The 57,493-nt window shown below is 56.8% G+C and carries 53 protein-coding genes, 1 tRNA gene and 1 pseudogene (2 of these 55 only partly in view); 33 read left to right on the forward strand and 22 right to left on the reverse strand.

The window, feature by feature from the left end:
* From phnD to phnE (ABLX76_RS08740), 3 genes are all read left to right on the forward strand, one after another.
* Nucleotides 1-540 carry the 3' portion of a phosphonate ABC transporter substrate-binding protein gene (phnD, locus tag ABLX76_RS08730; RefSeq protein WP_032428601.1) on the forward strand. It extends 399 nt beyond the left edge of the window, so only the last 540 of its 939 coding nucleotides appear in the window; the start codon falls outside the window, past its left edge; it ends in the stop codon at nt 538-540.
* A 66-nt stretch (nt 541-606) separates the two neighbouring features.
* The gene (gene phnE, locus ABLX76_RS08735; RefSeq protein ID WP_032453208.1) at nt 607-1,479 is read left to right on the forward strand and encodes a phosphonate ABC transporter, permease protein PhnE; all 873 of its coding nucleotides are present in this window, start codon (nt 607-609) and stop codon (nt 1,477-1,479) included.
* Entirely contained in the window at nt 1,476-2,360 is an 885-nt protein-coding gene (gene phnE / locus ABLX76_RS08740; protein WP_050533117.1) for a phosphonate ABC transporter, permease protein PhnE, read from the forward strand. Before phnE (ABLX76_RS08735) ends, phnE (ABLX76_RS08740) begins: the two co-directional genes overlap by 4 nt.
* A 315-nt stretch (nt 2,361-2,675) precedes the next feature.
* Here phnE (ABLX76_RS08740) and ABLX76_RS08745 read toward each other — a convergent pair whose 3' ends face one another.
* Both ABLX76_RS08745 and ABLX76_RS08750 read right to left on the reverse strand, forming a co-directional pair.
* Nucleotides 2,676-3,341 (reverse strand): HAD family hydrolase, encoded by a 666-nt coding sequence (locus tag ABLX76_RS08745; protein ID WP_348874426.1) that lies wholly within the window; start codon nt 3,339-3,341, stop codon nt 2,676-2,678.
* A gap of 95 nt (nt 3,342-3,436) precedes the next feature.
* Complete coding sequence (locus ABLX76_RS08750; RefSeq protein ID WP_348874427.1) at nt 3,437-4,306, reverse strand: DMT family transporter; 870 nt, start codon at nt 4,304-4,306, stop codon at nt 3,437-3,439.
* 411 nt (nt 4,307-4,717) lie between these two features.
* Here ABLX76_RS08750 and ABLX76_RS08755 point away from each other — a divergent pair, with 411 nt between their 5' ends.
* Nucleotides 4,718-5,284 carry an NlpC/P60 family protein gene (locus tag ABLX76_RS08755; RefSeq protein ID WP_032428599.1) on the forward strand — a complete coding sequence of 189 codons (567 nt, stop codon included), beginning with the start codon at nt 4,718-4,720 and terminating at the stop codon, nt 5,282-5,284.
* A gap of 44 nt (nt 5,285-5,328) precedes the next feature.
* Here ABLX76_RS08755 and phoE read toward each other — a convergent pair whose 3' ends face one another.
* Nucleotides 5,329-6,381, reverse strand: a complete 1,053-nt coding sequence (gene phoE / locus ABLX76_RS08760; RefSeq protein ID WP_004204700.1) for a phosphoporin PhoE — start codon at nt 6,379-6,381, stop codon at nt 5,329-5,331.
* Between the two features lie 289 nt (nt 6,382-6,670).
* Between phoE and proB the strand changes: the two genes are divergently transcribed.
* The 4 genes from proB (at nt 6,671) to ABLX76_RS08780 (ending at nt 9,992) form a co-directional block, all read left to right on the forward strand.
* A complete protein-coding gene (gene proB, locus ABLX76_RS08765) occupies nt 6,671-7,774 on the forward strand; it encodes a glutamate 5-kinase (protein WP_008805306.1) in 1,104 nt (367 codons plus the stop codon).
* Between the two features lie 10 nt (nt 7,775-7,784).
* Nucleotides 7,785-9,038 carry a glutamate-5-semialdehyde dehydrogenase gene (proA, locus tag ABLX76_RS08770; RefSeq protein WP_348874428.1) on the forward strand — a complete coding sequence of 418 codons (1,254 nt, stop codon included), beginning with the start codon at nt 7,785-7,787 and terminating at the stop codon, nt 9,036-9,038.
* Between the two features lie 113 nt (nt 9,039-9,151).
* A tRNA-Thr gene (locus tag ABLX76_RS08775) sits at nt 9,152-9,224 on the forward strand.
* A 525-nt stretch (nt 9,225-9,749) separates the two neighbouring features.
* On the forward strand, nt 9,750-9,992 hold the full coding sequence (locus ABLX76_RS08780; protein WP_142293024.1) for a hypothetical protein: 243 nt from the start codon (nt 9,750-9,752) through the stop codon (nt 9,990-9,992).
* Nucleotides 9,993-10,166: 174 nt separating this feature from the next.
* Here ABLX76_RS08780 and ABLX76_RS08785 read toward each other — a convergent pair whose 3' ends face one another.
* The gene (locus ABLX76_RS08785) at nt 10,167-11,081 is read right to left on the reverse strand and encodes a hypothetical protein (protein WP_102051171.1); all 915 of its coding nucleotides are present in this window, start codon (nt 11,079-11,081) and stop codon (nt 10,167-10,169) included.
* 514 nt (nt 11,082-11,595) lie between these two features.
* Complete coding sequence (locus ABLX76_RS08790; protein WP_348874429.1) at nt 11,596-12,153, reverse strand: tyrosine-type recombinase/integrase; 558 nt, start codon at nt 12,151-12,153, stop codon at nt 11,596-11,598.
* A gap of 219 nt (nt 12,154-12,372) precedes the next feature.
* On the opposite strand from ABLX76_RS08790, the pseudogene ABLX76_RS08795 reads away from it, so the two are divergent.
* Nucleotides 12,373-12,498: pseudogene (locus tag ABLX76_RS08795) on the forward strand (IS3 family transposase); the annotation flags it as partial.
* A gap of 295 nt (nt 12,499-12,793) precedes the next feature.
* Here the strand turns inward: ABLX76_RS08795 and ABLX76_RS08800 are convergent.
* On the reverse strand, nt 12,794-15,559 hold the full coding sequence (locus ABLX76_RS08800; protein ID WP_348874430.1) for a LuxR C-terminal-related transcriptional regulator: 2,766 nt from the start codon (nt 15,557-15,559) through the stop codon (nt 12,794-12,796).
* Nucleotides 15,560-15,813: 254 nt separating this feature from the next.
* Between ABLX76_RS08800 and ABLX76_RS08805 the strand changes: the two genes are divergently transcribed.
* The 12 genes from ABLX76_RS08805 (at nt 15,814) to ABLX76_RS08860 (ending at nt 28,580) form a co-directional block, all read left to right on the forward strand.
* Complete coding sequence (locus ABLX76_RS08805; RefSeq protein WP_002889884.1) at nt 15,814-16,773, forward strand: thiamine pyrophosphate-dependent dehydrogenase E1 component subunit alpha; 960 nt, start codon at nt 15,814-15,816, stop codon at nt 16,771-16,773.
* Nucleotides 16,774-16,784: 11 nt separating this feature from the next.
* Nucleotides 16,785-17,804, forward strand: coding sequence for an alpha-ketoacid dehydrogenase subunit beta (locus tag ABLX76_RS08810; protein ID WP_044521157.1), 1,020 nt, complete (start codon nt 16,785-16,787; stop codon nt 17,802-17,804).
* A gap of 3 nt (nt 17,805-17,807) precedes the next feature.
* Entirely contained in the window at nt 17,808-19,343 is a 1,536-nt protein-coding gene (locus tag ABLX76_RS08815; protein ID WP_348874431.1) for a 2-oxo acid dehydrogenase subunit E2, read from the forward strand.
* Nucleotides 19,333-20,730, forward strand: a complete 1,398-nt coding sequence (lpdA, locus tag ABLX76_RS08820; RefSeq protein WP_348874432.1) for a dihydrolipoyl dehydrogenase — start codon at nt 19,333-19,335, stop codon at nt 20,728-20,730. The genes ABLX76_RS08815 and lpdA overlap by 11 nt, the downstream gene beginning before the upstream one ends.
* 177 nt (nt 20,731-20,907) lie before the next feature.
* Nucleotides 20,908-21,159 (forward strand): zinc ribbon domain-containing protein, encoded by a 252-nt coding sequence (locus tag ABLX76_RS08825; protein WP_023288528.1) that lies wholly within the window; start codon nt 20,908-20,910, stop codon nt 21,157-21,159.
* 512 nt (nt 21,160-21,671) lie between these two features.
* Nucleotides 21,672-22,463 (forward strand): phospho-2-dehydro-3-deoxyheptonate aldolase, encoded by a 792-nt coding sequence (locus ABLX76_RS08830; protein WP_002889868.1) that lies wholly within the window; start codon nt 21,672-21,674, stop codon nt 22,461-22,463.
* A gap of 14 nt (nt 22,464-22,477) precedes the next feature.
* Nucleotides 22,478-23,029, forward strand: coding sequence for a glycerol-3-phosphate responsive antiterminator (locus tag ABLX76_RS08835; protein ID WP_017901014.1), 552 nt, complete (start codon nt 22,478-22,480; stop codon nt 23,027-23,029).
* A gap of 20 nt (nt 23,030-23,049) precedes the next feature.
* Nucleotides 23,050-24,588 (forward strand): FGGY-family carbohydrate kinase, encoded by a 1,539-nt coding sequence (locus ABLX76_RS08840; protein WP_048296783.1) that lies wholly within the window; start codon nt 23,050-23,052, stop codon nt 24,586-24,588.
* Nucleotides 24,589-24,599: 11 nt separating this feature from the next.
* Complete coding sequence (locus tag ABLX76_RS08845; protein WP_023288524.1) at nt 24,600-25,361, forward strand: SDR family oxidoreductase; 762 nt, start codon at nt 24,600-24,602, stop codon at nt 25,359-25,361.
* A 16-nt stretch (nt 25,362-25,377) separates the two neighbouring features.
* Complete coding sequence (locus ABLX76_RS08850; protein ID WP_348874433.1) at nt 25,378-26,373, forward strand: 2-hydroxyacid dehydrogenase; 996 nt, start codon at nt 25,378-25,380, stop codon at nt 26,371-26,373.
* Between the two features lie 88 nt (nt 26,374-26,461).
* Nucleotides 26,462-27,724 carry a PTS transporter subunit IIC gene (locus ABLX76_RS08855; RefSeq protein WP_023288522.1) on the forward strand — a complete coding sequence of 421 codons (1,263 nt, stop codon included), beginning with the start codon at nt 26,462-26,464 and terminating at the stop codon, nt 27,722-27,724.
* A 217-nt stretch (nt 27,725-27,941) separates the two neighbouring features.
* A complete protein-coding gene (locus ABLX76_RS08860) occupies nt 27,942-28,580 on the forward strand; it encodes a glutathione S-transferase family protein (RefSeq protein WP_348874434.1) in 639 nt (212 codons plus the stop codon).
* Between the two features lie 40 nt (nt 28,581-28,620).
* On the opposite strand, the gene ABLX76_RS08865 is transcribed toward ABLX76_RS08860, so the two are convergent.
* Nucleotides 28,621-29,370: a class I SAM-dependent methyltransferase gene (locus tag ABLX76_RS08865; protein ID WP_050533125.1), complete on the reverse strand. Its 750-nt coding sequence runs from the start codon at nt 29,368-29,370 to the stop codon at nt 28,621-28,623.
* 57 nt (nt 29,371-29,427) lie between these two features.
* Nucleotides 29,428-29,685, reverse strand: a complete 258-nt coding sequence (locus ABLX76_RS08870) for a YjhX family toxin (RefSeq protein WP_032453046.1) — start codon at nt 29,683-29,685, stop codon at nt 29,428-29,430.
* Between the two features lie 466 nt (nt 29,686-30,151).
* On the opposite strand from ABLX76_RS08870, the gene glaH reads away from it, so the two are divergent.
* The 6 genes from glaH to csiR all read left to right on the forward strand — a co-directional run bounded on the left by glaH (nt 30,152) and on the right by csiR (nt 37,467).
* The gene (glaH, locus tag ABLX76_RS08875) at nt 30,152-31,129 is read left to right on the forward strand and encodes a glutarate dioxygenase GlaH (RefSeq protein WP_348874435.1); all 978 of its coding nucleotides are present in this window, start codon (nt 30,152-30,154) and stop codon (nt 31,127-31,129) included.
* A 27-nt stretch (nt 31,130-31,156) separates the two neighbouring features.
* Nucleotides 31,157-32,425, forward strand: a complete 1,269-nt coding sequence (gene lhgO, locus ABLX76_RS08880; protein ID WP_032453044.1) for an L-2-hydroxyglutarate oxidase — start codon at nt 31,157-31,159, stop codon at nt 32,423-32,425.
* 23 nt (nt 32,426-32,448) lie between these two features.
* Complete coding sequence (gene gabD / locus ABLX76_RS08885; RefSeq protein ID WP_023288516.1) at nt 32,449-33,897, forward strand: NADP-dependent succinate-semialdehyde dehydrogenase; 1,449 nt, start codon at nt 32,449-32,451, stop codon at nt 33,895-33,897.
* Between the two features lie 12 nt (nt 33,898-33,909).
* Entirely contained in the window at nt 33,910-35,193 is a 1,284-nt protein-coding gene (gene gabT / locus ABLX76_RS08890) for a 4-aminobutyrate--2-oxoglutarate transaminase (protein WP_348874436.1), read from the forward strand.
* Between the two features lie 135 nt (nt 35,194-35,328).
* A complete protein-coding gene (gene gabP / locus ABLX76_RS08895) occupies nt 35,329-36,729 on the forward strand; it encodes a GABA permease (RefSeq protein ID WP_050533149.1) in 1,401 nt (466 codons plus the stop codon).
* A gap of 45 nt (nt 36,730-36,774) precedes the next feature.
* Nucleotides 36,775-37,467, forward strand: coding sequence for a DNA-binding transcriptional regulator CsiR (csiR, locus tag ABLX76_RS08900; RefSeq protein WP_023288513.1), 693 nt, complete (start codon nt 36,775-36,777; stop codon nt 37,465-37,467).
* A gap of 97 nt (nt 37,468-37,564) precedes the next feature.
* Here the strand turns inward: csiR and crl are convergent, their stop codons facing one another.
* The 3 genes from crl to gpt all read right to left on the reverse strand — a co-directional run bounded on the left by crl (nt 37,565) and on the right by gpt (nt 39,829).
* Nucleotides 37,565-37,963 carry a sigma factor-binding protein Crl gene (gene crl / locus ABLX76_RS08905; RefSeq protein ID WP_002889793.1) on the reverse strand — a complete coding sequence of 133 codons (399 nt, stop codon included), beginning with the start codon at nt 37,961-37,963 and terminating at the stop codon, nt 37,565-37,567.
* 57 nt (nt 37,964-38,020) lie between these two features.
* Nucleotides 38,021-39,265, reverse strand: coding sequence for an esterase FrsA (gene frsA / locus ABLX76_RS08910; RefSeq protein WP_023288512.1), 1,245 nt, complete (start codon nt 39,263-39,265; stop codon nt 38,021-38,023).
* Between the two features lie 105 nt (nt 39,266-39,370).
* On the reverse strand, nt 39,371-39,829 hold the full coding sequence (gene gpt, locus ABLX76_RS08915; protein WP_002889733.1) for a xanthine phosphoribosyltransferase: 459 nt from the start codon (nt 39,827-39,829) through the stop codon (nt 39,371-39,373).
* 257 nt (nt 39,830-40,086) lie between these two features.
* Here gpt and pepD point away from each other — a divergent pair, with 257 nt between their 5' ends.
* Nucleotides 40,087-41,544, forward strand: a complete 1,458-nt coding sequence (pepD, locus tag ABLX76_RS08920) for a cytosol nonspecific dipeptidase (protein WP_044521131.1) — start codon at nt 40,087-40,089, stop codon at nt 41,542-41,544.
* A gap of 45 nt (nt 41,545-41,589) precedes the next feature.
* On the opposite strand, the gene ABLX76_RS08925 is transcribed toward pepD, so the two are convergent.
* Both ABLX76_RS08925 and dinB read right to left on the reverse strand, forming a co-directional pair.
* Complete coding sequence (locus ABLX76_RS08925; protein WP_348874437.1) at nt 41,590-42,036, reverse strand: GNAT family N-acetyltransferase; 447 nt, start codon at nt 42,034-42,036, stop codon at nt 41,590-41,592.
* A gap of 2 nt (nt 42,037-42,038) precedes the next feature.
* Nucleotides 42,039-43,094 carry a DNA polymerase IV gene (dinB, locus tag ABLX76_RS08930; RefSeq protein ID WP_048296767.1) on the reverse strand — a complete coding sequence of 352 codons (1,056 nt, stop codon included), beginning with the start codon at nt 43,092-43,094 and terminating at the stop codon, nt 42,039-42,041.
* Between the two features lie 159 nt (nt 43,095-43,253).
* On the opposite strand from dinB, the gene ABLX76_RS08935 reads away from it, so the two are divergent.
* On the forward strand, nt 43,254-44,114 hold the full coding sequence (locus ABLX76_RS08935) for a glycerophosphodiester phosphodiesterase family protein (protein ID WP_032453039.1): 861 nt from the start codon (nt 43,254-43,256) through the stop codon (nt 44,112-44,114).
* 262 nt (nt 44,115-44,376) lie between these two features.
* On the opposite strand, the gene nqrM is transcribed toward ABLX76_RS08935, so the two are convergent.
* Genes nqrM through ABLX76_RS08970 form a run of 7 tightly spaced genes read right to left on the reverse strand, consistent with a single transcriptional unit; the run spans nt 44,377 to nt 50,437 of the window.
* Complete coding sequence (gene nqrM, locus ABLX76_RS08940; RefSeq protein WP_004204638.1) at nt 44,377-44,592, reverse strand: (Na+)-NQR maturation NqrM; 216 nt, start codon at nt 44,590-44,592, stop codon at nt 44,377-44,379.
* Between the two features lie 2 nt (nt 44,593-44,594).
* The gene (gene nqrF / locus ABLX76_RS08945; protein WP_004204637.1) at nt 44,595-45,818 is read right to left on the reverse strand and encodes an NADH:ubiquinone reductase (Na(+)-transporting) subunit F; all 1,224 of its coding nucleotides are present in this window, start codon (nt 45,816-45,818) and stop codon (nt 44,595-44,597) included.
* A gap of 12 nt (nt 45,819-45,830) precedes the next feature.
* A complete protein-coding gene (gene nqrE / locus ABLX76_RS08950) occupies nt 45,831-46,427 on the reverse strand; it encodes an NADH:ubiquinone reductase (Na(+)-transporting) subunit E (protein WP_004177335.1) in 597 nt (198 codons plus the stop codon).
* Nucleotides 46,428-46,433: 6 nt separating this feature from the next.
* Entirely contained in the window at nt 46,434-47,072 is a 639-nt protein-coding gene (locus tag ABLX76_RS08955) for an NADH:ubiquinone reductase (Na(+)-transporting) subunit D (protein WP_023288507.1), read from the reverse strand.
* Nucleotides 47,065-47,859, reverse strand: coding sequence for a Na(+)-translocating NADH-quinone reductase subunit C (locus ABLX76_RS08960; RefSeq protein ID WP_032453038.1), 795 nt, complete (start codon nt 47,857-47,859; stop codon nt 47,065-47,067). Before ABLX76_RS08960 ends, ABLX76_RS08955 begins: the two co-directional genes overlap by 8 nt.
* Nucleotides 47,852-49,090, reverse strand: a complete 1,239-nt coding sequence (locus ABLX76_RS08965; RefSeq protein ID WP_023288505.1) for an NADH:ubiquinone reductase (Na(+)-transporting) subunit B — start codon at nt 49,088-49,090, stop codon at nt 47,852-47,854. Before ABLX76_RS08965 ends, ABLX76_RS08960 begins: the two co-directional genes overlap by 8 nt.
* Before the next feature lie 3 nt (nt 49,091-49,093).
* A complete protein-coding gene (locus ABLX76_RS08970) occupies nt 49,094-50,437 on the reverse strand; it encodes a Na(+)-translocating NADH-quinone reductase subunit A (protein WP_032453036.1) in 1,344 nt (447 codons plus the stop codon).
* A 411-nt stretch (nt 50,438-50,848) separates the two neighbouring features.
* Here ABLX76_RS08970 and dpaA point away from each other — a divergent pair, with 411 nt between their 5' ends.
* The gene (gene dpaA / locus ABLX76_RS08975; RefSeq protein WP_023288503.1) at nt 50,849-51,589 is read left to right on the forward strand and encodes a peptidoglycan meso-diaminopimelic acid protein amidase; all 741 of its coding nucleotides are present in this window, start codon (nt 50,849-50,851) and stop codon (nt 51,587-51,589) included.
* On the opposite strand, the gene ABLX76_RS08980 is transcribed toward dpaA, so the two are convergent.
* Complete coding sequence (locus tag ABLX76_RS08980) at nt 51,560-52,327, reverse strand: class II glutamine amidotransferase (RefSeq protein WP_348874438.1); 768 nt, start codon at nt 52,325-52,327, stop codon at nt 51,560-51,562. The two genes, dpaA and ABLX76_RS08980, sit on opposite strands and share 30 nt — an antisense overlap.
* A 74-nt stretch (nt 52,328-52,401) precedes the next feature.
* Nucleotides 52,402-52,983, reverse strand: coding sequence for a D-sedoheptulose 7-phosphate isomerase (gene lpcA / locus ABLX76_RS08985; RefSeq protein ID WP_004145825.1), 582 nt, complete (start codon nt 52,981-52,983; stop codon nt 52,402-52,404).
* Nucleotides 52,984-53,222: 239 nt separating this feature from the next.
* Here lpcA and fadE point away from each other — a divergent pair, with 239 nt between their 5' ends.
* The 3 genes from fadE to ABLX76_RS09000 form a co-directional block, all read left to right on the forward strand.
* On the forward strand, nt 53,223-55,667 hold the full coding sequence (gene fadE / locus ABLX76_RS08990; protein WP_048296759.1) for an acyl-CoA dehydrogenase FadE: 2,445 nt from the start codon (nt 53,223-53,225) through the stop codon (nt 55,665-55,667).
* Nucleotides 55,668-55,845: 178 nt separating this feature from the next.
* Nucleotides 55,846-56,616: an amidohydrolase gene (locus ABLX76_RS08995; protein WP_023288501.1), complete on the forward strand. Its 771-nt coding sequence runs from the start codon at nt 55,846-55,848 to the stop codon at nt 56,614-56,616.
* A gap of 248 nt (nt 56,617-56,864) precedes the next feature.
* Nucleotides 56,865-57,493, forward strand: the 5' portion of a protein-coding gene (locus tag ABLX76_RS09000) for an AI-2E family transporter (protein ID WP_348874439.1). The gene runs 499 nt beyond the window's last position; the window shows 629 of its 1,128 coding nt (coding positions 1-629); the start codon lies at nt 56,865-56,867; the stop codon falls past the right edge of the window.

The following is a 57,493-nucleotide window of genomic DNA, read 5'->3' on the forward strand; positions in this document are numbered from 1 at the left end:
TATAAAACGCTGGACGATTTAAAAGGCAAAGCCTTTGGCTTCGCCGACCCGGATTCCACTTCCGGGTATCTGATCCCTAACCATGCGTTTAAAGAAAAATTTGGCGGCAACGCCGACAACAAATACAACAACACCTTCTCCAGCGTCACCTTCTCCGGTGGCCACGAGCAGGACATCCTCGGCGTGCTGAATGGCCAGTTCGCGGGAGCGGTGACCTGGGCCTCGATGGTTGGCGATTACAACACCGGCTACACCACCGGCGCGTTCAACCGCCTGATTCGCATGGATCATCCGGATCTGATGAAGCAGATCCGCATTATCTGGCAATCGCCGCTGATCCCGAACGGCCCGATCCTGGTGAGCAATGCGCTGCCGGCGGACTTTAAGGCGAAGGTCGTGGCGGCGGTGAAAAAACTGGATACTGAGGATCACGCCTGCTTTATCAAAGCGATGGGCGGTACGCAGCACATCGGCCCGGGCAGCGTGGCTGATTTCCAGCAGATTATCGATATGAAACGCGAGCTGGTGAGCGCGCGTTAATCCTGCCTCAACGCCGCCGGCTTGCCCCGAGGTGAGCGGCGGCGCTACGTTGAAGATCCCCGACGCATGAAGACGACCCACATCGAATTTGAACGCTATTACCAGCAGATACGCTCGCGGCAAAAACGCGATGCCGTCTGCTGGTCGCTGCTGTTGCTGGCGCTCTATTTTGCCGCCGGCAGCGCCGCGGAATTTAATCTGCTGACTATCTGGCACTCGCTGCCCCACTTCCTGGACTATATGGCAGAGACTATTCCGCCCCTGAGCGCCGGCAACCTGTTCGCCGACGTGCAGACCAAAGGGTCGCTGGCCTGGTGGGGCTATCGCCTGCCGATCCAGCTGCCGCTGATCTGGGAAACCCTGCAGCTGGCGCTGGCCTCAACCCTGGTGGCGGTCGCCATTGCCACGGTTTTCGCGTTTCTCGCCGCCAATAACGCCTGGTCCCCGGCGCCGGTGCGCTTTGCCATTCGCGTGCTGGTAGCGTTTTTGCGCACCATGCCCGAGCTGGCGTGGGCGGTGATCTTTGTGATGGCGTTCGGCATCGGCGCGATCCCGGGCTTTCTGGCGCTCATGCTGCATACCGTCGGCAGTCTGACCAAACTGTTCTACGAGGCGGTGGAAAGCGCGCAAAACAAACCGGTACGCGGCCTGGCGGCCTGCGGCGCATCGCCGCTGCAGAAAATTCGCTTCGCCCTGTGGCCGCAGGTGAAACCGCTGTTTCTCTCCTACGGCTTTATGCGGCTTGAAATCAACTTCCGCTCGTCGACCATTCTCGGGCTGGTAGGCGCGGGCGGCATCGGCCAGGAGCTGATGACCAACATCAAGCTCGACCGCTACGATCAGGTGAGCATCACCCTGCTGCTGATCATTCTGGTGGTGTCGGCGCTGGACATGCTGTCCGGTCGTCTGCGCCTGTGGGTACTGGAGGGTAAGAAATGAGCGTCTGGCACATGCAACCGGATATCGCCGCCAGCCGTCGGCAGCATAAACAGCTCTATCAGGTCCAGGGGCGCTACCTGCGCTACGTCGGGCTGGTGGCGCTGGCCTGCGTGCTCTATTACGTCTGGTTTTTTCTGCAGTTCGGCATCAGCGGCGAACAGCTGACCACCGGCCTGCAGCAGATTGGCCGCTATCTGGCGCGGATGTTCGTCTGGCACGACTTCTGGAACTGGCCGTTCGGCTATTACTTCACGCAAATCGGCATTACCCTGGCTATCGTCTTCGCCGGGACGCTCACCGCCACGGTGCTGGCGCTGCTGCTCTCCTTCTTCGCCGCCCGCAACATCATGCGCGGCGTGGTGCTGGGGACCCTCGCCCTGCTGATGCGCCGCCTGTTTGATGTGCTGCGCGGGATCGACATGGCTATCTGGGGGCTGATTTTCGTGCGCGCGGTAGGCCTCGGGCCGCTGGCCGGGGTGCTGGCGATCATCATGCAGGACACCGGTCTGCTGGGACGGCTGTACGCGGAAGGACACGAAGCCGTGGACCGCTCCCCCGGGCGCGGGCTGACCGCCGTGGGCGCGAACGGCCTGCAAAAGCATCGTTTTGGTATTTTTACCCAGTCGTTCCCGACCTTCCTCGCGCTGAGCCTGTACCAGATTGAATCCAACACCCGCTCCGCGGCGGTGCTGGGCTTCGTCGGCGCCGGCGGTATCGGGCTTATCTATGCCGAGAATATGCGCCTGTGGAACTGGGATGTGGTGATGTTTATCACGCTGCTGCTGGTGGCGGTGGTGATGATCATGGACACCCTCTCCGCCTGGCTGCGCCGTCGCTATATCGGCGGCGCCGTAGTGCCGCTGTATCAGAAGGAACGCTAGCGCGCCTTTGTGCCGGGTGGCGGCTGCGCCTTACCCGGCCTGGAGGATCCTCTCACAGGCTCACACCCCGTAGGCCCGTGCAAGCGCAGCGCCGCCGGGCGAGACGTCAGGCGCGGTACCCGTGATGTTGCCGGGTGGCGGCTGCGCCTTACCCGGCCTACAAGTTCCTCTCACAGGCTCACCCCCCGTAGACCCGCGCAAGCGCAGCGCCGCCGGGCAACGACCGCCGGCACGAAGCCGCCTTTATGCCGGATAGCGGCTCACGCCTTGCCCGGCCGACAACGACTGAACCCGCAGAAACATTTATCCGCTCCGCTATTCCAGCCGCCAGCTCAGCACCGGCCAGCCATATCCGGCACCGGCCGCCTGCAGCTGCGGACAGGGATTGACCAGCCGCACGCGATCCGCATGCAGGCACAGCGGCAGATCGTTAATGGAATCGGTGTAAAAAGTCACCTCGCCGTCATACTGCGGATGCGCCTCGCGCCACTGCGCCAGACGCGCCACCTTTCCCTGCTGATAGCTGGGGATCCCGGCAATCTCCCCGCTGTAGCCGCCGTCGACCATCGCCACGTCAATGCCCAGCGCCTGCTCAATCTCCAGCGCGGCGGCCACCGACTGCACCAGCAGGCTAACCGAGGCGGAGATAATCAGCATCTGCTCCCCCTCGGCCCGCAGACGACGAATGAGTTCCCACGCCTGCGGATAGACCCGGGGCAGGATCGCCTCACGCACGCAGCGGGCCACCAGCGCGTCTACGTCCGATTTCGGTATTCCGGCCAGCGGGGCCTGGATCAGGGCCACATAATCGGCGATATTCATCTCTCCCCGGTCATAATCCGCCATCAGCCGCGCCTCGCGGGCAAGATACCCCTTCTGCGTCGCCAGCCCTTCGCGAACCATAAACTGGCTCCAGATCGTACTGCTATCGCCCTGTATCAGGGTGTTATCGAGATCGAAAATCGTCAGCGTGTTGCCCATGGTACCTTCCCTTACTGGTCAAAATAAGCTGCCGGGAGCATGCGTAAAAAAGATGACAGGAAAATGAACCGGACGCCACCGCGCCCGGCTCGCCGTCAGCCGGCGCGGACCTTGCCGGTGCGGAACACCAGCACGATCCCGCCGACGATCGCCACCATACCGACCATCGCCGCCGCCGGCAGCCGATTGCCCAGCAGCAGATAATCCAGCAGCGCCGTGATCGCTGGCACCAGATAAAAGAGGCTGGTGACATTGACGATATTCCCCGCGCTCAGCAGACGGTACAGCAGCAGCTGGGCGACCACCGAAATCAGCAGCCCGAGAAACAGCACCGGAATAATCAACCCGGCGTTAACGGTAAACCGGAAGCCGCTGACCGGGGCGATCAACAGGCACAGCCCCAGACTAACGGCATACTGCAGCGGCAGGACATCCGCCGGCGACTGGCGGCTGCGCTTTTGCCACAGCGCGCCAAAGGTCATCAGCAGCAGAGCCGCCAGCGCAAACAGGATCCCTGTCATCGCCATCGGCGACATCGCCAGGCTGCGCCACACCAGCAGCACCAGCCCCGCCAGGGCAATCAGCAGCCCCAACAGCCGCCGCCCCTGCAGGCGGCGCTCCACCACGCAGAGCGTAAGGATGGGCTGGATCCCCATGATGGTGGCGATAAGCCCCGGCGTCACGCCGTTGGCCATCGCCTCGAAGTAACAGACCGAATAGCCGCCAATCAGCATCAGGCCGGTGGCCGCTGTCTGCAGGCGAGTGCCCGGCGCGGGCAGCCAGCGTCGACGGGCGATGACCAGCGGCGCCAGCGCGACCAGGGCAACCAGAAAACGAAAGACCAGCAGCGCCATCGGCGAGGCGTTGTCCAGTCCCCAGCGGGTAAAAATGGCCGCGCTGCCCCACAGCAGCACAAAGGTGGCCGTTGTCGCCTGCGAGGCGAGCAGAGAATAGCGAACGTGCATAGCATGCTCCCGAACGTCAAACACAAGGTATCAAGCGTCATACCGGCAGGTAAGCGCCTGGAAAGACGGCGTTAAGCGCCGAAAACAACCCGGTCTGGAGGGGGAGGCGGTGGGCAGAGCGTGGCGAAGCAATGATGAGGCGCAGACGTCATCCACCCCGCGTCGAAAGCGGCGTCGGGTAAAGTCTCGGCGGCGATGGCGTTATGCGTCATGGAATGCCTCGTGAGATGTTGATGACAGAATCCTGGCACAGACTGTTGCGAAGTGACAACTGCCCTTTATGGCTGATCCATCCCATCGTTGTTTATTTTTAATCGTAAATAAACGTAAAGGCGGCATCAGCTTATTTAGCCGTTCTTTTTAATCGGCTATAAAACAAAGCAGTCTGCTTGCTACTTCGAAAATAACGATATGAAGCCAAAACTGAAGCATGCTCTCTTGTTAATTCCTTTTTTGTTGTTGGCAGGATGCTCCTCCTCACCGAAACAGGCAAAACACACAAAATCTCATGCGGATATGACCATTGATAGCGGATCGGACGATCTGATCCCGGTGGTGGCGGCCCTGCATGATCAGATGCACACCTGGCAGGGAACCCCCTATGAATGGGGCGGGACTGAACAAAGCGGCGTCGACTGCTCGGGTTTCGTCTGGCGCACGCTGAAGGATCGCTTTAACCTGCCGATGGAGCGGATCACCACCCGTGAGCTGTTGCACATGGGCGTGCGGGTCAATAAGCGCGATTTACGTCCCGGCGATCTGGTTTTCTTCCGCACCCGGGCCGGGATGCACGTTGGCTTTTACGATACCGATCATAATTTCCTTCACGCCTCGAGCAGCCAGGGCGTGATGCGCTCTTCGCTGGACAACCCTTACTGGGAATCGGCGTTCTATCAGGCGCGACGTCTGCCGAAGGAGTATAACGCGCAGATCACCATGAACAGCGACACCCTGCATCTGGCGAAGAACCGCCGCTAAAAAAAAGCCGCAGCCTGGGCTGCGGCGGGTGGTTCTGAAGTTGATCAGAACTGGTAGGTCATGCCCAGCGCGACGATGTCGTCATCGTTGATGCCGAGTTTGTTATCGCTTTTCAGCTGGTTGATTTTGTAATCCACGAAGGCGTTCATGTTTTTGTTGAAGTAGTAGGTCAGGCCCACGTCAATGTAGTTAACCAGATCTTCGCTCCCCACCCCTTCGATATCCTTCCCTTTCGACAGCACATAGCCGAGGGACGGACGCAGACCGAAGTCGAACTGATACTGCGCCACCGCTTCAAAGTTCTGCGCCTTGTTGGCAAAACCGCCGCTGATCGGGGTCATTTTGCGGGTTTCAGAGTACATGGTCGCCAGGTAGATATTGTTGGCGTCATATTTCAGGCCGGTCGCCCAGGCTTCCGCTTTCGAACCCTGGCCACGAGCCAGCAGGTTCTGATCGTTGGTACGGTCGGAGCTGGTGTAGGCCGCGCTGACGGCGAAGTCGCTGCCGCCGAAGTCATAGCTTAACGAGGTGCCAACGCCGTCGCCGTTCTGTTTCTTCGCTTCACGGCCTTCGTTTTTACCCTGGTACTGCAGGGTCAGATCCAGGCCATCCACCAGACCGAAGAAGTCGGTGTTGCGGTAGGTCGCCAGGCCGCTGGCGCGCTTGGTCATAAAGTTATCGGTCTGGGCAGAGGAATCGCCGCCGAATTCCGGGAACATATCGGTCCAGGCTTCCACATCGTACAGGGCGCCAAGGTTACGACCGTAATCGAAAGAACCGTAATTTTTCAGCTTCACGCCGGCGAACGCCAGACGAGTCTTCTGGCTGGAGTCGCTCTCGGTTTTGTTGCCGGAGAATTCAGATTCCCAACGGCCATAGCCGGTCAGGTCTTCGTTAATCTGCGTTTCGCCTTTAATACCGAAACGCACGTAAGTTTGATCGCCATCTTTGCTGTCATAATCGCTGAAATAATGCATGGCTTTAATCTTGCCGTACACATCCAGCTTGTTCGCGTTCTTGTTATAAACTTCCGCTGCCTGCGTCGCCGTTGAAGCCACAAAGCCCATCATCATTAATGCCAGAGTACTCTTTTTCATTATTCAGTCCTGGTGATTTATTTATACGCGCTATTCAATTGCGGGCGCTCGCCCATCAAAAACAGGAGGTTTTTTAACGCCGGGAGATTAAATATTTATGACAAGGTGGAACTTTTTATAAAAAAGCGTATTTAAATGTATCTGACATATTTTTGTCATACTCCCTCTCCAGAATGCCCGATCCCGCGCAATAAAATGGCGCGCCCGCCGCCCCGGGTGTTGGCAAGCGGGCCGACTCCTGCTACAACATCAGCTCGATATCGATATTCCTTTTGAACGGCAGAGAATCATGAGTGAAAGCCAGACGCTGGTGGTAAAACTGGGCACCAGTGTTTTAACAGGCGGGTCCCGCCGCCTGAACCGCGCCCATATCGTCGAGCTCGTGCGCCAGTGCGCACAGCTGCACGCCATGGGACACCGTATTGTCATCGTGACCTCCGGGGCCATTGCCGCCGGGCGCGAGCACCTTGGTTACCCGGAACTGCCCGCCACCATCGCCTCCAAGCAGCTGCTGGCGGCGGTGGGACAAAGCCGTCTGATCCAGCTGTGGGAACAGCTGTTTTCTATCTATGGCATTCACGTTGGCCAGATGCTGCTGACCCGCGCCGACATGGAAGACAGAGAACGGTTCCTCAACGCCCGCGACACCCTGCGCGCCCTGCTGGATAACAGCATCGTCCCGGTCATTAACGAAAATGACGCCGTCGCCACCGCGGAAATCAAAGTGGGCGATAACGACAATCTCTCCGCGCTGGCCGCGATCCTCGCCGGGGCGGATAAGCTGCTGCTGTTAACCGACCAGCCTGGCCTGTTCACCGCCGACCCGCGCAGCAACCCGCAGGCGGAGCTGATTAAAGACGTCTACGGCATCGACGACGCGCTGCGCGCCATCGCCGGCGACAGCGTCTCCGGTCTTGGCACCGGCGGCATGGGCACCAAGCTGCAGGCCGCGGACGTCGCCTGCCGCGCGGGGATTGATACTATTATCGCCGCCGGCAACCGCCCGGACGTCATCGGCCACGCGATGGAAGGCCTGCCGGTAGGCACCTGCTTCCACGCTCAGGAGTCTCCGCTGGAGAACCGTAAGCGCTGGATCTTCGGCGCCCCGCCGGCCGGTGAACTGACCGTCGATGCGGGCGCGACCCAGGCGATCCTCGAACGAGGCAGCTCGCTGCTGCCAAAAGGCATCAAAATCGTCAGCGGCAACTTCTCCCGCGGCGAAGTGATCCGCATCCGCAATAGCGAAGGACGCGATATCGCGCACGGCGTCAGCCGCTACAACAGCGACGCGCTGCGCCTTATCGCCGGCCAGCACTCGCAGCAAATCGATGCCATTCTGGGCTACGAATACGGCCCGGTGGCCGTCCACCGCGATGATATGATCATCCGTTAAGGAGCTGAAAATGCTGGAACAAATGGGCATTGCCGCCAAAGCGGCCTCCTGGCAGCTGGCGTTACTCTCCAGCCGGGAAAAGAACCAGGTACTGGAAAAGATCGCCGATTATCTGGAAGCGCAGACCGACGATATTCTGCGCGCCAACGCGGAAGATTTAGCGGAAGCTCGCGCCAATGGTCTGAGTGAAGCGATGCTCGATCGCCTTGCGCTGACCCCGGCGCGTCTGAGCGGCATCGCCAGCGATGTGCGCCAGGTGTGCAATCTGGCCGACCCGGTCGGCCAGGTGATCGACGGCGGGCTGCTGGACAGCGGCCTGCGTATTGAACGTCGCCGCGTCCCGCTGGGGGTGATTGGCGTGATTTATGAAGCGCGTCCCAACGTGACGGTCGACGTCGCCTCCCTGTGCCTGAAAACCGGTAACGCGGCGATCCTGCGCGGCGGGAAAGAAACCTGGCGCACCAACGCCGCCACGGTGAAGGTGATCCAGCAGGCGCTTCAGGAGTGCGGTCTGCCGGCCGCCGCGGTGCAGGCCATTGAGAGCCCGGATCGCGCGCTGGTGGGGGAAATGCTGAAGATGGATAAATACATCGATATGCTGATCCCCCGCGGCGGCGCGGGCCTGCACAAGCTGTGCCGCGAGCAGTCAACGATCCCGGTGATCACCGGCGGGATTGGCGTGTGCCATATCTTCGTTGATGAAACCGCCGAGATCGCCCCTGCGCTGAAGATCATTGTCAACGCCAAGACCCAGCGGCCGAGCACCTGCAATACCGTGGAAACGCTGCTGGTACACCACAACATCGCCGACACCTTCCTGCCGGCGTTAAGCAAGCAGATGGCCGAGAGCGGCGTCACCCTGCACGCCGCCCCCTCCGCCCTGCCCGCGCTGCAAAACGGCCCGGCGAAGGTCGAGCCGGTGAAAGCGGAGCAGTATGACGACGAGTATCTGTCGCTGGATCTGAACGTGAAAGTCGTGGCCGATATGGATGAGGCTATCGCCCATATCCGCGAGCATGGCACCCAGCACTCCGACGCCATCCTGACCCGCACCCTGCGTAACGCCAACCGCTTTATCAATGAAGTGGACTCTTCCGCGGTCTACGTGAACGCCTCCACGCGCTTCACCGACGGCGGCCAGTTCGGCCTCGGTGCGGAGGTGGCAGTTAGCACCCAGAAGCTGCACGCCCGCGGCCCGATGGGACTGGAAGCGTTAACCACCTATAAGTGGATCGGTTTCGGCGACGATACCATTCGTGCGTAAATGAGAACGGGCGATGCAAAAATAGGCAGTTGATTCTACTGACTATTGACGCATCGCCCGCTAAGTTCTAACCTTTTGCCTCGTGATTCACGCTCGTGAACACCTCTTGCAGGGCCGATATAGCTCAGTTGGTAGAGCAGCGCATTCGTAATGCGAAGGTCGTAGGTTCGACTCCTATTATCGGCACTCACACAACAAAATCCATTAAAAACAACCAATTAAAGAGTGTTTCTCTCTCAAGTTACGATCTTCTTTTAAGGGATTCTATGACCAACAGTTGCCGCTATGGTTAACAGTGGCTATTCAGGGATGTTAGCACGTAGCGGCCTGTAGTTGTAAAGCTCGAACAGGTACAAAGCGTGAACAGTCTACACGAACCGCTATCAACTCGAAGCTAATGACGCTGCCAACGTCTCTAAACCATCCCGAAACAGATTGATCACACGCATTTAAGCCCGATGCCCCTCACTGAGGGATAAACAGGTTTATGGTGATATTGGTACTTGCACACCACATGCAAGCTCTATCAGCGTCTCGCTCACGCTCCGAAAGGTACACGAGCATCCTGATAAGGTGTGATCCCTCTGACAATCTGATGACGTCGCTACGCTCCGCTTGTTGCTGTATCACCAACGGGGCTTTATGGCTTGTATTGTCCAAAATCTGCGCTACGCTACCTTTGACTACTCATACAGCTAGGAGATAAGAAGGATGACAATAAAAGTACATTATAGTTACGATCTTAATGGTGAAACTAAAAGCAACTCATTTGAGTTAGATAGCGAGTTTCATATTCTTGATATTTACTACGGCATCTCTTCATTAGAAAATATCTCTTGGCTCATTCCTGCGAGAGAAAGGGGTGGAGAAAGAAACAATTTAACTGATGTTGCTTATGCTGCAATTCAAAGAGCAGGAATTACGAATATAAAGTTTGATTGCAGAGTCCTTTAAAGTTCTACTTTAGCCATCAATAAACGTCTTCACACTCGGGCAGTGGTACCCTTTTGGGACTTCTGCGTATGCGATATGTCTTTATACCGCTAGCAAGGTCTTTCTCCTCTTTGGCGTTCCACATTTTATTGCAATTGGTCTTATGCGGGAGGTATACCTCCCGCGATAAAAGAGTTAAGGTAAGTATCTGAGAATTTCGGCAGTCCAGTTTCTACGGTGAATTACTCTGGCATGATGCAAATTTCCATCTAAAATCTCAGCTTTAGTTAATTGCGATAAATGTTGCCAATCATTGTCAAAAATGTAGGTTGCATTGTTACACTGTGAACTTTCTAATACATAGGTATTGTGGTTGGGGAATCCAAAAATCACGTAACCTTGAAAGCCAGCCTTTCCTACAGCGACAAAATCAGGTTGTTTGCTGTTAATGAGTTGAAGTCTACCCTCGACTACAGCAGAATTTCCTTTTCCTCGAGGTTTGATTGCTGACATTATCTGAGGGCCTATTGTACTCCAAGGATATTGCCCTTGAGGAAGGAGGCTCCAGTTCAGCTTTATAGACTGAGTGGTGACAATAGTATTGAGTTCCTCGTCAACCACTTCGCAAAGACCAAATAACTCTAAAAACAAGTTAACGCAATGTGTTACAAGATCCTTTTTTTCATCTGTCAAAGTCAATTTAGGAGATATTACTAACTTTTCCCCGTTTAGATTCTCAACAATTTTCAATTCGACGCCAGGAGGTGGAGTGAAAACTCTCTGGTAACGCTGATACTCGATTTCCCTCGTTTCAGTGACTTCTTCAGTTTGGCCCCTGCCAACCCATTTTTTCCATGTCCATGAAACTTGGCGGTAAGCAGTTTCCTTAGGCAAAGTTTTGTCCGGCACTGATTTACCATTCGCATTGAAACGAGTTACAGCTCCAACGATGTGAGGGAGAACTTCTTCACCTAGAGATTGATTTGCAGTAAACCCAATCGATTCTCCCTTCTGCTGGCTAGGTAATGCATGTGCGATAAAAACATCCCTACCATCAAATGTGGTAATGTAGTTATCGATATTTCTAATACGTTTTTTCTGAATAAGCATGGTAATTCCTTTTGCGTAAAAACTTATGGTTTACACAACCAACCAAGCCTGGCACAATCAAGCCGTCAGGAATGATGATGGGGCTAACAATCGTTATGAGTCTGCAAACTCATGGTGGTTATGCTTCAGGACCGGGTTTGTGTAAATGAACCCGGTTTTTTATGCCTGCAATTTAGGCAAGGGCACTACATGTAGTGGCATGATCATGACTACCTACTACATAAGCTATATTTTATTAAGGAATCTTTTGAGTACAAGGGTTGATTTTGACGTTAAATTGAGGTTGCGGAAGGGTAATAACCCGCAAGTCCACGTCGCATAAGGCCTGGAGAAGATTTCAACAAGATTGAAAAAAATATGTAAATTTGATCGAATGCTGATTTCTTCATCGGTTGTACTAATTAAGCGGCTTCATGCCGCGCAATCACCATAAGCGCAGGGGCTGACCTCAGTCCTGTTTGGCAGAGGTATGCAACATATAGTTAACAATTGGCTAGCATTATCTGTGAGGAACTTAGATCACCATCTGATAGGTCTGATTCACTTCGTCTTGTGTGATATCCAAGTAGGTCATAGTAACTGCTGGGCTACTGTGGTTAAGCATCCGAGAGATGACCTCAATAAGCGTTCCTGCTTTCAACAGAGCACGAGCACGGGTTTTTCTGGCTGAGTGGGTGGCAACGCTAATCCCCGTCTCTACAATCCCTTGTGATGCCTCTTTTATGGCTTGAGCTACGAATACCCTTGATACTGGTTTAGGCTCCAGGCCTTTCACTCGATTGGATTTTGACTGGAATACAAAGGCATCTTCTGGATTCTGTTTCCGGCGACGTTTGAGCACCTTTAGCGCCTCAGTGTTCAAAACTAACTCACGCTGCTTGTCTGTTTTCCCCTCTTTGAGTCTTAGGAACTTCCCTTGTACATCATCGTATCTAACCGACAGTAGGTCACTGATTGGTAACGCCAGTTGTAGGTTTAGCTTCCAGGCATCTGCTGCAACCGCGCTACGCTGACGCAATGCCGCCTCGATTTGTTTAGCCTGTTCTGGCGATACCGCCGATGTCTTAGCCATGATTATCATCCTCTAATCTAGATTACATTTTAATATATTTCAGTTTTTTCATCTTAAAACTCACTTTTACCTTTGAGTGCATTGCTCAAATAGCCTCCAGAATCAGTGAAGTGATTTATACTTTTTATTGCCATTTTTAAGTATTTTGTTCCTTTACTCTATATCAAGCCACTCAAAACAGAGGGGCCAGATAATGGATACGCTAGTTTTAGCGCAGCAATAGCGAACAACATCACGGAATATTACAGCCAACTCAAATTCCATCAATGTAATAATGACTTGCCGCCGAATGAATCAGAACGATCGTTCTGGAAAAACTCTAAACTCGTGGCCAAATTTTACTGACCACTACATAAAGACTGTGGGTAGTGATACCGAGACGTGTTGCAACACTGGAAACAAAATGGCCAACTTCGACAACCTGTTTGCCGGTTTTAATCTTAAATTCCTTAGGGTTAGCCTGGAAGAAGCCACAAAATTACCCCTGGTTATTAAGATATGTGAATCATAGCTATGACTATTACGCTATGGACTGCCCCCATGGACTTACAAGTACCTCGATTATCCTTGGCTCATAGCCCCGTTAAGAAAGTGGATCGTCTTAATAAGATTTTCTATCCAGCCCCCCCTGTTCAATCCGTTAATCCAGTAATTTCATCTCCAGCGCCCGGCTCATCGCTTGAGTGCGGCTATTCACTTTAAGCTTCGCGTAGATGTTTTTGATGTGCCATTTGACCGTCTCGGCAGAAATAGCGAGGGAGCGGGCGATTTCTTTGTTCATCTGACCTTCAGCGATCAGCTGTAATATCTGAAATTCTCGCTCGCTGAGTTCCCCATGAATATCGGGGCTTCCACTATTAAACGGTGCACTGTCTGCAGGCGCGCGCTTGCCTGCCCAGGGACCTTGCACTCCCCCTTCCTCTGTACAAGCCGAAGAAGATTCATTCATACCGATAAGCAAAGGTTGCAAGGTATCGCCAGCGTCAAGAAAGAGGCCCTTGAGATGCTGGTGTTCAGCCAGCTGCAGCACTGGTTGAAATGTCGTGCGCGCAGCGGCTGTTTTGCCGCTGTTCCACAAGGCTAATGACCAGAGCGTACGCAGACGCGCTGCGGTTAACCTGTCCCCCCGGCTTTCCTGATCGGAGACCATCTCAGCCAGTAAAATGCAGGCTTGCGGCGCCTGGCCTCTGGCGAGAAGAAGCCGGCTGCGGCTAAGGGATGCAGACATAACGATGGCGCGTTGGCAGGGATGTTCGGCATCCATTCTGAAGCTGGCGGCCATTTGTTCAAGCTGCCGTTGCAGTTGCTCTGCGCCGGTGAAATTGCCGCGCTGCAGGCGCACCCTCACCTGCTCGGCTAACAACATGGCCTGGAGCCGTTGCCAGCCGCGAGACACCGCAAGGCGCTGCGCATGCTCCAGCAATCGCTCGGCCTCATAGGGCATATCGCTATCTAAGGCCTGACGCGCGAGATAGGTATAGCAACGACTCAGCGCGTCGGGTGGACTGAACCGGTCGATGAATTCGAGCCGGTCGGCTAACAGATGCTCGGGCGAGTCACCCCTCTGACATTCATATGCTATCTCCGCCAGCAGCGGCGCCAGCGTCGCGCCACTGGTCGACTGGGTGCCGGTATAACATTCAGCCTGGCGCAACGTTTTCTCTGCGTACCACCCGGCTTTTCCCAGATCACCCTGACAAAGATGACACTGGGCAATGATAAACGCGCGATAAACCGAGACAAACAGATTATCTAAAGGACTTTCCGGAGAGGGCATATGCTGTTGAACCTCCAGCGCGTCGTGATAGCACTGGTTAACAACATGGCTATAGCTGAGAATATTGCATATCAGACCATCAACCCAGGTGTCGCCGCAGGGCACTTCGGCCAGCAATGGCTGAACAATAGCCAGACTCTCCGGGATGTTTTCAGCAAAGGCTTCGCAAATTGCCCGCACAACGCGCAATTTACACCAGGTGCTGCGGGTTAAATCATCACGGTGATGAAGCACCATCTGATCGAGGTTATCAAGCAGCTGCCTCGACTCATCAAAGTGGAAATAATGCGCCAGTGCCCAGGCCAGGTTAATTTGCAGGTCAATGCGCGCAGGATCGGTGCTGGGCGGTAAATGATGCATCCATGAGATCAGGGTATCGATATCCCCTTCTTCCGCCAGTGACTGAGCGCTTGCGCCGTCCTGCCCGGGGCTATGCACCGGCTTGCCTGCGCTGAGCGCATGGCGTACCGCCTCAGACCACAGCTTCTGTTCGACGAACCAATGACTGGCTAATTCATGTAGCTGTTTGCGATCAATATCGTTGTTCTGCTGCAGCATGGTCCGAAGATTTTCCTGCAACAGAGGATGGTAGCGGAACCAGTAGCCTTGTTCGTCAAGGGCTGACAAAAAAAGGTTGTGTCGCTCAATCCATGCCAGCATTGCTTGACTGTCATCTCGTCCTGTCACTACATTGCATAGTTCGGCATTTAACCGACTGAGGAAGGACGTTTTCACCAGGAAATCAAGCACCTCTTCCGGCAGCGGGTCCAGGACCACCTCTTTAAGATAGCGGGCAATGGACCGTGTTCCTCCATGCATATTGCGCAACAGATGCTCGGGATCATGCTGTAATTCTGCGGACAAAGAAGCGATCTTCATCCCTGCGATCCAGCCCTCAGTCACGGACTGCAGCCGCTGTGCATGGTGGTTGCTGAGGGGTAGCGCAACCGTGCGGCTAAAATAGTGTTTTGTTTCTTCGAGCGTGAATTGCAGGTCTCGATCATAGATCTCCACCAGTTGGTCCTGGGCCTGCAGCTGGCTCAGCGCAAGATTGGGGTGGAAACGGCTGCCAATGATCAGATGCAAGGCGGCAGGCGCATGCTTGAGTAAATACCCCAGCGCTTCATAGACCCCACGATCGTTAATCACGTGGAAGTCGTCGATAATCAGGTATATGTCATGCGGGCAGTAATGTAGCTGATTAATGAGCCCGGCCAGCAGCTGCTCGGAGCTGGAGAGCTTTTGTTCTTCCATATCACGCCAGAAATCGGCGTCCCAGTCAGCATAGAGTGGACGCAATGCTTGCAGCAGGTAAGGAATAAACTGCCATACGTCATCATCATCCTCATCGAGGCTCAGCCAGGCGATACGTTCCCCCTGGGCGACCATCTGCTGATGCCATTGCGCCAACAGCGTGGTTTTGCCAAATCCAGCGCCGGCGCAAACGACGCCCAGCCGGCACTGCTGAACGGGATTGAGAAGCTGAAGAAGCCGGGGGCGCTCCAGCAATTGTATCGAGGAGCGAGGCGGGACGAATTTGGTCAGGATTAGCGGCAAGCCTCGCGTCAGCCGCAATGGCCCGGAGACCAGTGATGGTGATTGGCGACTTTCTAAATCCGATGGCTTCATCCGTGGTTATCTACTCGCTTTGTTTTTTTTCAATTGTACGCCAGCCCCCGGGATGACATGGGGCCGCCAAACTTTATAGCTACACAAAATTTAGAAAGTTTGACCTCAAGCATGAAAACCCCCACCTACCCCCCCATGAAGGTGGCTTCGCACTCCCTTTAACCGCTCGTAGATTCATTGCATGGGTGTGGCCAGGGTTATCCGCCCTGTCTGTTGGCCCCGCCTGGGTGACCTTTATTGAGGAGAATTAAATCATGCTCAGCAAACAGGCGTTATTGCAGGCTTACCGCAAGATGCGGGAGATCAGGACCTTTGAAGAGCGGTTGCATCAGGAAAATACCAGCGGTGATATTCCCGGCTTCATTCACCTTTACACCGGTGAGGAGGCCATCGCGGTGGGGGTCTGCGAAAATTTAACGAGCGCAGATTTTATTGGTTCAACACACCGTGGACATGGCCACTGTATTGCTAAAGGGTGCGACATTCACGGCATGATGGCCGAAATATTCGGCAAGGACAGCGGGTTATGTCGCGGTAAGGGTGGGTCGATGCATATTGCCGATCTGTCGAAAGGAATGCTGGGAGCGAACGCTATCGTTGGGGGAGCCCCTCCCCTGGCCATCGGCGCCGCGCTAACGGCAAAGACGCTAAAAACCGGCAACGTCGGTGTCTCTTTTACGGGCGATGGGGGTTCTAATCAGGGCCTGGTCTTTGAAGCCATCAATATGGCCGTCGTGCTCCAGCTTCCAGCGGTCTTTATTTTCGAGAACAACGGTTACGGCGAAGGGACCGGTCATGACTACGCCGTGGGTGGGCGTGATATCGCCCGACGCGCCGCTGGCTTCGGCCTGCCGGCAGTGACCGTTGATGGCACCGATTTCTTTGCCGTTTATGAGGCCACTTCAGAGGCGGTCAAACGTGCGCGAGAAGGCGGTGGCCCAAGCGTCATTGAGGCCAAAGCCTTCCGCTGGCACGGTCATTTTGAGGGGGATCCCGCGCTATACCGCGCGGAAGGTGAAGTGCAACGCCTGCGTGAACAACATGATCCGCTGAAGATTTTCACCGCTAAGGTCAAACAGCATATCACCCAGGAAGAACTGGCGGCGATTGACGAGGAAGTAGAAGCCCTTGTCAACGATGCGGTATTGAAGGCCCGCGCCGCTGCCTATCCGGCTCCGGAAGACCTGCTGACAGACGTTTATGTCTCATACTGAGGGTGATAACTATGGCGATTAAAACCTATCGTGAAGCGGTCAAGGAAGCCCTGGCTCAGGAAATGGAACGCGATGAACGCGTGGTGCTCATCGGTGAAGATTTGCGTGGCGGTCATGGCGGAAATGCGCCCGAAGAGGCGAAGATAGAAGCCTTTGGCGGTGTGCTCGGCGTCACTAAAGGGCTGTGGACGCAGTTCGGCTCCGATCGGGTGATCGACACGCCCATTACCGAGTCGGCCATCATCGGTATGGCGGCGGGCGCCGCAGCGACGGGTCTGCGGCCGGTCGCGGAATTGATGTTCATGGATTTTTTTGGCGTGAGTCACGATGCGCTGTACAACCAGGCGGCTAAGTTCCGCTACATGTTTGGTGGCAAAGCCAGAGCCCCGCTGGTGATGCGAGGGATGATCGGCGCGGGGTTTTCCGCCGCGGCCCAGCATTCACAGTCACCCTATAATATCTTTGCCACCACGCCAGGGCTGAAGGTGGTGGTGCCCTCGACGCCTTATGACGTCAAAGGTCTGTTAATCCAGTCAATTCGCGACGACGACCCGGTGGTTTTCTGCGAGCATAAAATGCTGTACGACCTCAAGGGCGAGGTACCGGACGAGAGCTATACCATCCCGCTAGGTGTAGCCAACTATACCCGCGAAGGAGAAGACGTCACCATCATTGCGTTGTCGGCAATGGTGCATAAAGCCAATCAGGTGGCGGACAAACTGGCCAGAGAGGGGATCTCGGTCGAGGTGGTCGACCCGCGGACCATTTCGCCGCTGGATGAGGAAGGGATTCTGGAATCGGTGGCGTCCACGGGGCGGGTAGTGATTGTCGACGAATCCGCGGCACGTTTCGGTTTTGCGCATGATGTCGCGGCGCTGATCGCGTCCCAGGCATTCCATTTCCTCAAAGCGCCCGTTCTGCTGGTGACGCCGCCACACACGCCGGTCCCGTTCTCCCCTGCTCTCGAAAAACTCTGGATCCCTGGCGTAGAACGTATCGAAGCCGCCGTCCGTCAAGTGCTGGAGGATTAACCTATGAGCGAAATCAAGACGCTTGAAATGCCAAAGTGGGGGCTTTCCATGGAGGAAGGCTTGCTCGCTCGGTGGGCAATCCAGGAGGGTGACAGCTTCACCCCAGGGCAGGAAATCTGTGAGATTGAAACCAGTAAAATCGTCAATGTGCTGGAGGCCCCCTTTGCCGGTACGTTACGTCGGATACTCGCCCGAGAGGGTGAGACGCTTCAGGTAGGCGCCGTGCTGGCCCTGGCGGCTGACGCTTCGGTCAGCGATGCTGACCTGGACGAATTCGCTGCCACTCTGGCTACGGCGAAACCCGCTGCCCCTGGCACGGTGGCTGCCGCGCCGGACGTAGCGGCACAGGCAGGCGCTAAGCCACCTTCCGTTGTTTCGCCGCCATCCAACAGCCCCGAGCCCCCCGTTGGGCAAACCGACATCCCCGTCAGTCTGCAAGGCGTGACCGATGTGACTCAGGTTAATGCCACGCCCCATGCTTTACGACTCTCTGCCCGCTGGGGTGTCGACCTGAAAAAAGTCCGCGGCAGCGGGCGCGGGGCTCGTATCTCTGTTTCTGATCTGGAAAGCGCGATCCTTGCCGCCGGCGGTCGCCTGGCCTCTCCGACGCCCCCCGTTCGTCGCAGCAAAGCGCCCCGCTCGCATGCCGATGACAGCCAGGTATCGGCCACCCCGCTGGCGCGCCGTCTGGCCGGCAAACTGGGTATCAACTTGCATGACTGCCGAAGCAGCGGTTCACGCGGCCGGGTGAGTCGCGATGATGTGCTGGCCGCGGCGTTGTTACTCGACGAGCACCCGCAGACCAGCCCGGTACAGGAGAGTAGCCCGGAACCCTTTGAGAGCATCCCCATGTCCGGTATGCGGCGGGCTATCGCCTCTCGCCTGCAAACGTCCAAGCAACAGTCTCCCCATTTCCGTTTGAGCGTCGATCTCGATCTGGAACGACTGTTAGCGCTACGTCAGGAAATTAACCGCGAAGTACCCGGCGTCAAGATTTCGGTTAATGACCTGCTGGTGAAGGCCTGCGCCCTGGCGCTGGTGGCCGTGCCTGACGTGAACATTCAGTTTGATGAAGCGACACAAAGTATCCGCCGCTTTGCGGATGCCGACATTTCAGTGGCCGTTGCGCTGCCTGCCGGGCTAATTACCCCTATTGTTCGCTCAGCGAACCGGAAATCGATTAGCGACATATCGAACGAAATTCACTCGCTGGTGACCAGGGCCAAAGCGGGCACGCTGAAGCCGGAAGAGTTCCAGGGGGGGACCTTTAGCGTGTCAAATCTGGGGATGCTCGGCGTCCGGCAGTTTGACGCCATCATCAATCCACCGCAAAGCGCAATCCTCGCCATTGGCGCCGGCGAAATGCGGGCGGTAGTACGCGACGGGCAAATCGTCGCGCGCCAGCAAATGACGGTATCGCTATCCTGCGATCACCGGGTTATCGATGGCGCGGCAGGTGCGGCTTTTCTCCGGGAACTCAGGCGACTGACGGAAACCCCAACCTTGATGTTTATCCAGGAGACGAGCTATGCACGATAAATACGATGTGCTGATCATCGGCGGTGGTCCTGGGGGATATGTGGCCGCCATCCGTGCCGGTCAGCTAGGGCTTCGTACCGCATTAGTGGAAAAACAGCATCTGGGCGGCATCTGCCTGAACTGGGGATGCATTCCAACCAAGGCGCTGCTGCATGGCGCTGAGGTTGCGCACACTATCACCCATGCCAGTCAGCTGGGCATCAGCGTGGGCGAGGTGAACGTCGATCTGCAAAAACTGGTGCAGTTTAGCCGTAACGTATCGCAACAGCTCACCGGCGGGGTGGCGTACCTGTTGAAGAAAAATGGCGTGCAGGTCATTGATGGCACCGCGCGGTTGCGCGGCAAGGGACAAATAACGGTCGAGGATGCCCGAGGAGAGATGCGCGATTACCGGGCCGATCACGTGATCCTGGCCACGGGCGCCCGACCACGCGCATTACCAGGCATCGCGCCAGATGGCGAATATATCTGGACCTATTTCGAGGCGCTGCGGCCTAAGCTATTGCCCAGGTCGCTATTAATCATCGGTTCAGGGGCGATTGGCGTCGAGTTCGCCAGCCTTTATAACGATCTGGGCTGTAAAGTGACGCTGGTCGAGCTGGCGTCGCAGATTTTGCCAGTGGAAGATGCCGAGGTGTCTGCAGCAGTGCGTAAGTCGATCGAAAAACGCGGTATTCAGGTCCATACCCAGACCCTGGTGACGCAAGTACAGCTCACCGGGAGCGGGGTGCGCTGCACCATGAAAAACACCGGCGCCGAATATTCTCAGGACGTCGAACGCGTGCTGCTGGCGGTTGGCGTACAGCCGAATATTGAAGATCTGGGGCTGGAAACGCTGGGCGTCGAGTTAGACCGCGGTTTTATCAAGACAGACACCGCTTGTCGCACTAACGTATTCGGGCTGTATGCCATCGGCGATGTAGCCGGCCCGCCGTGCCTGGCGCACAAGGCCAGCCACGAAGGCGTGATCTGCGTTGAGACACTGGCTGGTGTCGAAGGCGCCCGCCCGCTTGATCGCGACTATGTGCCCGGTTGCACGTATGCCCGGCCCCAGGTTGCCAGTCTGGGCCTGACGGAATCGACGGCCCTGGCCAGGGGACGGCCCGTCAGGATCGGTAAGTTCTCCTGGCAGAATAATGGTAAGGCGCTGGCCAGCGGCGAGACAGAGGGTTTTGTGAAGACGATTTTCGATGCTGAAACCGGCGAGTTGCTGGGCGCGCATATGGTTGGCGCACAGGTCACGGAACTGATCCAGGGGTTTGGCATCGCCCGTCACCTGGAGGCCACAGATGAAAGTCTCCTGTCGATGATCTTCGCGCATCCAACACTTTCCGAAGCGATGCATGAATCCATCCTCGCGGCCTGCGATCAACCATTGCATCAATAAGAAATAAGGGAGGCGATAGCTGCGCGATACGGAGTACGTTGCCCGTTATCCCTCCCGCACGCCCCGGCAGAAGCTCCACCAGAACGGTTACGGCAGGATCTATTGATCTGAAACGCTAAACGCCAGGCGTAAATTCTGTATGTTTAGTAGACAACTCAACGACAGGAGGAGCGCTCTATGACACAGCACGAACGGTTTTGCCAGGCCTGCGGAATGCCGATGTCCGCACCCGATGCGCAAGGGGCCAGCGATAAATATTGCGCGTATTGCAGCGACAGCGACGGTAATCTGAAATCCTGGGAAGAGGCCGTATCCGGTCTGGCGGCTTTTCTCGACTCCTGGCAAAAGGTGGGCGTAGCGGAATCACGGAAACGGGCAAAACGTTACCTGACGGCGATGCCTGCCTGGGCGCACAAAGCGGACGAGTAATTTGCCCGGGCGGCGGGAAGAAATCATTCCGGGGGACAGACCGCCATGCCGACAACGATGCTATAACGTTTTTGTACGCCATCCGGACGGGAATAAATGCGCGTTTGTGGATGACGACCTGCAGGCAGGAGCATGCATGGGTTCTTCATGCGGATGAAATAAACGCCTGGCGTTCTCCCCCTTGTCCGGATGCGTTATTGCCTGGTTTTTTAAGGGTTCGGTTTCTGTATTTAACCCGGCACTTTTCACGTTATACAACATATTGATGTGATGAATCTCTCATTTCAACGACACCAACTGGACAGTAAGTTATCGCGTGTGTTAGTTATTTAATCACGCAAGAGAACAGATTTAATTTAAACAAAAGTTAAACCTTTCTCACTTTGCTAAAAAATTGCATTGATAATGCTTTGGATTCCCGAACCATTATCAAAAGGGTATGTGAACAGAAAGCCCTCAGAGACGCGAGTCTCTGAGGGCTTTTTTTTGTTTTTTATCTCAGGAGTAAATAAATGTCTAAAGAACGTCGTCTCTCAAGAATATTCGCAAAAGATGGTAAATCCGTGACCTTAGCGCTGGATGGCTACTATTTTTCCACGAAAACAAATGGTATTGATAATACGATAAATCAGCTCCCTGCTCTGGTGGAACACGGCCTGGATTGCGCGCTCGTCACGTACGGCATGTTGAAGAATTATCGTGAAGCGCTGAACAGCGTTCCCGTTGTGTTACGCGTCGACAGCACGGTCAGTATCTTTGACAATACCGTTCCCGATACTACCCCCGTTTTTTCCGTCGAAGATGCGCTTAAAGTCGCTGCCGAGGGAGTGGTCTGCATGACCTTCCCCGGCGCCTTCAATGAAGAAAAAACCCACATTATGGCGATGCAGCTCGCGCAGGCAGCGGATCGCTGGAACGTACCGCTGATTGTCGAATCGCTCCCGTATGGTTATCCCGTCACCAGCGATGACTCTAACAATCCGGCGATCATCGCTGCATCGGCCCGCGCAGCGGTGGAGCTGGGCGCGGACGTCATCAAAACGCGTTTTACCGGTTCACCAGAGGACCGACTGATCGTTGAAGCTGCTGGCGTGCCGGTGCTTGCCTTAGGGGGGCCAAAAACCGGCATCGATGGTTACTTCAAATTTGTTCAGCACTGTATGCAGATGGGTGCGAAAGGCGTGGCTGTGGGACGAAACATTACCCAGGATCCGCAGCCGGCGAAAGTGGTAGCAGGTCTGAATGCCATCATCCATGAAAACGCAACAGCGGAAGATGCATACAGCCTCTACATGGCTAAATAACATCGGAAATTAATATGATTTTAAATAACACCATCATCCCTTCCATCAGGAAGTATAAATACTTTGAGAAAGCATTATCCTGCCAGTCAGAATATGTGCTGCTATCCGAAGCGAATATCGGCAATCTGCAGTCGCTAATTGGCAAATGCCATCAAAGCGGTAAGAAAGTCCTCGTTCACCTTGAATTACTGGGTGGTTTCAAACCGGATCAGGCGGGGATCAATCTACTGAAAAATTATTACAAGGTTGATGGTGTTATTTCTTCCAATCTCTCCGCGCTACGCTACGCCAAAAAAGAGGGATTGCTGACCGTATATCGGGTTTTACTTATCGATTCGCGATCGCTTGATCAGTCGCTCGATATTGTTAAACACAGTCCACCGGACGCAATTGAAATCTTACCTGCTGAATATGCCTGCCAGTGTCTGGAGTTGATTAGCCGAAATTTGAAAGGCTTTGATGTGGTATTCATCGCCGGAGGCTTTGTTAAGCGCAAATACCTTGTAGATAAAATATTCCATGCCGGATTTAAAGGGATAACCACCAGCGAGCCCGGCTTATGGTAACCAATAAGGAGTCCACGCGAATGAAAGATGAATACGTCATGGGCATCGACAATGGTGGAACCGTCACCAAGGCAGCCATCTATGACCGTAAAGGACAGGTGCTCGCGATCGCCTCAAAATCCACGCAGATGCTGACACCCCGGGAATTCCACACAGAGCGCAGTATCGATGAGCTGTGGGCCGCGAATGTCGAAGTGATTAAAAAAGCGATTGAGCAATCAGGTATTGATGCCAGCCAGATAAAAGGAGTGGCCGTCACCGGTCATGGTAACGGTCTGTATCTGGTTGACGAAGAAGGTCATCCGGTGCGTAACGGCATTATATCCACCGACAGCCGGGCAAAAGAGTACGTTGAGAGATGGCAACGCTCGCCAGAATTCCTTACCGACATTTTGCCAAAAACAATGCAGTCCATCTGGGCCGGACAACCTGTCGCCTTGCTGGCATGGCTGAAGGACTTCGAGCCCGAGACGCTGCAAAAAGCGCGTTATATTTTTATGGTCAAGGACCTGATCCGTTTTTACCTGACCGGAGAGGCTTTTCTTGAGCTGACCGATATCTCAGGCACCAACCTGATCAACGTACGTGACTGCAAGTATGACGATGAACTGCTGGCATGGTGGGGACTTGATGAACTGCGGGATAAATTGCCCCCCATCAAACGCTCAACGGAATGCTGCGGAAAAATCACTGACGATGTCGCCCGTCTGACCGGTTTATGCGCAGGTACGCCGGTTTCTGGCGGGGTGTTTGATATCTCGGCCTCTTCCATTGCCTCGGGGATCAACAGTCTCGATAAGATGGCGATCGTCACCGGCACCTGGAGCATAAACGAATACGTTACCGACCACCCGGTTATTGATAAAGATCTGTTTATGACCTCCATTTATCCCATTGAGGGTAAATGGCTCATCACCGAGGCCAGCCCCACCTCCGCGAGCAACCTGGAGTGGTTTATTAACAACTTTATGGAGAGCGATCGGAAAACCTCCGCCGAGCAAGGATCGTCGGTCTATGACCTGTGCAATAAGCTGGTTTCGTCAACGACGCCGGATGAAAGCCACCTGCTGTTCTTTCCGTTCGTGTTTGGCTCTAACACCATTCCCGACGCCTCGGCCGGCTTTATCGGTGTAAACAGCTTTCATAAAAAAGCCCATTTTCTGCGGGCGATTTATGAGGGCGTGGCCTTTAGCCATCTCTACCACACCGAGCGCTTACGCAATATTAACCCGAAGTTAAGCCGCACAATTCGTATTGCCGGCGGTGTCACGAACTCCCCGGTCTGGCTACAGATATTCGCCGATATCTTCCAGGCCACGCTGGAAATCGTTGACGTCAAAGAGCACGGGACCCTGGGTACCGCGATGACCGCAGCCGTCATGGTGGGCTGGTTTGCAGAGGTATTTGCTGCCTCAAACGAAATGGTCCATGTCTCACGCACCGTCTCCCCTAATCCGGAAAATCACCGGGTCTACCAGACCAAATACCAGCTTTATAAAAACCTGTTATCAGAAATGCAGTCGCCGTGGAAAAGCTGCAGCAACTACATTGCGCACTAAGTGAGGAAAAAATGGATCTGAATTTAACGAATCGTACGGCCATCGTGACAGGCGGCGCAACCGGCCTGGGGAAAGAGTTTGTTCTTTCTCTCGCCAAAGAAGGCGTCAATATCTGCTTTACCTATATGCGGGAAGAAGAGCATCCCGAACGGCTGATCGAAACGGTGAAGGCCAGCGCGAACGTAGAGATCATCGCGGTTAAAACCGATCTCTCTGACGAACAGAGCCGGGAAAATCTGTTTGCCACCTGTATCGACAGACTGGGCAAAGCCGACATTCTGGTGAATAACGCCGGGATCTGGCTGAGCGGCTACGTCACCGAGATCAGCCCGCAGGACTGGGATCTGGTGATGAATGTCAATCTGAAAGCCATCTTCCATCTCAGCCAGCTATTTGTAAATCACTGCCTACAGCATGACCGGATGGGCAGCATTCTGAATATTACCTCGCAGGCCGCGTTCCACGGCTCCACGACGGGACATGCGCACTACGCGGCAAGTAAGGCCGGTCTGGTCGCCTTTGCTATTTCTCTGGCGCGGGAAGTCGCCAAACAAAAAATCAATGTGAACAATATCGCCGTCGGGATCATGGATACTGCGATGATCCGTAAGAACATTGAGCAAAACCCTGACTATTACGTCAGTCGTATTCCGGTGGGCCGCGTGGCTCAGCCTCAGGAAATTGCCGACATCGGTGTCTTCATGGTTTCTCCTAAGACCAGCTATATGACGGGAGCAACTCTGGACGTTACCGGCGGTATGTTGATGCGTTAATCGAGGGAGAATCATTATGAAATGTCTGGCAATTGCCGATCTGTTTATCAATGCAGCAATGATGGAATCAGGACTGAAAGCGCTCAGGGATAACGGGATTGAAGTCGAAGTACGCGAGTGGTCACATGACTCCATTGAGAAACTTCAGGAAGATAATCTGCGGGTTGAACAGGAAGGCGCGGAAGCCGTGGCCTTACCGGAAGATCTGCTTCAGGGAGCGGGTGATATTGACATCCTGATCACTCAGTTTGCCCCCGTCAATACTGCGGTGTTCGATAAAATACCCACGCTGAAATATGTAGGCGTACTCCGCGGTGGCGTGGAAAACGTGAATCTTGAGGTGGCGAACGCCCGGGGCGTTGAGGTGATGAACACCCCGGGGCGTAACGCTCGCAGCGTCGCTGAATTCACGGTCGGCATGATCCTGGCGGAAATGCGCAATATCGCCCGGTCACACGATGCCCTGCGTGACAAATACTGGCGTAAAGACAGCCCGAACCATCAGGCGATCCCGGAGCTTGGCGGAAAAGTCGTGGGGCTGGTTGGCCTCGGCCATATTGCCCAACTGGTCGCGGGATTTCTCAGCGGCTTTGGCACGGAGATTATCTTTTACGATAAGTACGTTGCAGGCCATGAATGTTATGAGAAAGTCGATTCACTGGACGAACTGGTACAACGCGCCGACGTTATCTCGTTACATGCTCGCCTGACGCCGGAAACCGAAAATCTGATTAACGCACACCATTTCGCGCTGATGAAGCGCAGTGCCATCATTGTTAACACGGCACGCTCCGGGTTAATCAATGAAAAAGAGATGATTGATGCGCTCAGATCCGGGCAAATTATGGGCGCCGCGCTTGATACCTTTGATGACGAACCGCTTCCTGACGACAGTGCATTCTATACCCTGAATAACGTGACCATTACGCCGCATATTGCCGGGAGTACCATTGACGCATTCAGTAATTCGCCCAAACGCTTCGCTGAGATCCTTTTAAAGAAACTCAGTTAAATACTAAAAGAACCATTAAAGGTATTAACAGGGCCCAATGGGCACGGGTTAACTCGTGCCCAATTCGCCCGCCTTTTAAGGAATCATTATGGATATTATCAACAGCATTATTAGTCTGGGGGCATCAGTAATGATGCCAGTAATATTCTTTATTATCGCGCTTTGCTTTGGCGTTAAAATCGGTACGGCATTTAAAGCAGGGATGCTGGTCGGCATTGGTTTTGAAGGGGTGGGGCTGGTGATTGGCCTGCTGCTGACAAACCTGGGCCCGGCATCGCAGGCGATGGTTGAGCGTATCGGCCTGCAGTTAACGGTCGTTGATACCGGTTGGCCTACCGCATCGACTATTGGCTGGGGTTCGCCGCTGATGCTGCCCGTCGTGGTGGGCTTTATCGTCATCAACCTGGCCATGCTTCTGTTGAAATTAACCAAAACGGTGAATATCGATATTTTTAATTACTGGATTTTCCTGATCATGGGGTCTGTGGTCTATGCCGGAACGGGAAATTACTGGCTTTCTGTCGGTATTACTTTCGCTATTTTTGTGTTGACGCTATTGGCCGCAGATTTAACGGCGCCGTATTTACAAAAAAACTATAATCTTAAAGGGATATCATTCCCACATCTTACCTGTATAGCTTACGTGCCGTTTGGCATTGCCTGTAATTACATCATTGATAAGATCCCGCTCATCAATAAAATCAATTTCGATCCGGAAAGTATTAATAAAAAATTCGGCGTTTTTGGCGAGCCTCTTACCCTGGGGTTTGTGCTGGGACTGCTGTTGGCCTTCCTGGCTGGATATGACATTTCCGCTGCCGTTTCACTGGCCATTAAGGTTTCAGCCGCCATGCTGCTGCTGCCGAAAATGATTGAAATTCTGGTGCAGGGATTGTTGATTGTTCGTGATGCCGCTGAAGCAAAACTGAAGGCTAAATTTCCGGGGCGCGATTTTTACATCGGGATGGATACGGCGTTATTGATCGGTGAACCTTCGGTACTGGCGACCGGTCTGCTGTTAATCCCTATGGCTGTGGTGCTGTCTATCATTCTGCCCGGCAACCGCGTACTGCCCTTTGTCGATCTGGCTTCGTTAATGTTCCTGCTGGCAATGGTCACGCCGTTCTGTAAACGAAATATGTTCCGCATGTTCATAACCGGAACCCTGATCGTGACCTGCATCCTGTATGTCGGGACGGACATTTCGCAAGAATATACTCAGGCAGCGGTGAACTCACATATTCCGGTACCGGAAGGGATGGCAGAGATCACCAATATCGTCGGCGGCGCCACGACGCCTGTCGGCTGGCTGGCCGTCAAATTTGGCGAGTTTTTTAGCGCCACACCTTAGTACAAGACCACTTAAGTAAACAGAGGGCAAACTGTTGCCCTCTGTTTCTTCCTCTCATTCTGTGCGCTGAATAGCTGGCTCAACGACGCTCCTGGTTTGAACATCTGACCAGCGCATCCGCCCCCTGCGCGGCGAGGTGGCTCATTTCTTTTGTGACCCCTCCCGTTTTCAACCCTACCTGCTATGCTCCTTCTTTCCCTGTTCACAGGAGATCCCGATGCTGACTATCTGGGGCCGAAAAACTTCCTCTAACGTGCAGGCGCTGATGTGGTGTGTTGGCGAGCTTGGGCTGGACTATCTCCGCTTCGACGTGGGCCATCGCTATGGCGGTACCGACAGCGAGGCGTTTTATCAGCTCAATCCCAATCGTACGGTGCCAGTGCTGCAGGATGGCGATAATCCGCCGCTGTGGGAAACCGGCGCGATCCTTCGCTATTTAGCCAGTCGCTACGCCGACGACGCCTTCTGGCCGGGCGACCTGCTGGCTCGTACTGAGGTTGATCGCTGGACCGAGTGGTCAAAGCAGAATATTGCCCTCGGCTTTACGGCGCCGGTGTTCTGGCGCGTGGTGCGCACGCCCGCCGCCGAGCGGGATCCGCAGGCCATCGCCGCGGCGGTGACGGCCCTGGAGCAAAAGCTGGCGATTGCCGAGGAACGTCTCGCCGGCAGTCGCTATCTGGTGGGCGATACGCTCACCCTGGCCGACATCCAGTTTGGTCATGTGCTGTACCGCTACTTTGCAATCGATATCACCCGTCGTCCCCTCCCCCATCTTGCGGCCTATTATGCACGGCTAACCGCACGGCCCGCCTTTCGCCAACACGTCATGGTCAGCTACGACGAGCTGAAGGTCTGAAGATGGTCGGTAGCGCCTCCCGACGCTACCGACACGCTGGTTAACGCGCCATCAGGACAAACACGCCCCAGCCGAGATATTCCCGGGTCCAGGTGACATGGTGCAGCGGCGCGGTGGTCAACTGCTGGCGAACCTCCGGCGCGAAGTCATCGTGCGGATTGGCCTCCAGCCAGCGGCGCATCGTCAGCCATTTCGCCGCTTCATAACGATCCCAGCCCTCCTGGTCCGCCAGCACCATCTCCACTACGTCATAGCCCAGTTCGCCGAAGTGGGCGACCAGCGCCGGCAGCGTCAGGAAGTCGTCGGGAGAGTGCGCGCCGCAGGCAACCGCCTCTTCCGCCGTGGCGGGGCGTTTGCGCCACCATGGCTCGCCGATCAGCAGCATACCGCCTGGGTTAAGGCTCTGCTTCAGCAGCGCAATCGTGCCTGCCACGCCGCCGCCGATCCACGTTGCCCCCACGCAGGCGGCAATATCGCACGGCTGACTGGCGACATACCCGCTGGCATCCTGGTGCACAAAGGTCACCCGGTCGCTCACCCCGAGCGCCTCTGCCCGGGCGGCCGCCTGCTGGCTGAACAGCAGGCTCATGTCCACCCCGGTGCCGACGATCTGATGATCGCGCGCCCAGCTACAGAGCATCTCTCCGGAGCCGCTGCCGAGGTCAAGAATGGAGGCGCCCGGCGCCATTCGCAGCGCCCGCCCCAGCGTGGCGTACTTTTCCGGGGTAAAGGGGTTATGAATACGGTGTTCGCTTTCACTGATAGTAAAAATGCGAGGGATATCGATCATGGGTTTTTCTCCTTGAGAGCCATACGCCCGGGCAGCGACCCTGCCCGGGTCGCTGTATCAGCGGTTGTCCGCCTGCGCGCGAACGTTGGTCAAACCGGTGGTGTTGATCCGGTACGGCTGGCCATTCACCGACTTAATCAGCTTCTTGGTTTTGAGCTTTTTGAAGACCGCGAGGGTGCAGTCGCTCAGCAACAGCCCTTCCCGGGTGTAGCATTCGACGGCGGTAATGCGGCCGGAGGTATCGCGGACGTGCGCAATACGGCCACCTTTGGCGAGTACGTGTAAGGTCCGTTGTTCCTGACGGGATAAATTCATACTGAAACCTGTTCATTATCATGTGCGAAAACATGCCTACACCCGCAGGTGTGTGCGTAAGGTTTAAGCGCAGCGATAATCAGTCCGGCCTGGGCAGGTCGGGAAGCTGATTATCTGATAATGACATTCTCCAGCATCGAAGCCTCGGTGAGCATTGAAAGGTATTTACCGGCTGAATATTAACACCTTCATCTGGTAAGGGTATTGCACAGATTAAAAACTGTGATCGGCGTTATGATTTACCCTCACCCTCCCCGGCATTTTGCCTTTTCCGCCACCCGCTTTGTTCCTCAACGTTAACCACCGCCTTATCCCCCTCGCATTGTTAAATAAATGTTGGCAGATCACAAAATAGAAACAAAAAGGCCATTTCGTACGCATTTTATAAAAATGTAGATATTTTTAATTTATGGCTACGAAATGAACATCACCCTGACCTTCCATTCCATTGCGAGGAACGATCCTGATGAACGCCCTGACCGCAGTAAAACCGACATCCGCGCCGTTAGCTCAACAATTCCCTGGCTTTACCGTCGCTCCTTCCGCCCAGTCGCCGCGCCTGCTGGAGCTCACCTTTTCCGCCGACACCACCGCCCAGTTTCTGCAGCAGGTCGCGCAGTGGCCGGTGCAGGCGCTGGAGTACAAATCTTTCTTACGCTTCCAGGTGGGCAAGATCCTCGACGATCTGTGCGGCAACCAGCTGCAGCCGCTGCTGATCAAAACGCTGCTCGACCGCGCGGAAGGCGCGCTGCTGATCAACGGCGAAGGGATCGATAACGTCAGCCAGTCCGAGGAGATGGTCAAGCTGGCCACCGCCGTGGCGCACCTGATTGGCCGTTCCAATTTCGACGCCATGAGCGGCCAGTATTACGCCCGTTTCATGGTGAAAAACGTCGATAACTCCGACAGCTATCTGCGCCAGCCGCACCGGGTGATGGAGCTGCACAACGACGGCACCTACGTCGAAGAGCAAACCGACTATGTGCTGATGATGAAGATCGACGAGCAGAACATGCAGGGCGGCAATTCCCTGCTGCTGCATCTCGACGACTGGGAGCACCTCGACGAATTCTTCCGCGACCCGCTCGCCCGCCGCCCGATGCGCTGGGCCGCGCCGCCGAGCAAAAACGTCAGCAAAGATGTCTTCCACCCGGTATTCGACGTCGACCAGCTGGGTCGCCCGGTGATGCGCTATATCGACCAGTTCGTCCAGCCGAAAGATTTCGAAGAAGGCACCTGGCTGAGCCGCCTCTCCGACGCGCTGGAGACCAGCAAAAACATTCTTTCTGTACCGGTTCCGGTAGGCAAATTTCTGTTGATAAACAACCTGTTCTGGCTGCATGGCCGCGACCGCTTTACGCCGCACCCGGACCTGCGCCGCGAGCTGATGCGCCAGCGCGGCTACTTTGCGTATTCCACGAATCATTACCAGACTCATCAATAAGGGTTTTCAGGCGAAGGAATTGAGCGGATGTATGATTTCGTGATTATCGGCGGCGGCATCATCGGCATGTCGACCGCCATGCAGTTAATTGAGATTTACCCGGATGCCCGCATTGCGCTGCTGGAAAAAGAGGCCGGCCCGGCCTGCCATCAGACCGGCCATAACAGCGGCGTGATCCACGCCGGGGTGTACTACACGCCCGGCAGCCTCAAGGCGCAGTTTTGCCTCGCCGGCAACCGCGCCACCAAAGCCTTTTGCGAGCAGAACGGCATCCGCTACGACGTCTGCGGCAAGATGCTGGTCGCCACCTCGCCGCTGGAGATGGAGCGGATGCGCGCCCTGTGGGATCGCACCGCCGCCAACGGCCTGCAGCGGGAATGGCTGAGCGCCGGGGAGCTGCGCGAGCGCGAACCGAACATCAGCGGACTCGGCGGGATCTTCGTCCCTTCCAGCGGCATCGTCAGCTACCGCGACGTGGCGGCGGCGATGGCGAAGAACTTCGAATCGAAAGGCGGCGCCATCGTCTACAACGCCGAAGTCAGCGCCCTGAAAGAACACGCCAGCGGCGTGGTCGTCCACACCCGCCAGGGCGGCGAGTATGAGGCCTCGACGCTGATTACCTGTTCCGGGCTGATGGCCGATCGACTGGTGAAAATGCTCGGCGTCGATCCCGGGTTTATCATCTGCCCGTTCCGCGGGGAGTATTTCCAGCTTGCCCCGCAGCACAATCAGATCGTCAACCATCTGATCTATCCGATCCCCGATCCGGCGATGCCGTTCCTCGGCGTCCACCTGACCCGCATGATCGACGGCAGCGTCACCGTCGGCCCCAACGCCGTGCTGGCCCTGAAGCGCGAAGGCTATCGCAAACGCGATATTTCGCTGGCCGATACCCTGGAGATCCTCACCTCGCCCGGCATTCGCCGGGTACTGCAAAACAACCTGCGCTCCGGGCTGGGCGAAATGAAAAATTCGCTGTGCCGAAGCGGCTATCTGCGGCTGGTGCAGAAATACTGCCCGAGCCTGACATTGCGCGATTTGCGCCCGTGGCCGGCCGGCGTGCGGGCGCAGGCGGTATCGCCGCAGGGCAAACTGATCGACGATTTTCTCTTCGTCACCACCGCGCGTTCCATTCACACCTGTAACGCGCCGTCACCCGCGGCGACGTCGGCTATCCCGATCGGCGCGCATATCGTCAGCAAGGTGCAGACCCTGCTGGCCAGCCAGAGCAATCCCGGACGCACGCTGCGTGCGGCACGTAGCGTGGAGACACTACACGCCGCTTTTACCCGTTAACCCCCTGAAGACAGGAAGCGATTATGCAACTCAACGATATGACTCTGTTTCGCCAGCAGGCGCTGATTGATGGTCAGTGGCGCGATGCGCCCAACGGCGACGTGATTGCGGTGACCAACCCCGCCAACGGCGAGCAGCTCGGCAGCGTGCCGAAAATGGGCGCAGACGAAACCCGACAAGCGATCGAGGCCGCTAACCGCGCCCTTCCCGCCTGGCGCGCCCTCACCGCCAAAGAGCGGGCGAATATTCTGCGCCGCTGGTTCGATCTCATGCTGGAGAACCAGGACGATCTCGCCCGTCTGATGACCCTCGAGCAGGGGAAACCGCTGGCGGAAGCCAAAGGCGAAATCAGCTACGCCGCCTCCTTTATTGAATGGTTCGCCGAAGAAGGTAAACGCATTTATGGCGACACCATTCCGGGCCACCAGGCCGACAAGCGCCTGCTGGTGATTAAGCAGCCTATCGGCGTTACCGCCGCCATCACCCCGTGGAACTTCCCGGCGGCGATGATCACCCGCAAAGCGGGCCCGGCGCTGGCTGCGGGCTGCACCATGGTCCTGAAACCGGCCAGCCAGACGCCGTTTTCCGCGCTGGCGCTGGCCGAACTGGCGAATCGCGCCGGGATCCCCGCCGGGGTGTTCAACGTGGTCACCGGCTCAGCCGGCGCGGTCGGCGGCGAACTGACCAGTAACCCGCTGGTGCGCAAGCTCTCCTTTACCGGCTCGACCGAGATTGGCCGCCAGCTGATGGAGCAGTGCGCGAAAGACATCAAAAAAGTCTCCCTGGAGCTGGGCGGCAACGCGCCGTTTATCGTCTTCGACGATGCCGATCTCGATAAAGCCGTCGAGGGGGCGCTGGCCTCGAAGTTCCGCAACGCCGGGCAGACCTGCGTTTGCGCCAACCGCCTGTACGTCCAGGACGGGGTGTATGACCGTTTCGCCGAGAAGCTGCAGCAGGCGGTGGAAAAACTGCGCATTGGCGACGGCCTGCAGGAGGGCGTCACGACCGGCCCGCTGATCGACGAGAAAGCCGTCGCCAAAGTTGAAGAACACATTGCCGACGCCATCGCCAAAGGCGCAAAGGTGGTTACCGGCGGCAAACCGCACGCCCTGGGCGGCAACTTCTTCCAGCCCACCATCCTGGTCAACGTGCCCGACAGCGCCAAAGTGGCGAAAGAGGAGACCTTCGGCCCGCTGGCCCCGCTGTTCCGCTTTAAAGATGAAGCCGACGTCATTGCCCAGGCCAACGATACCGAGTTCGGTCTCGCCGCCTATTTCTACGCCCGCGATCTGAGCCGTGTGTTCCGCGTCGGCGAAGCGCTGGAGTACGGCATCATCGGCATCAATACCGGAATTATCTCCACCGAAGTCGCCCCGTTCGGCGGCGTTAAGGCCTCCGGCCTCGGCCGCGAAGGGTCGAAGTACGGCATCGAAGACTACTTAGAAATCAAATACATGTGTATTGGCCTTTAACAGGAGTGACGGATGAACAGCAATAAAGCAATGATGGCGCGTCGCAACGACGCGGTCCCGCGCGGCGTCGGCCAAATCCATCCTGTCTTCGCCGAGCGCGCGGAGAACTGCCGGGTGTGGGACGTCGAAGGGCGGGAATATCTCGATTTTGCCGGCGGTATCGCGGTGCTCAATACCGGCCACCTGCATCCGCAGATTGTCGCCGCCGTGGAGGACCAGCTGAAAAAGCTGTCCCATACCTGCTTCCAGGTGCTGGCCTACGAGCCCTACCTGGCGCTGTGCGAAAAGATGAACCAGAAGGTGCCTGGTGATTTCGCCAAGAAAACCCTGCTGGTGACCACCGGGTCGGAAGCGGTGGAGAACGCAGTGAAGATCGCCCGCGCGGCAACCGGGCGCAGCGGCGCGATCGCCTTCACCGGCGCCTATCACGGCCGCACTCACTACACCCTGTCGCTGACCGGTAAAGTGAATCCATACTCCGCCGGTATGGGCTTAATGCCGGGTCACGTCTATCGCGCCCTCTATCCGTGCGCGCTGCACGGCGTCAGCGATGAAGAGGCGATCGCCAGCATCCATCGTATCTTCAAAAACGATGCCGCGCCGGAAGATATCGCCGCCATCATTATCGAGCCGGTGCAGGGTGAAGGCGGATTCTATGCCGCCTCCCCGGCCTTTATGCAGCGCCTGAGCGCCCTGTGCGACGAGCACGGCATTATGCTCATCGCCGATGAAGTACAGAGCGGCGCGGGCCGCACCGGTACCCTGTTCGCCATGGAGCAGATGGGCGTCGCGGCGGATATCACCACCTTCGCCAAATCCATCGCCGGCGGTTTCCCGCTGGCGGGCGTCACCGGCCGCGCGGAGGTGATGGACGCCATCGCCCCGGGCGGACTGGGCGGCACCTACGCCGGCAACCCCATCGCCTGCGCCGCCGCCCTGGCGGTATTGCAGATTTTCGAGCAGGAGAATCTGCTGGAAAAAGCCAACCAGCTCGGCGATACCCTGCGCCAGGGCCTGCTGGCGATCGCTGAAGATCATCCGGAGATCGGCGACGTGCGCGGTCTGGGAGCGATGATCGCCATTGAGCTGTTTGAAGAGGGCGACCACAGCAGGCCGAACGCCAGGCTGACGGCGGATATTGTCGCCCGGGCGCGCGACAAAGGTCTGATTCTGCTCTCCTGCGGGCCGTACTACAACGTGCTGCGCATCCTGGTGCCGCTGACCATCGAAGAGGCGCAGATCGAGCAGGGGCTGAAGATCATCGCCGACTGCTTTACCGAGGCGAAACAGGCATAGCACACCAGACATGCGGACACGAAGTACGTTAGTAAGGGAATAAAGACGAGACCTGCAAAACAACAATAATACGCGTGCCCCGGCGCGGGAATGTCGGGGCGCTCTCCCAGGTGACACACTTCGAGAGGGTAAATGATGGGGCAACTGTCGCAATCACAGGATTTAGGGGCGGGGCTGAAGTCGCGCCACGTCACGATGTTATCTATCGCCGGGGTGATCGGCGCGAGTTTATTTGTCGGATCCAGCGTCGCCATTGCCGAGGCGGGCCCGGCGGTGCTGCTGGCCTATCTGTTTGCCGGGCTACTGGTGGTGATGATTATGCGTATGCTGGCCGAAATGGCGGTCGCCACGCCGGATACCGGCTCCTTTTCCACCTACGCCGATAAAGCCATCGGCCGTTGGGCGGGGTATACCATCGGCTGGCTGTACTGGTGGTTTTGGGTATTGGTTATTCCGCTGGAAGCCAATATCGCGGCGATTATTTTGCATTCATGGGTGCCGGGCGTCCCGGTGTGGTTGTTCTCTCTGGTCATCACCCTCGCCCTCACCGGCAGTAACCTGCTGAGCGTCAAAAACTACGGCGAATTCGAGTTCTGGCTGGCGCTGTGCAAAGTGGTCGCTATTCTGGCGTTTATCGTACTGGGCGCGGTCGCCATTACCGGCTTTTATCCGTATGCCGAGGTGAGCGGCATTTCGCGTCTGTGGGATCACGGCGGCTTTATGCCCAACGGCTTCGGCGCGGTGCTGAGCGCGATGCTGATCACCATGTTCTCGTTTATGGGCGCGGAGATTGTCACTATTGCCGCCGCCGAATCGGATACCCCGGATAAACATATCGTGCGCGCCACCAACTCGGTGATCTGGCGTATCTCTATTTTTTATCTGTGCTCGATCTTTATCGTCGTCGCCCTCATCCCATGGAATATGCCGGGGCTGAAGAGCATTGGCTCCTACCGCTCGGTGCTCGAGCTGCTGCATATTCCCTATGCCAAGCTGATTATGGACGGCGTGATCCTCCTGTCGGTCACCAGCTGTCTGAACTCGGCGCTGTATACCGCCTCGCGGATGCTCTACTCCCTGAGCCGCCGCGGCGATGCGCCGGCCTTCATGGGGCGGACCAACCGCAGCAAAACGCCGTACGTGGCGGTGCTGCTCTCCACCGGCGCGGCGTTCCTCACCGTGGTGGTGAACTACTACGCGCCTGCCAAGGTGTTTAAATTCCTCATCGACAGCTCCGGCGCCATCGCCCTGCTGGTCTATCTGGTGATCGCCGTTTCGCAACTGCGGATGCGTAAAATCCTTCAGGCGCAAGGCGGGGAGATCCGTCTCAGAATGTGGCTCTATCCGTACCTGACCTGGCTGGTGATCGCCTTTATCACCTTCGTGCTGGTGGTGATGCTGTTCCGTCCGGCGCAGCAGCTGGAGGTGATCTCTACCGGCCTGTTAGCATTGGGAATTATTTGTACGGTACCGATTATGTCGCGCTGGAAAAAGCTGGTATTGTGGCAAAAACTGCCGCTGCAAAATACGCGTTAACCCTGTTCCCGGCCCCCGCCGGGAAGAGTATTCAGGAGTAAGATCATGACCGCCATTTCCCAGGCGACGGCCATTGACGGGTACCGTTGGTTAAAAAACGACATCATCCGCGGGGTCTACCAACCCGATGAGAAGCTGCGGATGAGCCTGTTGACCTCGCGCTATGCCCTGGGGGTCGGTCCGCTGCGCGAGGCGCTTTCGCAGCTGGTGGCCGAGCGGCTGGTGACGGTGGTCAATCAGAAAGGCTATCGGGTGGCGCCCATGTCGGAACAGGAGCTTCTCGATATCTTCGACGCGCGCGCCAATATGGAAGCCATGCTGGTGCGCCTCGCCATCGAGCGCGGCGGCGATGAGTGGGAGGCGGAGCTGCTGGCCCGCGCCCATCTGCTCAACAAGCTGGAGTCGTGCGAGGCAAGTGAGCGCTTACTCGATGAGTGGGACCAGCGCCACCAGGCGTTTCACACCGCCATCGTCGCCGGCTGCGGTTCGCAGTATCTGCTGCAAATGCGCGAGCGGCTCTTCGATCTGGCGGCCCGCTACCGTTTTATCTGGCTGCGCACCACCGTCCTGTCGGTGGAGATGCTGGAAGATAAGCATGTCCAGCATCAGACCCTGGTGGACGCTATTCTGGCGCGCGACGCCGAGCAGGCCAGCGCGCTGATGCGCGAGCACTTACTGACGCCGATCCCGATTATTCAGCAGGCGATGGCCGGCAAGCTGCAGCCGCAGGCAGTGTGAGTCAGGTGGCGGGGTGGAGAGCGCAGGTGGGGCGGAAAAGTCTTCGTCACGCTCCTCCACGCCGCACGGGCGTGGAGAAATCGTATCCGTAGATCAATCAGGCGCGCAGGCGAACCGGCTCGCTGAAATCGTCGGCCGGTTCCAGCTTCAGATTAAAGGTGGTCAGCAGCGCTGCGGCGCGCTCGTGAAACTCGCGCAGCGTTTTTTCCAGTCTGTCGCTCACTTCCGGGTCGTCAATGTCGACCGCCTGCCATGACCCTTCTTTATTGAACAGGCCAAACTGGTAGCTATAGGTGAAACGTGACTCTTGTGCTTCCATTTCCATCCACCAGCCCCAGAATTCACGCTTCTCCGGTGCGGGCTTAACGTTGACGCAAACTGCCAGGCAATCGAAAAAGAAACGGTTGTCATGGCACTGCTCTTCGCGAATGTAAGGCCCTAGCGCCGTGAATTTCTTGATCAACTTACTTTTCAGGTGTCCACTCGGTAACGTCATTGCGATCTCCTTTAGTGATGCAACTGTTTTACCAAACCAATAGAATTTAGCAATAAATTAACCAAATCTATGGTTGATCCAGCGGGCGATCTGTCGCAATGCGTGATCAAAATTGCGATACACCGGGTTAAACGGGATCTCCAGCAGTTTGCCATCGGCAGATGACGAGGTGATTAACCGCGACTCCTCTTCGGGGCTGAACGGATCGTCCTTCCAGAAGCCGGAGAGCATCGGCGTCGGGCAACGGCGTCCCAGCAGTCCCTGGGTTTTTAACGAGTAGCGGTTGAGCTCCACGCGCAGCGCTTCATCGGACGCGTCATGCATGCCCAGCCGCGAGGCCAGCACGTCGAGGTACATCTCCGGCACGCGCCCCTGATGCAGAGGATCCACCAGCAGACCGTGGACCACCGGCCCCAGACAGGCTACGGCCTTCAGCCGCTGCGGCTCCAGGTAACCGAGACGCACCGCGATATTGGCGCCAAAACGGAAGCCGAAGGCGGCGACCCGGGTATGGTCAATCCATGGCACATTTTCCAGATGGCGCAGCGCGTGCTGATGCAGCAGGCTGGTGTCCTGATTCAGCGTCCATTTTGACGAGAAGCCGATGGAGGGCATATCAATGGTCAGCATGGCAATGCCGAGCGGTGAGAAGTAGTTCTCATACAGGTTGTAATAATCCGTCTGCAGCGAGTCCAGCCCCCCACACATCAGCACCGTCGGAAACGGCCCCTCGCCTTTCGGCATATGCAAAAAGCCGGTGATCGGCGAACCGCCAGGGATGGTGAACTCCAGCTCGCGCAGGGCGCCAGGCAGCCGCTGGGCGGCCTCTTCATACGCCCGGTTGGCTAGAGCCTGCGCCTGTTCCGCCAGCTCATCGCCTTTAATATGCGGATAAGCGGCAATGCTGTACAGGTTCGAAGCATGCAGCCAGTGGCGGCCGCTCAGCAAAGGATCGGCTTCCTGCCCGGCCTTTTGCTGCCACTGCATCGCCTCTTTCGCCCACTCAAAGATCCAGTTGCCGCCGCGATAGCCGATGACGGTATCGAACAGCTCGGGATCCGTTCGTTCGGCCTCGCTCATCACAATGCGCGCTTGCACATCAAGGATCTCCTGCGGGGTTACGCCGCGCCAGATCCACATTAAGCGATTGATCAGACGGTACCAGTGTTCGACGTGATTGCCGCTCAGCGCTGACTGCATCGCCTGGGGTTTTCCGGCAGAAAACCGGCGCACCAGCGTAGAGGTTTCGGGATGTTTGAAGCGAGGTTTAAACAGCGTTTCGCTGAGGTTAGCCTGTGACATGTGCAGTCTCCGTCGTAGTGCCACTCCGGATATTGTAACCTGCTATAGGATAAAAAAAACCACGCCCGGCAAGCCGGGCGCGGTAAATAGCACTGTCCTGAAGAATTAACGACCTGCGATAGGCGGTACAAACACCACGCCCATATCCCACGGCTGTTCAATCCAGGTATCCTGCGGAATATCAACCACGTAATCATCGACCAGCGGACGGCCTGCCGGTTTGGCGAAAATGGTGACGAAGTGCGCTTTGGGATACATTTCGCGGATCGCCACGGCGGTCCCGCCGGTATCCACCAGATCGTCGATAACGATAAAGCCTTCGCCATCGCCTTCCGCACGTTTCAGCACTTTCAGCTCGCGCTGGTTATCATGGTCGTAGCTGGAGATGCATACGGTATCAACATGACGAATGCCCAGTTCACGCGCCAGTAAGGCTCCCGGTACCAGTCCACCGCGGCTAACGGCAATAATGCCTTTCCATTGCTCAACCGGCAGCAGACGGCTGGCCAGTTTGCGGGCGTGAATCTGCAACATGTCCCAGGTGACGACGTATTTTTCGCTCATGTGAAGTGTCCCAGCCTGTGTAATACGGCTTAAATAATGTTCGAGGGGGAAAATGGTTGCGCGAGATTATAGAGATCTGACGCACTAAAAACCAGTGTTAAGCGGTTTGCGCAACGCTTTTTGCGTTGTTTACACTACCTGCGGCGGTGGAAAGTGGTATTCTCACCCCCATCGCGCAAGCCCGGGCTTGTTGTGTATTTTAACGCTAACCCTCGTCCTGCAACCGCTGTATGCAGGAGTCTGTAAGGAGACTTACCGTGTCTGAACTGTCTCAACTATCCCCGCAGCCGCTTTGGGATATTTTCGCCAAGATTTGCTCCATCCCGCACCCGTCCTATCACGAAGAACAGCTCGCCGAGCACATTATGGGTTGGGCAAAAGAAAAAGGCTTACACGCGGAACGCGACCAGGTTGGCAACATTCTGATTCGTAAAGGCGCGACTGCCGGTATGGAAAACCGTAAGCCGGTAGCGCTGCAGGCGCACCTCGATATGGTGCCGCAGAAAAATAACGACACCGTCCACGACTTCGCCAAAGATCCGATCCAGCCGTACATTGACGGCGAATGGGTGAAAGCGCGCGGCACCACGCTGGGCGCGGACAACGGTATCGGGATGGCGTCCGCACTGGCGGTACTGGCCGACGACAGCGTCGCTCACGGCCCGCTGGAAGTGCTGCTGACCATGACCGAAGAAGCCGGTATGGACGGTGCCTTCGGTCTGCAGGCCAACTGGCTGCAGGCCGATATCCTGATCAACACCGACTCCGAAGAAGAAGGCGAAATCTATATGGGTTGCGCCGGCGGGATCGATTTCACCTCTAACCTGGCGCTGACCCGCGAAGCGATTCCGGCCGGTTTCCAGAGCTTTAAAGTGACCTTAAAAGGGCTGAAGGGCGGCCACTCCGGCGGTGACATCCATCTCGGTCTGGGTAACGCCAACAAGCTGCTGTCGCGCTTCCTTGCCGGTCATGCCGATGAGCTGGATCTGCGTCTGGTCGATTTCAACGGCGGTACGTTGCGCAACGCCATCCCGCGCGAAGCATACGCTACTGTCGCCGTCGCCGCGGATAAAGCCGATGCGCTGAAAGCGCTGGTGAATACTTACCAGGCGCTGCTGCAAAACGAGCTGGCGGCCAAAGAGAAGAACCTGGTGGTGCTCCTGGAAGCGGTAGAGAACGACAAAGCGGCGCTGACTCAGGCCTCCCGCGACGGTTTCATCCGCCTCCTGAACGCCACGCCGAACGGGGTTATCCGCAACTCTGACGTGGCGAAAGGCGTAGTAGAAACCTCGCTGAACGTCGGCGTCGTCACCATGACCGATGACAATGTGCAGATCCACTGCCTGATCCGCTCGCTGATCGACAGCGGCAAAGACTATGTGGTCAGCATGCTGGAATCTCTGGGTAAACTGGCGGGGGCGAAAACCGAAGCCAAAGGCGCTTACCCTGGCTGGCAGCCGGACGCCAACTCGCCGGTGATGCACCTGGTGCGCGAGACTTACCAGCGTCTGTTCAACAAGACGCCGAACATCCAGATCATCCACGCCGGTCTGGAATGCGGCCTGTTCAAGAAACCGTATCCGGAGATGGACATGGTCTCCATCGGGCCAACCATTACCGGTCCGCACTCCCCGGATGAGCAGGTCCATATCGAGAGCGTCGGCCAGTACTGGACGCTGCTGACCGAGCTGCTGAAAGCCATTCCGGCTAAATAAGCATCACCACCGGCGGCAGCCCGCCGCCGGTTTCTCCCCCTCACCTTAGCGTCCCGCGCTTTCCATCCGGTAGTTAATAAACCACTCCCCGCGCGCCGCCACCCGCTGCTCAGCCACCACCTTAAAGCCATGGGCCGTAAAACAGGGTCTCGCGGTAATGCTGGCGTCCACCGTCAGGATTTGCGCAGGATACTGAGCGCAGAGCGCCTCGATAAGCGCGCCGCCGATACCCTGCCGGCCGTGATCCGGCGAGACAAAGAGCAAATCGATATGCGTCCCGATGGCGGTGATAAAGCCAACCGGTTGATTCTCTATCTCCGCCACCAGCCCGTTTGCATCAGCCAGCGTTTGCCGCCAGCGCGTCTCATCCACCTGCGCCCAGGCCGCGATCTGCGCCGGAGTATAGTCCCGGCAGGCCGTTTCCCGCACCGCGCGCAGGAATATCCGACAGAGCAGTGGTAAATCGTTGTCGCGGTAAGGACGAATGTGCATGGTTAAATCCCTAATAAAAGCTGCCTTTCCAGCTGCGGATCGAGCAGCGTCACGTGGAGCCCAACCAGGCGCACGCCACGTCCGCCGCGGCGCTCATCCCAGGCCTTGTGCGCGGTGGCAATCAGATCCGCTTTGTTCAGCTGCGGCCAGACGTGCTCCTGGGTGGTCAGCTGGAAGTCATTGAATTTCAGTTTAATACCCTGACGGGCGATCAGCAGGTCCGGTTTGACCTTCGCCAGCCGGCGCTCCAGTTCGGGATAGAGATTTTCGATAATCGCTTCGCACTCTGACCATTCATGGATATCTTCCGCTAACGTCCGCTCCACCCCCACCGACTTGCGCTGCCGGTCGTTATGGATTTCCCGCTCATCAATCCCGTGGCTGCGCTCCCACAAAATACGGCCGAATTTACCGAAGCGCTTAAGCAGCATGGCCAAATCGCTGTTCTGCACATCGCCACAGGTACGCAGGCCCATATTTTCCAGCTTCGCCGCCGATACCTTCCCGACGCCGGGTATTTTCGCCAGCGGCAGCGCCCGTACAAACTCAGCCACCTGATGGGGAGCGATAACGAACTGGCCGTTGGGTTTATTCATGTCGGAGGCGATTTTGGCAAGAAACTTTACCGGCGCTACCCCCGCCGAGGCGGTGAGGCGCAGCTCCCGTTCGATGGTTTCGCGGATCTCCTGGGCGATCAGGGTGGCCGACCCGTGACAATGCACGCTGTCACTGACGTCAAGATAGGCTTCATCCAGCGACAGCGGCTCAATGCGCGAGGTATAGCGGGAGAAAATTTCGCGGATATGGTTCGAGGCTTCTTTGTAGGCATCAAAGCGGCCGGGAAGCAGCGTGAGATGCGGGCACAGCTTGAGCGCCGTCGCCGTCGGCATGGCGCTACGCACGCCAAACTTACGCGCAGGATAGTTCGCGGTACTAATCACGCCACGCTGTACCCGACTGCCGCCTATCGCGAGAGGTATATCGCGCAACGCCGGGTTGTCGCGCATCTCCACCGCCGCAAAGAAACAGTCCATATCGACATGGATAATTTTACGCATCGTCAGACTCAACACTGTATACCCATACAGCATAGCAAAACTCGCTGCGAATTTTATGCTTTTTTTATTTCATCGCCCGGAAAAGCGGTTAAAACATAAAACTGCAATAAATTATGTTTATTTTCATAAAGTTAACCGATAAATCTGGAAGATATAATCATGAAGAAAATACTTACCGCACTTTGCCTGCTGGCCTCCGCCGGCGCCTGGGCCGCCCCGCAGCTGATTGCCCATCGCGGCGGCACCGGCGATGCGCCAGAGAATACCCTGCCGGCCATTAAGCTGGCGCTGGAGAATAACGCCGAGGCCATCTGGGTCACGGTACAGTTAAGCCACGACGGCGTGCCGGTGCTCTACCGGTCAAGCGATCTTTCCGCATTGACCAATAGCGAGGGCAACGTTTCCAGTTTGACCGCCGCCGAGCTGGCGAAAGTCGATGCCGGCTGGAAATGGGGTGATGACAGCCACCCCTGGCGCGGCAGGCAGGCCACCATTCCCACGCTGCAAGCCGTTTTGCAGCAATGGCCGCACACGTTCTTCTACATCGACATTAAATCTCCGGATGCCGACCCGACCGTGATGGGCGAGCGCCTGCTTGCGGTGTTAAAAGCTACGCACAGCCTCGATCGCGTGCGGGTCTATTCCACCGAAGACCGCTATATCGCCGCGCTGCCGCCGGCTATTCCCCGCTTCGTCACGCGCAGCGAAACCCGCACCAGACTTGCCAGCATTTCGCTCAGCCATCAGTGCCAGCCTGCCAGCCAGCGCGAAGGCGAGCAGTGGTATGGGCTGGAGCTGAAGCGCAAGGTAGAGGTGGTGGAGAAATTCACCCTTGGGGAAGGGGTCTCCCCGGCGACGCTCACCTGGGATAAAGAGGCGATGGATTGCTTCCGCTCGCAGGGTAAAGCGCACATTATCTTCTTCGGCATCAACAGTGCGGAAGATTACCGCACGGCGAAAGAGCTGGGCGCTGACGGCGTGATGGTCGATTCCCCGGCGCAGGCGAAAAGCTGGCAGTAAGCGAGTCAATGGCTAAAAAAGGCCGCGAAAGCGGCCTCACGTTGCTGGCATGTTGTTGCCGGGTGGCGGCTACGCCTTACCCGGCCTACCCTTCCAGGACTGGCTGTTAACTCACCGCCGGGCCTGGGGCAGTTGAAACTGCCGGTGCTGGCCGGAGCCCGGGGGTGGCGGCGACTGGCCGCCCCCGGTGCGCTCCCTGCGCCATGAGTGGCATCACGCAAAAGAAATATCGGGAGCGCAATCTGCCCGGAAACCTCACAGATTACAAAATGCGCCGCTGCTGGCGCTGCGCCTCGCGGGCGAGACGTTTCTTACGCGCGTCGCAGGGCTCAGGACAGTCGCAGACTTTTTCCAGTCCCAGCGAGGAGATCCCGCCGCAGCTGCCCTGAATGCTCTTGCGCTTCACCAGGTAGCCCAGCGACATCCCGAGGATCACCAGCGCAAAAATCACAAAGGTTGCGACAAACACCGTCAGCATCGTCAGCCTCCAAAGTCGTCGAGCAGAATATTCTCGTCCTCGACGCCCAGATCCTTCAGCATCTTAATCACCGCGGCATTCATTACCGGCGGCCCGCACATGTAGAACTCGCAGTCTTCCGGCGCCGGATGATCGCGCAGATAGTTCTCGTACAGAACGTTATGGATAAAGCCGGTATGCCCCGTCCAGTTATCTTCCGGCAGCGGATCGGAGAGCGCAACGTGGAAGGTAAAGTTCGGGTTATCCCGCGCCAGCTGTTCAAACTCATCATCGTAGAACATCTCGCGCAGCGAGCGCGCTCCGTACCAGAAGCTGATTTTACGTGTGCTGTGCAGGCGCTTGAGCTGGTCGAAAATATGCGAACGCATCGGCGCCATCCCGGCGCCGCCGCCGATAAACACCATCTCGGCGTCGGTCTCTTTGGCAAAGAACTCGCCGAACGGCCCCGAAATCGTCACCTTATCGCCCGGCTTCAGCGACCAGATATAGGACGACATGATCCCCGGCGGGGCATCCGGCACCTTCGGCGGCGGCGTCGCAATGCGCACGTTGAGCATAATGATGCCCTTCTCTTCCGGATAGTTAGCCATCGAGTAGGCGCGCAGGGTCGGCTCTTTCACCTCAGAGACGTAGCGGAACAGGTTGAACTTGTCCCAGTCCGAGCGGTATTCATCCGGGACATCGAAGTCAGCATAGGCCACTTTATGCGGTGGGCATTCGATCTGAATATAGCCCCCGGCGCGGAACGGCACCACCTCCCCCTCGGGGATCCGCAGCTTGAGCTCTTTAATGAAAGTGGCTTTGTTATCATTGGAGATAACTTCGCATTCCCATTTTTTGACGCCGAAGATTTCTTCCGGTAGCTCAATCTTCATGTTTTGCTTCACCGCGACCTGGCAGGCCAGACGGCAGCCGGCTTTGGCTTCGCGTTTGGTAATATGCGAAAGCTCGGTCGGCAGGATATCGCCGCCACCCTCTTTGATAGTCACCCGACACTGGCCGCAGGAGCCGCCGCCGCCGCAGGCGGAGGAGACAAAAATCCCGTTGCTGGACAGCGTGTTCAGCAGCTTATCCCCCGCCGGGGTACGGATCTGCTTATCCGCTTCGTTATTGATCTCAATAACCACGTCGCCCGCGTTCACCAGCTTTGAGCGCGCTGCCAGGATAAGCCCCGACAGCACCAGCACAATCAGCGTGAACATCACGACGCCAAGAATAATTTCCATACTTATTCGCCCTTATAGCTGCACGCCGGAGAAGGACATAAAGCCCAGCGCCATCAACCCGGTAGTGATAAAGGTGATCCCTAACCCGCGCAAACCGGCAGGCACGTTGGCGTACTTCATCTTTTCGCGGATCCCCGCCATCGCCACGATCGCCAGCATCCAGCCGATGCCGGAGCCGAAGCCGTAAACGATGGATTCCGGGAAGTTGTAATCACGCTGCACCATGAACGACACACCGCCGAAAATCGCGCAGTTAACCGCAATCAGCGGCAGGAAGATCCCCAGCGCGTTGTATAGCGCCGGGAAGTACTTATCGAGGATCATCTCGAGGATCTGCACCAGCGCGGCGATCACCCCGATAAAGGTGATGAAGTTCAGGAAGCTGAGGTCTACCCCCTCCACCAGCGCGCCGTCGCGCAGCACCAGGTTATACACCAGGTTGTTGATCGGTACGGCAAGACCCAGCACCACCGTCACCGCAACGCCGAGGCCGAAGGCGGTGGAGACCTTTTTCGACACCGCGAGGAAGGTACACATCCCGAGGAAAAAGGCCAGCGCCATGTTCTCAACAAACACCGCGCGGACAAACAGGCTAATGTAATGAGCCATCATCGATTACTCCTTTTCCTGCTGTTCAGGCTTCCAGCTACGCAGGGCCCAAATCAGTAAACCGATAATGAAGAACGCGCTCGGCGCCAGCAGGAACAGGCCGTTCGGCTGATACCAGCCGCCGTTCTGCACCGTCTCCAGCACCGTGATACCGAACAGCTTGCCGCTGCCGATAAGCTCGCGCAGGAAGCCGACGATAATCAGGATCGCGCCGTAGCCGAGACCGTTGCCGATACCGTCCATAAAGCTGGCCAGCGGCGGCGACTTCATGGCGTAAGCTTCGGCGCGGCCCATCACGATGCAGTTGGTGATGATAAGCCCGACGAATACCGACAGCTGCTTGGAAGTCTCATAGGCGAAAGCCCGCAGTAGCTGATCCACCACGATAACCAGCGAGGCGATGATCGCCATCTGCACGATGATGCGCACGCTGTTGGGAATGTGGTGGCGGATCATCGAGATAAACATGCTGGAGAACGCCGTCACCAGGGTCACCGCAATGGTCATCACGAAGGCGGTTTCCAGCTTAGTGGTGACCGCCAACGCGGAGCAGACGCCCAGCACCTGCAGGGCGATGGGGTTATTGGCGATGAGCGGCCCCACCAGCACGCGCTTCACCTCTTTCATCTCGCTCTGTTCAGCCATTGTTCAGCCCTCCTTCACGCACCTTTTTCAGGAACGGACCAAAGCCCAGTTCACCCATCCAGAAATCAAAGCTGTGCTGTACGCCATTTGACGTCAGCGTGGCGCCCGATAAGCCATCAACCGCATGCAGGTCACCAGCGCGCGCGCCGCCTTTGACCACTCTCAGCGCCGGCATGCCGTTGTCATCCAGCACCTGCTTGCCGACAAACTGCTGGCGCCAGTTCGGGTTCTCCACTTCGCCGCCCAGTCCCGGGGTCTCCCCCTGGTCATAGTAGGTAATGCCTTTCACCGTGCGGCCATCGACGTCCAGCGCCACGAAGGCGTACATCATCGACCACAGGCCATTGCCATAAATGGGCAACACCACCTGCTCAATCTTCTGCTGCGCGTCGCGCACCAGGTAGATTTCCGCCAGATTGCTGCGGCGTTTAATCCCCGCCGGATCCTGGCTGGCATCCAGCGCCATACTCTGCTGCGGATCCTTCAGCGCCTGGGCCTGATTGAATTTTGCCGGGTCTTTCTCCAGCAGCTCGCCGGTCGCCAGATTCACCAGTCGCGGCGAAATGCGCGCCGCGAAGGTGTCGGCGACCGCATCAGCATCCATGCCGGGCTGCATCAGGCCGGACACCGCCAGGATATTACGCTGCTTATCCAACGCCCGCTGCGCCTGCTGGCGGGATTTCAGCCCCACGGCCGAGCCCGCTACCACGATGGAGCAGACCAGACAAAGCACCAGCACCACCAGCAGCGTTTTGCCGATGCTATCGTTACTTTTCTTCTCAGCCACGCGACTTCCTCCGCTTAATATTGGCCTGCACCACCAGGTAATCGAACAGCGGTGCGAAGAGGTTGGCGAAGAGGATCGCCAGCATCATCCCTTCCGGATAAGCCGGGTTCACCACGCGGATCAGCACGCACATCACGCCGATCAGCACGCCGTAACTCCATTTTCCTTTATCGGTAAACGAGGCGGATACCGGGTCCGTCGCCATAAACATCATGCCGAAGGCGAAGCCGCCGAGTACCAGATGCCAGTACCATGGCATAGCGAACATCGGGTTGGTGTCGGAGCCGATAACGTTAAACAGGGTAGCGGTGGCAACCATGCCGATCATCACCCCGGCGACGATGCGCCAGGACGCGACGCGGCCAAAGAGGATGATCGCGCCGCCGATCAGGATCATTAGCGTGGAGACTTCGCCAATCGAGCCCGGAATATTGCCGAGGAAGGCGTCCATCCAGCTCACCGGGATGCCGGTAGCGACGTTAACCAGCGCTTCACCGCCGCCGCTGGCCCACTGGGAGAGCGGCGTAGCGCCGGAAAAACCGTCTGCCGCCGTCCACACCAGGTCGCCGGAGATTTGCGCCGGATAGGCGAAGAACAGGAACGCGCGCCCCGCCAGCGCCGGGTTGAGGAAGTTGCGCCCGGTACCGCCGAAAATCTCTTTAGCGATCACCACCCCGAAGGAGATCCCCAGCGCCGCCTGCCACAGCGGCAGCGTGGGCGGGACGATCAGCGCGAACAGAATCGAGGTGACAAAGAAGCCTTCGTTGATTTCATGCTTGCGCACGATAGCGAACAGCACTTCCCAGAAGCCGCCGACGATAAAGACGGTGATATAGATCGGCAGGAAAAAGACCGCCCCCAGGGTCATCATGCTCAGCCAGCCGGCGTCGGCGCTGAAGCTCACCCCTAACCACTGGGCGACGCTATAGTGCCAGTTGTTGGCGATCGCCTGCTGCAGTTGTTCGGCGCCGTAAAGCTTATGCAGCGCCGGTATGGTCTGCAGCCCGACGTTATACATCCCCCAGAACATCGCCGGAAAGACGGCAAACCACACGAGGATCATCAACCGCTTGAGGTCGATGGCGTCGCGCACGTGCGCTGCGCCGCGGGTGACCTGGCCTGGTGTGTAGAAGATGGTCGCCGCCGCTTCATACAGCGGGTAATATTTTTCCAGCTTGCCGCCGTGCGTGAAATGCGGCTCAATTTTTTCAATCAGATGCTTTAAGCCCATCTCTTATCCTTCCTGCTCAATCCGGGTTAATACGCTGCGCAGCGCAGGGCCATATTCATACTTACCGGGGCAGACGTAGGTGCACAGCGCCAGATCTTCTTCATCCAGCTCCAGACAGCCCAGCGCCTGAGCGCTGTCGGTATCCCCGGCCAGCAGATCGCGCAGCAGTATGGTCGGCAGGATATCCAGCGGCATCACCCGCTCGTAGTTGCCGATCGGCACCATCGCCCGCTCGCCGCCGTGGGTATCGGTAGAAAAATGAAAGCGCTTGCGCCTGAAGAAATGGCCCAGCGTGGTGCGGGTTATCGAGAACTTCTCTTTGCCCGGCATCACCCAGCCGAAGAGCTCTTTTTCCCGCCCTTCTTTAACCACGCTCACCTGCAGATGGAAGCGCCCGAGGAAGGCGTGAGGGCCATGGGCGCGGGTGCCGCTGAGCACCGAGCCGGAAATGACCCGGTTCTCCCCCTCCTGCAACTCGCCTGCCAGCAGATCGTCCAGGCTGGCGCCCAGCGTCGTCTTGACCAGTCGCGGCGATATCACCTGCGGGCCGCCGAGCGCGATCACCCGTTCGCAGTAGAGCTCCCCGTCGAGAAAAAGCTTACCAATGGCGATCGCGTCCTGATAATTGAGGTGCCAGACCTGCTTATTCAGGCTCACCGGCTCGAGGAAATGAATATGCGTTCCCGGCAGCCCCGCCGGGTGCGGCCCGCTAAACTGGTTAAAACTGACCTGGCCGACAGGATGACCGCCGAGCTTGCCGCCGCTGGGCTGGCAGACGTGGACTTTCCCGTCGGTCAAACGCGTAAGCACGGTAAGGCCAGCGTCGAAAGCGGCCCGTTCGGCCAGAATAATCGGCTGCGGCTCCGCCGCCAGCGGATTGGTATCCATGGCGTTGACAAAGATGGCGGCCGGCACGCTGCCCGGGAGCGGCGTTTTACTGAATGGCCGTGTGCGCAGCGCGGTCCACTGGCCCGACGCCAGCAGCTGCTGCTGCACGGTGTCGCGCGGCAGTTCAGCCAGCGCGTCCGCGGCGTAACGCGTAAACGCCACCGCGTCATTGCCCTCGATATCAATCACCACCGACTGCAACACGCGCCGTTCACCGCGGTGGATCGCGCTGACGACCCCGCTCGCCGGGGCGGTAAAGCAGACGCCGGGGTTCTTTTTATCTTCGAACAGGATCTGACCTTTTTTGACCCGATCGCCTTCTTTGACCGCCATGGCGGGACGCATGCCGACGTACTCTTCGCCGAGTAGCGCGACGCGCTTCACCGCTGGCGCGGGAGAAATCTGCTGTAATGGCATGCCAGCTATGGGCAAATCCAGCCCTTTTGTGATTTTAATCATATCGTTAGCAGGTATCCGTAACCTCAACCCCGACGCAGGCCGGGGCCAGCTTATTGACAGGATGGCAGAGAAGAAAGGGCGAAACGGCGCCAGATGCGCTCAGGACGGAAGAGAAGCATCCTTTCTTACTCTGGTGATGAACCGGCGCAAGTGTAACATTTCGTGAGCGTCGGCTGTAGCGCGAGAGGCAATAAGTGCTTCTAAAATGCGAGCTATTGCGCAAAGTTCTCACTGTGTTTTCGTCGCTGGCAGGGTATAAAGTGAGGCGGAATTGTAAACGCCGCCACGTCGCCCTTGCGAAAAAATGCCGTGATGCTAATGTGAGCGCTCTAAATCCAGAAAACTCTGATTTCGGGTCTCTCTTGCCGTCCTGGCAATGTGGCTATTTTGTTTTATCAAGGAACAAGCAGTATGCGCAAAATCGCATTATTTATTGCGATGCTTCTGCTGCCGTGCATGTCATTTGCCGGGCTGCTCAGCAGCAACAGCCCGACGACGCCGGTTAGCAAAGAATATAAGCAGCAATTAATGGGTTCACCGGTTTACATTGAGATCTTTAAAGAAGAGCGCATGCTCGACCTTTACGTCAAAATGGGTGAGACCTACCAGCTCCTCGACAGCTATCGGATCTGCAACTACTCCGGTGGCCTGGGCCCGAAACAGCGCCAGGGCGATTTCAAGAGCCCGGAAGGGTTCTATAACGTCACCCGCAGCCAGCTCAAACCCGACAGCCGCTTCTATAAAGCGATCAATATCGGCTTCCCGAACGCCTACGATCGCGCCCATGGTTATGAAGGGAAATACCTGATGATCCACGGCGACTGCGTCTCTGTCGGCTGCTACGCCATGACCGACAGCGGGATCGATGAGATCTTCCAGTTCGTGACCGGCGCCTTAGTCTTCGGTCAGCCAAGCGTGCAGGTGAGTATCTATCCGTTCCGCATGACCAACGCCAATATGGAACGCCACAAATACTCCTACTATGCGGATTTCTGGAAACAGCTGAAGCCTGGCTATGATTATTTCCAGCAAACCCACAAACCGCCGGTCGTATCAGTGACCGACGGCCGCTATGTGGTGAGCAAGCCGCTCAGCCACGAGGTTGTCCAGCCGCAGCTGGCCTCAAACTATACGCTCCCCGAGACAAAATAACGCCCACTCGCCTGGCATGATCTTATGCCAGGTCTCATTGGCCGTCAGCGGCTGCGTGGCGATAACCGTGACCACATCGTTGGGTGTGGTCTCGCGTTGAAAGTCGATCTCCACATCCTGGTCCAGCAGTTTTGCCACGCCGAACGGCGCCCGCCGGGTGATCCAGTGCAGGTTGGTCGAGCAGAACGCCATCACATAGCGTCCGTCCGACAGCAGCATGTTGAACACCCCTTTCTCACGCAGTTCCCCCGCCAGGGTGGCGATATACTTAAATACTCCCGGCATATTGCCCGGCGTACGCGGGTAGCGCTCGGTTAAGCGGTGCAGCAGCCAGCAGAAGGCCTTTTCACTGTCGGTTTCACCGACCGGGTGGAAATTGCCGGTTTTCAGCGACTTATAGCCTTTGAGCTGCCCGTTGTGCGCGTAGGTCCAGTTACGCCCCCACAGTTCGCGGGTGAACGGATGCGTATTCTCCAGGGCCACCATCCCGCGATTGGCCTGGCGGATATGCGCGACGACGGAACAGGACTTAATGGGGTAATCCTGGACCAGTTTCGCGATCGGCGACTGAAAGCTCGGCTGCGGATCTTTGAATGTGCGACAGCCTTTGCCTTCATAGAAGGTGATGCCCCAGCCGTCTTTATGCGGCCCCGTCCCGCCTCCGCGCTGTACCAGCCCGGTAAAGCTAAAACAGATATCTGTTGGCACATTGGCGCTCATCCCGAGCAGTTCGCACATAGATCACCTCACCATCACAAATCACGACGGCGCCGAAGCGAGGCCGCCGTCAACAGTACACACTCACCTGCCTGTTAGCCTTTCGCCATCTCTTTTTCGATCAGCATAATCAGGATATGGATCACTTTGATGTGGATCTCCTGAATGCGGTCGGCGTAGCCAAAGTGCGGCACGCGAATTTCTACATCGGCGCTACCGGCCATTTTACCGCCGTCCTTACCGGTCAGGGTGATCACTTTCATCCCCTGGGCCCGCGCGGCCTCAATGGCCTTGATTACGTTGCCGGAGTTGCCGGAGGTGGAGATGCCGAGCAGCACATCGCCCGCGCGGCCGACGGATTCAACGTAGCGGGAGAAGACATACTCATAGCCAAAATCATTGCTCACGCAGGAGAGATGGCTGACGTCGGAGATCGCAATGGCCGGATATCCCGGGCGGTTTTCGCGATAACGTCCGGTCAGTTCTTCCGCAAAATGCATCGCATCGCAATGGGAACCGCCGTTGCCGCAGGACAGCACTTTACCACCCGCCTTAAAGCTATCCGCCAGCAGGACAGCGGCACGCTGGATAGCATGGATATTGGCTTCGTCCTGCAGAAAGTTAGCCAGCGTTTCCGCGGCTTCGTTCAGTTCGTTACGAATAAGATCCTGGTACATGAGGATAATCCTTCAGTATGAGTGGAATAACCCTGGCAGTGTACCGGATAGCCGCCGAAGCGAGAAGCAGCAGGCTGCGTTATCCCCCGCCCTTTTGATTTTATGTGCCGCTTTTGCGTACAACAATGTGAGCAAGGTTGTAATTATTTTGTAAACACATTGCTAAATAAAAAGGCATGCACTACAACCAATACATCACAAGTGGTCAGACCTCCTACAAGCACAGGGAGCATTTCTCTATGATGATTTTGAGTATTGTTGCAACCGTTGTTTTACTCGGTGCGCTCTTCTATCACCGGGTCAGCCTGCTGCTCAGCAGCGTGATCTTGCTCGCCTGGACCGCAGCGCTCGGCGCGGCCGGTCTGTGGAATATCTGGCTGCTGCTGCCGCTGGCGATCATTCTGTTGCCGTTTAACTTTGCGCCTATGCGTAAATCCATGATTTCCGCACCGGCGTTTCGCGCCTTCCGCAAGGTCATGCCGCCGATGTCGCGTACTGAAAAGGAAGCCATCGACGCCGGGACCACCTGGTGGGAGGGGGATCTGTTTCGCGGTAATCCTGACTGGCATAAGCTGCATAACTATCCGCAGCCGCGTCTGACCGCCGAAGAGCAAGCCTTCCTCGACGGCCCGGTGGAAGAAGCCTGCCGGATGGCTAACGACTTCGCCATCACCCACGAAATGGCCGATCTGCCGCCGGAGCTGTGGGCGTATCTGAAAGAACACCGCTTCTTCGCGATGATCATCAAGAAAGAGTATGGCGGGCTTGAATTCTCCGCTTATGCCCAGTCGCGGGTGCTGCAGAAGCTCTCTGGCGTCTCCGGCATTCTGGCGATCACCGTCGGCGTCCCGAACTCACTGGGGCCGGGCGAGCTGCTGCAGCATTACGGTACTGAAGAGCAGAAAAACCATTACCTGCCGCGTCTGGCGCGCGGGCTGGAGATCCCCTGCTTCGCACTCACCAGCCCGGAAGCGGGCTCCGACGCCGGCGCCATCCCGGATACCGGCGTGGTCTGCATGGGCGACTGGCAGGGCCAGCAGGTGCTGGGTATGCGCCTGACATGGAACAAACGCTACATTACGCTGGCGCCTATCGCCACCGTGCTGGGACTGGCCTTTAAACTTTCTGACCCGGATCGTCTGCTGGGCGGGGAAGAAGAGCTGGGCATCACCTGCGCGCTGATCCCGACCTCCACCCCGGGCGTGGAAATTGGCCGTCGCCACTTCCCGCTTAACGTCCCGTTCCAGAACGGCCCAACCCGCGGCAAAGATATCTTCGTGCCGATCGATTACATCATCGGCGGGCCGGGGATGGCCGGTCAGGGCTGGCGCATGCTGGTTGAATGTCTGTCGGTGGGCCGCGGTATTACGCTGCCGTCCAACTCCACCGGCGGCCTGAAATCGGTGGCTATGGCGACCGGGGCTTACGCCCATATTCGCCGCCAGTTCAAAATCTCGATCGGTAAAATGGAAGGCATTGAAGAGGCGCTGGCGCGCATTGCCGGTAATGCTTATGTGATGGATGCTGCGGCCTCGCTGATTACCTACGGCATTATGCTCGGCGAGAAACCGGCGGTGCTCTCCGCGATCGTGAAATATCACTGCACCCACCGCGGCCAGCGCGCCATTATCGACGCAATGGATATTACCGGCGGGAAAGGCATTATGCTGGGCGAAGGCAACTTCCTCGCCCGGGCATATCAGGGCGCGCCTATCGCCATCACCGTGGAAGGTGCGAATATTCTGACCCGTAGCATGATGATCTTCGGTCAGGGTGCGATTCGCTGCCATCCGTACGTGCTGGAGGAGATGGCTGCCGCGCAGAACAACGACCTGAACGCCTATGACAAGCTGCTGTTCAAACATATCGGCCATGTCGGCAGTAACAAAGTACGGAGTTTCTGGTTGGGCCTGACCGGCGGACGCACCAGCAGCGCGCCGACCCGCGACGTCACCCGCCGCTACTATCAGCAAATGAACCGTCTGAGCGCTAACCTGGCGCTGCTGTCAGACGTCTCGATGGCGGTGCTGGGGGGCAGTCTCAAGCGTCGCGAACGTATCTCCGCGCGTCTGGGGGATGTGTTAAGCCAGCTGTACCTGGCCTCGGCGGTGCTGAAACGCTATGACGATGAAGGACGCAATGAAGCCGATCTGCCGCTGGTTCACTGGGGGGTGCAGGATGCGCTGCATCAGGCCGAGCAGGCCATCGACGATCTGCTGAAAAACTTCCCCAATCGTCTGGTGGCTGGCGCAATGCGCCTGGTCATCTTCCCGACCGGTCGTCATCACCATGCGCCGTCGGATAAGCTGGACCATAAAGTCGCTAAAATTCTGCAGGTGCCCAGCGCCACCCGCTCCCGCATCGGTCGCGGTCAGTACCTGACGCCGAGCGAGCATAACCCGGTCGGCCTGCTGGAAGAGGCGCTGCTGGAAGTGATGGCGGCCGATCCTATCCACCAGCGTATCTGCAAAGAGTTGGGTAAAAATCTGCCGTTCACCCGTCTCGACGAACTGGCCGCCCATGCCCTGGCGAAAGGCTTAATCAGTCAGGATGAAGCCGCCATTTTGACCCGAGCAGAGCACAGTCGCTTGCGCAGTATTAACGTTGACGACTTTGCGCCAGAGGAGCTGGCAACCCAGCCGGTAAAGCTGCCGGAAAAAGTTCGCAACGTTGAAGCCGCATAATAAAACAACAACCACATCACACGCCGGGCGGGGAATTTTCCCCGCCTTTTTTTCGTCTCTCCTTCCCCCGCCGTTCCTGTTAGTAGCATTTTTTTAACAAAATATTCCGCGGACCGCCGCGAGGCTGATAAGGTGTTACAGTTAACCTAACCCCCTCATGAGAATGGAGTTGACCATTGTGCCTGGCCTGAAAATTACGCTGTTGCAACAACCGCTGGTCTGGATGGACGGCCCTGCTAACCTGCGCCATTTTGATCGCCAACTGGAAGGGATTGTCGGGCGCGATATCATTGTTTTACCTGAGATGTTTACCACCGGCTTTGCGATGGAAGCGGCAAAACAATCTTTACCCGAGGCCGAGGTGGTAGCGTGGATGCATGCCCGGGCGGCGCAAACCCAGGCGCTGATCGCCGGCAGCGCGGCGCTGCAAACTGAGCGCGGGGCCGTTAACCGCTTCCTGCTGGTCGAACCTGACGGCACGGTCCATCATTATGATAAACGTCACCTGTTTCGTATGGCGGATGAACACCATCACTATGAGGCCGGAGACAAGCGCGTGGTCTTTGAATGGCGCGGATGGCGGATCCTGCCGCTGGTCTGTTACGACCTGCGCTTTCCGGTATGGTCGCGTAACCTTAACGACTATGATTTGGCGCTGTATGTGGCGAACTGGCCGGCGCCGCGCTCGCTGCACTGGCAGTCGCTGCTGGTCGCCCGCGCGATTGAGAACCAGGCCTACGTCGCCGGCTGTAACCGGGTCGGCACCGACGGCAACGGTCATCATTACCGCGGTGATAGCCGGATTATCAGTCCCCAGGGGGAGATTGTCGCCACCGCCGATCCGCATCAGGCCACTCGTCTTGACGCCGAACTGTCGCTGAGCGCCCTCCAGGAATATCGTGAAAAATTCCCCGCCTGGCGCGATGCCGATCCTTTTACTCTGGATTAATCCCCCTCCGCTTTCTTCCCGCTTCTGCGGGAAAAGAAAGCGGAATTTCCTCTTGCCGCACCCAGCAGAATATTTACAAGGCGCCCTTCATTTCTGTTCTACACTCATTAACAGGCCCACAACCAAACGGGCGGAGATCATTTTCAATTCACTTCTGCGTTGTAAACGCATGACTTTTCTGTTGCCAGCTTGTTTTGTTGAACCCGGCTGAGCGTTGGCGTATGCATATTTTATGAGCGTAATGGAAAATGGATAATAATAATCTTCAGTTAATAGAAAAACGGCTGGTCACCCGCTTTCTCGATATGTTTATTCGGTTCAGTCTTATTCTGGCGCTGGCCTCATTCTGTTTTACCGTCTTTTCTCCCTTCGTCAATATGATGCTCTGGGCGTTGATTCTGGCCGTGGCGCTCTATCCTTTACATCAATATTTTGCCGGGCTTTTCGCCGGTAAACAGGGGCTGGCGTCGGTGGTGCTGGTGCTGTTAGGTATTTTACTGATTATTATCCCCACGGTGCTGATGATCACCTCGCTGGCGGAAAGCGCCAGCGAGGTGATCGACCGGATGGGCAGCCAGAGCTTTACCATTCCCCCACCCTCTTCGCGAATTGCCTCTTTACCGATCGTTGGCGAACGGCTTAGCGCTCTGTGGATGCGGGCGTCCGTGGATCTGCCAGGATTGCTCAGCAATTACCGTTCGCAAATTGGCGATATTGCCAAACAGTTGCTCAGCATATTAGCCAGCATGGGCGGCGGGCTGATTGGCTTTATTATTTCGTTTATCGTCTCGGGTATTATGATGGCCTGGGGCGCGGCGGGCGCCATCAGCGCGCAGCGTATTGCCATCCGTATTACCGATGAGAATAAAGGCGTGAC

The organism is Klebsiella sp. JB_Kp004, assembly GCF_040065795.1.
Taxonomy (GTDB): Bacteria; Pseudomonadota; Gammaproteobacteria; order Enterobacterales; family Enterobacteriaceae; genus Klebsiella; species Klebsiella quasipneumoniae.

Coding starts and splice junctions, on each gene's coding strand:
- phnE (WP_032453208.1), top strand. CDS start 607: ATGAAGACGACCCACATCGAATTTGAACGCTATTACCAGCAGATACGC.
- phnE (WP_050533117.1), top strand. CDS start 1,476: ATGAGCGTCTGGCACATGCAACCGGATATCGCCGCCAGCCGTCGGCAG.
- ABLX76_RS08745 (WP_348874426.1), bottom strand. CDS start 3,341: ATGGGCAACACGCTGACGATTTTCGATCTCGATAACACCCTGATACAG.
- ABLX76_RS08750 (WP_348874427.1), bottom strand. CDS start 4,306: ATGCACGTTCGCTATTCTCTGCTCGCCTCGCAGGCGACAACGGCCACC.
- ABLX76_RS08755 (WP_032428599.1), top strand. CDS start 4,718: ATGAAGCCAAAACTGAAGCATGCTCTCTTGTTAATTCCTTTTTTGTTG.
- phoE (WP_004204700.1), bottom strand. CDS start 6,381: ATGAAAAAGAGTACTCTGGCATTAATGATGATGGGCTTTGTGGCTTCA.
- proB (WP_008805306.1), top strand. CDS start 6,671: ATGAGTGAAAGCCAGACGCTGGTGGTAAAACTGGGCACCAGTGTTTTA.
- proA (WP_348874428.1), top strand. CDS start 7,785: ATGCTGGAACAAATGGGCATTGCCGCCAAAGCGGCCTCCTGGCAGCTG.
- ABLX76_RS08780 (WP_142293024.1), top strand. CDS start 9,750: ATGACAATAAAAGTACATTATAGTTACGATCTTAATGGTGAAACTAAA.
- ABLX76_RS08785 (WP_102051171.1), bottom strand. CDS start 11,081: ATGCTTATTCAGAAAAAACGTATTAGAAATATCGATAACTACATTACC.
- ABLX76_RS08790 (WP_348874429.1), bottom strand. CDS start 12,153: ATGGCTAAGACATCGGCGGTATCGCCAGAACAGGCTAAACAAATCGAG.
- ABLX76_RS08800 (WP_348874430.1), bottom strand. CDS start 15,559: ATGAAGCCATCGGATTTAGAAAGTCGCCAATCACCATCACTGGTCTCC.
- ABLX76_RS08805 (WP_002889884.1), top strand. CDS start 15,814: ATGCTCAGCAAACAGGCGTTATTGCAGGCTTACCGCAAGATGCGGGAG.
- ABLX76_RS08810 (WP_044521157.1), top strand. CDS start 16,785: ATGGCGATTAAAACCTATCGTGAAGCGGTCAAGGAAGCCCTGGCTCAG.
- ABLX76_RS08815 (WP_348874431.1), top strand. CDS start 17,808: ATGAGCGAAATCAAGACGCTTGAAATGCCAAAGTGGGGGCTTTCCATG.
- lpdA (WP_348874432.1), top strand. CDS start 19,333: ATGCACGATAAATACGATGTGCTGATCATCGGCGGTGGTCCTGGGGGA.
- ABLX76_RS08825 (WP_023288528.1), top strand. CDS start 20,908: ATGACACAGCACGAACGGTTTTGCCAGGCCTGCGGAATGCCGATGTCC.
- ABLX76_RS08830 (WP_002889868.1), top strand. CDS start 21,672: ATGTCTAAAGAACGTCGTCTCTCAAGAATATTCGCAAAAGATGGTAAA.
- ABLX76_RS08835 (WP_017901014.1), top strand. CDS start 22,478: ATGATTTTAAATAACACCATCATCCCTTCCATCAGGAAGTATAAATAC.
- ABLX76_RS08840 (WP_048296783.1), top strand. CDS start 23,050: ATGAAAGATGAATACGTCATGGGCATCGACAATGGTGGAACCGTCACC.
- ABLX76_RS08845 (WP_023288524.1), top strand. CDS start 24,600: ATGGATCTGAATTTAACGAATCGTACGGCCATCGTGACAGGCGGCGCA.
- ABLX76_RS08850 (WP_348874433.1), top strand. CDS start 25,378: ATGAAATGTCTGGCAATTGCCGATCTGTTTATCAATGCAGCAATGATG.
- ABLX76_RS08855 (WP_023288522.1), top strand. CDS start 26,462: ATGGATATTATCAACAGCATTATTAGTCTGGGGGCATCAGTAATGATG.
- ABLX76_RS08860 (WP_348874434.1), top strand. CDS start 27,942: ATGCTGACTATCTGGGGCCGAAAAACTTCCTCTAACGTGCAGGCGCTG.
- ABLX76_RS08865 (WP_050533125.1), bottom strand. CDS start 29,370: ATGATCGATATCCCTCGCATTTTTACTATCAGTGAAAGCGAACACCGT.
- ABLX76_RS08870 (WP_032453046.1), bottom strand. CDS start 29,685: ATGAATTTATCCCGTCAGGAACAACGGACCTTACACGTACTCGCCAAA.
- glaH (WP_348874435.1), top strand. CDS start 30,152: ATGAACGCCCTGACCGCAGTAAAACCGACATCCGCGCCGTTAGCTCAA.
- lhgO (WP_032453044.1), top strand. CDS start 31,157: ATGTATGATTTCGTGATTATCGGCGGCGGCATCATCGGCATGTCGACC.
- gabD (WP_023288516.1), top strand. CDS start 32,449: ATGCAACTCAACGATATGACTCTGTTTCGCCAGCAGGCGCTGATTGAT.
- gabT (WP_348874436.1), top strand. CDS start 33,910: ATGAACAGCAATAAAGCAATGATGGCGCGTCGCAACGACGCGGTCCCG.
- gabP (WP_050533149.1), top strand. CDS start 35,329: ATGGGGCAACTGTCGCAATCACAGGATTTAGGGGCGGGGCTGAAGTCG.
- csiR (WP_023288513.1), top strand. CDS start 36,775: ATGACCGCCATTTCCCAGGCGACGGCCATTGACGGGTACCGTTGGTTA.
- crl (WP_002889793.1), bottom strand. CDS start 37,963: ATGACGTTACCGAGTGGACACCTGAAAAGTAAGTTGATCAAGAAATTC.
- frsA (WP_023288512.1), bottom strand. CDS start 39,265: ATGTCACAGGCTAACCTCAGCGAAACGCTGTTTAAACCTCGCTTCAAA.
- gpt (WP_002889733.1), bottom strand. CDS start 39,829: ATGAGCGAAAAATACGTCGTCACCTGGGACATGTTGCAGATTCACGCC.
- ABLX76_RS08925 (WP_348874437.1), bottom strand. CDS start 42,036: ATGCACATTCGTCCTTACCGCGACAACGATTTACCACTGCTCTGTCGG.
- dinB (WP_048296767.1), bottom strand. CDS start 43,094: ATGCGTAAAATTATCCATGTCGATATGGACTGTTTCTTTGCGGCGGTG.
- ABLX76_RS08935 (WP_032453039.1), top strand. CDS start 43,254: ATGAAGAAAATACTTACCGCACTTTGCCTGCTGGCCTCCGCCGGCGCC.
- nqrM (WP_004204638.1), bottom strand. CDS start 44,592: ATGCTGACGGTGTTTGTCGCAACCTTTGTGATTTTTGCGCTGGTGATC.
- nqrF (WP_004204637.1), bottom strand. CDS start 45,818: ATGGAAATTATTCTTGGCGTCGTGATGTTCACGCTGATTGTGCTGGTG.
- nqrE (WP_004177335.1), bottom strand. CDS start 46,427: ATGGCTCATTACATTAGCCTGTTTGTCCGCGCGGTGTTTGTTGAGAAC.
- ABLX76_RS08955 (WP_023288507.1), bottom strand. CDS start 47,072: ATGGCTGAACAGAGCGAGATGAAAGAGGTGAAGCGCGTGCTGGTGGGG.
- ABLX76_RS08965 (WP_023288505.1), bottom strand. CDS start 49,090: ATGGGCTTAAAGCATCTGATTGAAAAAATTGAGCCGCATTTCACGCAC.
- ABLX76_RS08970 (WP_032453036.1), bottom strand. CDS start 50,437: ATGATTAAAATCACAAAAGGGCTGGATTTGCCCATAGCTGGCATGCCA.
- dpaA (WP_023288503.1), top strand. CDS start 50,849: ATGCGCAAAATCGCATTATTTATTGCGATGCTTCTGCTGCCGTGCATG.
- ABLX76_RS08980 (WP_348874438.1), bottom strand. CDS start 52,327: ATGTGCGAACTGCTCGGGATGAGCGCCAATGTGCCAACAGATATCTGT.
- lpcA (WP_004145825.1), bottom strand. CDS start 52,983: ATGTACCAGGATCTTATTCGTAACGAACTGAACGAAGCCGCGGAAACG.
- fadE (WP_048296759.1), top strand. CDS start 53,223: ATGATGATTTTGAGTATTGTTGCAACCGTTGTTTTACTCGGTGCGCTC.